At 73.3% G+C, this 54,656-nt stretch carries 59 protein-coding genes and 1 pseudogene (2 of these 60 cut by a window edge); 30 read left to right on the forward strand and 30 right to left on the reverse strand.

Annotated features, from left to right (window positions below; all coding sequences use genetic code 11):
• Window positions 1-354 carry the 5' portion of a bifunctional adenosylcobinamide kinase/adenosylcobinamide-phosphate guanylyltransferase gene (gene cobU, locus HOO61_RS16165; protein WP_172260290.1) on the reverse strand. The gene continues 174 nt to the left of window position 1, outside the view, so 354 of the gene's 528 nt are visible here — the first part of the coding sequence; it begins with the start codon at window positions 352-354; its stop codon lies off the left edge, out of view.
• A gap of 62 nt (window positions 355-416) precedes the next feature.
• Here cobU and HOO61_RS16170 point away from each other — a divergent pair, with 62 nt between their 5' ends.
• A complete protein-coding gene (locus HOO61_RS16170) occupies window positions 417-1,259 on the forward strand; it encodes an SDR family oxidoreductase (protein ID WP_172260292.1) in 843 nt (280 codons plus the stop codon).
• Between the two features lie 6 nt (window positions 1,260-1,265).
• Here HOO61_RS16170 and HOO61_RS16175 read toward each other — a convergent pair whose 3' ends face one another.
• Window positions 1,266-2,030: an adenosylcobinamide-GDP ribazoletransferase gene (locus HOO61_RS16175; RefSeq protein ID WP_172260294.1), complete on the reverse strand. Its 765-nt coding sequence runs from the start codon at window positions 2,028-2,030 to the stop codon at window positions 1,266-1,268.
• Window positions 2,027-3,064, reverse strand: coding sequence for a nicotinate-nucleotide--dimethylbenzimidazole phosphoribosyltransferase (cobT, locus tag HOO61_RS16180; protein ID WP_172260296.1), 1,038 nt, complete (start codon window positions 3,062-3,064; stop codon window positions 2,027-2,029). Before cobT ends, HOO61_RS16175 begins: the two co-directional genes overlap by 4 nt.
• 54 nt (window positions 3,065-3,118) lie before the next feature.
• Here cobT and HOO61_RS16185 point away from each other — a divergent pair, with 54 nt between their 5' ends.
• From HOO61_RS16185 to ctlX, 4 genes are read left to right on the forward strand one after another with little or no spacing between them, the layout of a single operon-like run.
• Window positions 3,119-3,643, forward strand: a complete 525-nt coding sequence (locus HOO61_RS16185; RefSeq protein ID WP_367650216.1) for a 2'-5' RNA ligase family protein — start codon at window positions 3,119-3,121, stop codon at window positions 3,641-3,643.
• A 21-nt stretch (window positions 3,644-3,664) separates the two neighbouring features.
• Window positions 3,665-3,868 (forward strand): hypothetical protein, encoded by a 204-nt coding sequence (locus tag HOO61_RS16190; RefSeq protein ID WP_172260300.1) that lies wholly within the window; start codon window positions 3,665-3,667, stop codon window positions 3,866-3,868.
• Between the two features lie 41 nt (window positions 3,869-3,909).
• The gene (locus tag HOO61_RS16195; RefSeq protein ID WP_172260302.1) at window positions 3,910-4,995 is read left to right on the forward strand and encodes a beta-eliminating lyase-related protein; all 1,086 of its coding nucleotides are present in this window, start codon (window positions 3,910-3,912) and stop codon (window positions 4,993-4,995) included.
• Between the two features lie 31 nt (window positions 4,996-5,026).
• Entirely contained in the window at window positions 5,027-6,058 is a 1,032-nt protein-coding gene (ctlX, locus tag HOO61_RS16200) for a citrulline utilization hydrolase CtlX (protein ID WP_172260304.1), read from the forward strand.
• Here the strand turns inward: ctlX and HOO61_RS16205 are convergent.
• The 3 genes from HOO61_RS16205 to HOO61_RS16215 form a co-directional block, all read right to left on the reverse strand.
• Window positions 6,037-6,846, reverse strand: coding sequence for a ceramidase domain-containing protein (locus HOO61_RS16205; RefSeq protein WP_172260306.1), 810 nt, complete (start codon window positions 6,844-6,846; stop codon window positions 6,037-6,039). The two genes, ctlX and HOO61_RS16205, sit on opposite strands and share 22 nt — an antisense overlap.
• Before the next feature lie 19 nt (window positions 6,847-6,865).
• Window positions 6,866-8,899 (reverse strand): PhoX family phosphatase, encoded by a 2,034-nt coding sequence (locus tag HOO61_RS16210; protein ID WP_172260308.1) that lies wholly within the window; start codon window positions 8,897-8,899, stop codon window positions 6,866-6,868.
• A gap of 128 nt (window positions 8,900-9,027) precedes the next feature.
• Window positions 9,028-10,329 carry an endonuclease/exonuclease/phosphatase family protein gene (locus HOO61_RS16215; RefSeq protein ID WP_172260310.1) on the reverse strand — a complete coding sequence of 434 codons (1,302 nt, stop codon included), beginning with the start codon at window positions 10,327-10,329 and terminating at the stop codon, window positions 9,028-9,030.
• 119 nt (window positions 10,330-10,448) lie between these two features.
• On the opposite strand from HOO61_RS16215, the gene HOO61_RS16220 reads away from it, so the two are divergent.
• Both HOO61_RS16220 and HOO61_RS16225 read left to right on the forward strand, forming a co-directional pair.
• Entirely contained in the window at window positions 10,449-11,069 is a 621-nt protein-coding gene (locus HOO61_RS16220; protein WP_172260312.1) for a hypothetical protein, read from the forward strand.
• 4 nt (window positions 11,070-11,073) lie between these two features.
• The gene (locus tag HOO61_RS16225; RefSeq protein WP_172260314.1) at window positions 11,074-11,748 is read left to right on the forward strand and encodes a GPP34 family phosphoprotein; all 675 of its coding nucleotides are present in this window, start codon (window positions 11,074-11,076) and stop codon (window positions 11,746-11,748) included.
• Between the two features lie 67 nt (window positions 11,749-11,815).
• Here HOO61_RS16225 and HOO61_RS16230 read toward each other — a convergent pair whose 3' ends face one another.
• Window positions 11,816-12,244, reverse strand: coding sequence for an Hsp20/alpha crystallin family protein (locus HOO61_RS16230; RefSeq protein WP_172260316.1), 429 nt, complete (start codon window positions 12,242-12,244; stop codon window positions 11,816-11,818).
• Window positions 12,245-12,389: 145 nt separating this feature from the next.
• Here HOO61_RS16230 and HOO61_RS16235 point away from each other — a divergent pair, with 145 nt between their 5' ends.
• Complete coding sequence (locus tag HOO61_RS16235; protein ID WP_172260318.1) at window positions 12,390-12,692, forward strand: MerR family transcriptional regulator; 303 nt, start codon at window positions 12,390-12,392, stop codon at window positions 12,690-12,692.
• Here HOO61_RS16235 and HOO61_RS16240 read toward each other — a convergent pair.
• Together HOO61_RS16240 and HOO61_RS24965 are read right to left on the reverse strand one after the other, a co-directional pair.
• Complete coding sequence (locus tag HOO61_RS16240) at window positions 12,684-13,667, reverse strand: 5'-3' exonuclease H3TH domain-containing protein (protein WP_172260320.1); 984 nt, start codon at window positions 13,665-13,667, stop codon at window positions 12,684-12,686. The two genes, HOO61_RS16235 and HOO61_RS16240, sit on opposite strands and share 9 nt — an antisense overlap.
• 49 nt (window positions 13,668-13,716) lie before the next feature.
• Window positions 13,717-15,240 (reverse strand): helix-turn-helix domain-containing protein, encoded by a 1,524-nt coding sequence (locus HOO61_RS24965; RefSeq protein ID WP_216659034.1) that lies wholly within the window; start codon window positions 15,238-15,240, stop codon window positions 13,717-13,719.
• Window positions 15,241-15,443: 203 nt separating this feature from the next.
• Between HOO61_RS24965 and HOO61_RS16250 the strand changes: the two genes are divergently transcribed.
• Genes HOO61_RS16250 through HOO61_RS16270 form a run of 5 tightly spaced genes read left to right on the forward strand, consistent with a single transcriptional unit; the run spans window position 15,444 to window position 19,190 of the window.
• Window positions 15,444-16,496 (forward strand): amidohydrolase family protein, encoded by a 1,053-nt coding sequence (locus HOO61_RS16250; protein WP_172260322.1) that lies wholly within the window; start codon window positions 15,444-15,446, stop codon window positions 16,494-16,496.
• A 2-nt stretch (window positions 16,497-16,498) separates the two neighbouring features.
• Window positions 16,499-17,314 (forward strand): iron-sulfur cluster assembly protein, encoded by an 816-nt coding sequence (locus HOO61_RS16255; RefSeq protein WP_172260324.1) that lies wholly within the window; start codon window positions 16,499-16,501, stop codon window positions 17,312-17,314.
• A complete protein-coding gene (locus HOO61_RS16260) occupies window positions 17,311-18,345 on the forward strand; it encodes an NAD(P)-dependent alcohol dehydrogenase (protein ID WP_253942517.1) in 1,035 nt (344 codons plus the stop codon). The genes HOO61_RS16255 and HOO61_RS16260 overlap by 4 nt, the downstream gene beginning before the upstream one ends.
• Before the next feature lie 8 nt (window positions 18,346-18,353).
• Complete coding sequence (locus HOO61_RS16265) at window positions 18,354-18,857, forward strand: DUF1097 domain-containing protein (RefSeq protein ID WP_172260326.1); 504 nt, start codon at window positions 18,354-18,356, stop codon at window positions 18,855-18,857.
• A 9-nt stretch (window positions 18,858-18,866) separates the two neighbouring features.
• Entirely contained in the window at window positions 18,867-19,190 is a 324-nt protein-coding gene (locus tag HOO61_RS16270; RefSeq protein ID WP_172260328.1) for a putative quinol monooxygenase, read from the forward strand.
• Between the two features lie 9 nt (window positions 19,191-19,199).
• Here the strand turns inward: HOO61_RS16270 and HOO61_RS16275 are convergent, their stop codons facing one another.
• The 3 genes from HOO61_RS16275 to HOO61_RS16285 are packed head-to-tail and all read right to left on the reverse strand — an operon-like array spanning window position 19,200 to window position 22,275.
• Window positions 19,200-19,913: a glycosyltransferase gene (locus HOO61_RS16275; protein ID WP_216659035.1), complete on the reverse strand. Its 714-nt coding sequence runs from the start codon at window positions 19,911-19,913 to the stop codon at window positions 19,200-19,202.
• Window positions 19,910-21,223, reverse strand: a complete 1,314-nt coding sequence (locus HOO61_RS16280; RefSeq protein ID WP_172260332.1) for a bifunctional PIG-L family deacetylase/class I SAM-dependent methyltransferase — start codon at window positions 21,221-21,223, stop codon at window positions 19,910-19,912. The genes HOO61_RS16275 and HOO61_RS16280 overlap by 4 nt, the downstream gene beginning before the upstream one ends.
• Window positions 21,220-22,275 carry an acyl-CoA dehydrogenase family protein gene (locus tag HOO61_RS16285; RefSeq protein ID WP_172260334.1) on the reverse strand — a complete coding sequence of 352 codons (1,056 nt, stop codon included), beginning with the start codon at window positions 22,273-22,275 and terminating at the stop codon, window positions 21,220-21,222. The genes HOO61_RS16280 and HOO61_RS16285 overlap by 4 nt, the downstream gene beginning before the upstream one ends.
• Before the next feature lie 198 nt (window positions 22,276-22,473).
• Between HOO61_RS16285 and HOO61_RS16290 the strand changes: the two genes are divergently transcribed.
• Window positions 22,474-23,907, forward strand: a complete 1,434-nt coding sequence (locus tag HOO61_RS16290) for an HNH endonuclease signature motif containing protein (protein ID WP_172260336.1) — start codon at window positions 22,474-22,476, stop codon at window positions 23,905-23,907.
• A gap of 112 nt (window positions 23,908-24,019) precedes the next feature.
• On the opposite strand, the gene HOO61_RS16295 is transcribed toward HOO61_RS16290, so the two are convergent.
• The 3 genes from HOO61_RS16295 to HOO61_RS16305 form a co-directional block, all read right to left on the reverse strand.
• On the reverse strand, window positions 24,020-24,667 hold the full coding sequence (locus HOO61_RS16295; RefSeq protein WP_172260338.1) for a hypothetical protein: 648 nt from the start codon (window positions 24,665-24,667) through the stop codon (window positions 24,020-24,022).
• Window positions 24,654-25,313, reverse strand: a complete 660-nt coding sequence (locus HOO61_RS16300) for a hypothetical protein (RefSeq protein ID WP_172260340.1) — start codon at window positions 25,311-25,313, stop codon at window positions 24,654-24,656. The genes HOO61_RS16295 and HOO61_RS16300 overlap by 14 nt, the downstream gene beginning before the upstream one ends.
• 97 nt (window positions 25,314-25,410) lie before the next feature.
• Window positions 25,411-26,388 (reverse strand): zinc-binding dehydrogenase, encoded by a 978-nt coding sequence (locus HOO61_RS16305; protein WP_172260342.1) that lies wholly within the window; start codon window positions 26,386-26,388, stop codon window positions 25,411-25,413.
• Between the two features lie 133 nt (window positions 26,389-26,521).
• On the opposite strand from HOO61_RS16305, the gene HOO61_RS16310 reads away from it, so the two are divergent.
• Complete coding sequence (locus HOO61_RS16310; RefSeq protein WP_172260344.1) at window positions 26,522-26,902, forward strand: DUF3253 domain-containing protein; 381 nt, start codon at window positions 26,522-26,524, stop codon at window positions 26,900-26,902.
• Here the strand turns inward: HOO61_RS16310 and HOO61_RS16315 are convergent.
• Together HOO61_RS16315 and HOO61_RS16320 are read right to left on the reverse strand one after the other, a co-directional pair.
• On the reverse strand, window positions 26,890-27,519 hold the full coding sequence (locus HOO61_RS16315; RefSeq protein WP_172260346.1) for a hypothetical protein: 630 nt from the start codon (window positions 27,517-27,519) through the stop codon (window positions 26,890-26,892). The genes HOO61_RS16310 and HOO61_RS16315 overlap by 13 nt on opposite strands.
• Before the next feature lie 73 nt (window positions 27,520-27,592).
• The gene (locus HOO61_RS16320) at window positions 27,593-27,886 is read right to left on the reverse strand and encodes a hypothetical protein (RefSeq protein ID WP_172260348.1); all 294 of its coding nucleotides are present in this window, start codon (window positions 27,884-27,886) and stop codon (window positions 27,593-27,595) included.
• Between the two features lie 96 nt (window positions 27,887-27,982).
• Here HOO61_RS16320 and HOO61_RS16325 point away from each other — a divergent pair, with 96 nt between their 5' ends.
• On the forward strand, window positions 27,983-28,597 hold the full coding sequence (locus HOO61_RS16325) for a ClpP family protease (protein WP_172260350.1): 615 nt from the start codon (window positions 27,983-27,985) through the stop codon (window positions 28,595-28,597).
• An 11-nt stretch (window positions 28,598-28,608) separates the two neighbouring features.
• Window positions 28,609-29,211, forward strand: a complete 603-nt coding sequence (locus tag HOO61_RS16330) for a ClpP family protease (protein ID WP_172261021.1) — start codon at window positions 28,609-28,611, stop codon at window positions 29,209-29,211.
• 5 nt (window positions 29,212-29,216) lie between these two features.
• Here the strand turns inward: HOO61_RS16330 and HOO61_RS16335 are convergent, their stop codons facing one another.
• The 7 genes from HOO61_RS16335 to HOO61_RS16365 all read right to left on the reverse strand — a co-directional run bounded on the left by HOO61_RS16335 (window position 29,217) and on the right by HOO61_RS16365 (window position 36,335).
• Window positions 29,217-29,525: a helix-turn-helix domain-containing protein gene (locus tag HOO61_RS16335; RefSeq protein ID WP_172260352.1), complete on the reverse strand. Its 309-nt coding sequence runs from the start codon at window positions 29,523-29,525 to the stop codon at window positions 29,217-29,219.
• Window positions 29,526-29,594: 69 nt separating this feature from the next.
• Complete coding sequence (locus tag HOO61_RS16340; protein ID WP_172260354.1) at window positions 29,595-31,055, reverse strand: protein adenylyltransferase SelO family protein; 1,461 nt, start codon at window positions 31,053-31,055, stop codon at window positions 29,595-29,597.
• Window positions 31,056-31,102: 47 nt separating this feature from the next.
• Window positions 31,103-32,668 (reverse strand): peptide chain release factor 3, encoded by a 1,566-nt coding sequence (locus tag HOO61_RS16345; protein ID WP_172260356.1) that lies wholly within the window; start codon window positions 32,666-32,668, stop codon window positions 31,103-31,105.
• A gap of 68 nt (window positions 32,669-32,736) precedes the next feature.
• Entirely contained in the window at window positions 32,737-33,438 is a 702-nt protein-coding gene (locus HOO61_RS16350; protein ID WP_172260358.1) for an ANTAR domain-containing protein, read from the reverse strand.
• Window positions 33,439-33,500: 62 nt separating this feature from the next.
• Window positions 33,501-34,199 (reverse strand): GAF and ANTAR domain-containing protein, encoded by a 699-nt coding sequence (locus tag HOO61_RS16355; protein WP_172260360.1) that lies wholly within the window; start codon window positions 34,197-34,199, stop codon window positions 33,501-33,503.
• Between the two features lie 31 nt (window positions 34,200-34,230).
• Window positions 34,231-35,001, reverse strand: a complete 771-nt coding sequence (locus tag HOO61_RS16360; protein WP_172260362.1) for a GAF and ANTAR domain-containing protein — start codon at window positions 34,999-35,001, stop codon at window positions 34,231-34,233.
• A 110-nt stretch (window positions 35,002-35,111) separates the two neighbouring features.
• Complete coding sequence (locus tag HOO61_RS16365; RefSeq protein ID WP_172260364.1) at window positions 35,112-36,335, reverse strand: ROK family transcriptional regulator; 1,224 nt, start codon at window positions 36,333-36,335, stop codon at window positions 35,112-35,114.
• 90 nt (window positions 36,336-36,425) lie between these two features.
• Between HOO61_RS16365 and zwf the strand changes: the two genes are divergently transcribed.
• The 4 genes from zwf (at window position 36,426) to HOO61_RS16385 (ending at window position 41,770) form a co-directional block, all read left to right on the forward strand.
• Window positions 36,426-37,904, forward strand: a complete 1,479-nt coding sequence (gene zwf, locus HOO61_RS16370; protein ID WP_172260366.1) for a glucose-6-phosphate dehydrogenase — start codon at window positions 36,426-36,428, stop codon at window positions 37,902-37,904.
• Window positions 37,901-39,778: a phosphogluconate dehydratase gene (gene edd / locus HOO61_RS16375; RefSeq protein ID WP_172260368.1), complete on the forward strand. Its 1,878-nt coding sequence runs from the start codon at window positions 37,901-37,903 to the stop codon at window positions 39,776-39,778. The genes zwf and edd overlap by 4 nt, the downstream gene beginning before the upstream one ends.
• On the forward strand, window positions 39,762-40,391 hold the full coding sequence (gene eda / locus HOO61_RS16380; protein WP_172260370.1) for a bifunctional 4-hydroxy-2-oxoglutarate aldolase/2-dehydro-3-deoxy-phosphogluconate aldolase: 630 nt from the start codon (window positions 39,762-39,764) through the stop codon (window positions 40,389-40,391). The genes edd and eda overlap by 17 nt, the downstream gene beginning before the upstream one ends.
• Before the next feature lie 119 nt (window positions 40,392-40,510).
• A complete protein-coding gene (locus HOO61_RS16385) occupies window positions 40,511-41,770 on the forward strand; it encodes a family 16 glycosylhydrolase (RefSeq protein WP_172260372.1) in 1,260 nt (419 codons plus the stop codon).
• On the opposite strand, the gene HOO61_RS16390 is transcribed toward HOO61_RS16385, so the two are convergent.
• Window positions 41,771-42,028 (reverse strand): hypothetical protein, encoded by a 258-nt coding sequence (locus HOO61_RS16390; RefSeq protein ID WP_172260374.1) that lies wholly within the window; start codon window positions 42,026-42,028, stop codon window positions 41,771-41,773.
• A 64-nt stretch (window positions 42,029-42,092) separates the two neighbouring features.
• Complete coding sequence (locus tag HOO61_RS16395; protein WP_367650217.1) at window positions 42,093-43,349, reverse strand: MFS transporter; 1,257 nt, start codon at window positions 43,347-43,349, stop codon at window positions 42,093-42,095.
• Between the two features lie 176 nt (window positions 43,350-43,525).
• Here HOO61_RS16395 and HOO61_RS16400 point away from each other — a divergent pair, with 176 nt between their 5' ends.
• From HOO61_RS16400 to HOO61_RS16415, 4 genes and pseudogenes are all read left to right on the forward strand, one after another.
• Window positions 43,526-45,253 carry a GAF domain-containing protein gene (locus HOO61_RS16400; RefSeq protein ID WP_172260376.1) on the forward strand — a complete coding sequence of 576 codons (1,728 nt, stop codon included), beginning with the start codon at window positions 43,526-43,528 and terminating at the stop codon, window positions 45,251-45,253.
• Between the two features lie 398 nt (window positions 45,254-45,651).
• On the forward strand, window positions 45,652-45,951 hold the full coding sequence (locus tag HOO61_RS16405; RefSeq protein ID WP_172260378.1) for a hypothetical protein: 300 nt from the start codon (window positions 45,652-45,654) through the stop codon (window positions 45,949-45,951).
• Between the two features lie 16 nt (window positions 45,952-45,967).
• A pseudogene (locus tag HOO61_RS16410) lies at window positions 45,968-47,476 on the forward strand (cation-translocating P-type ATPase); the annotation flags it as partial.
• A 127-nt stretch (window positions 47,477-47,603) separates the two neighbouring features.
• Window positions 47,604-48,443, forward strand: coding sequence for a cation-translocating P-type ATPase C-terminal domain-containing protein (locus tag HOO61_RS16415; protein ID WP_172260380.1), 840 nt, complete (start codon window positions 47,604-47,606; stop codon window positions 48,441-48,443).
• A gap of 26 nt (window positions 48,444-48,469) precedes the next feature.
• Here the strand turns inward: HOO61_RS16415 and HOO61_RS16420 are convergent, their stop codons facing one another.
• Window positions 48,470-48,724 (reverse strand): DUF1918 domain-containing protein, encoded by a 255-nt coding sequence (locus HOO61_RS16420; protein ID WP_253942518.1) that lies wholly within the window; start codon window positions 48,722-48,724, stop codon window positions 48,470-48,472.
• A gap of 147 nt (window positions 48,725-48,871) precedes the next feature.
• Between HOO61_RS16420 and HOO61_RS16425 the strand changes: the two genes are divergently transcribed.
• Window positions 48,872-49,582 carry a response regulator transcription factor gene (locus HOO61_RS16425; RefSeq protein WP_172261027.1) on the forward strand — a complete coding sequence of 237 codons (711 nt, stop codon included), beginning with the start codon at window positions 48,872-48,874 and terminating at the stop codon, window positions 49,580-49,582.
• A gap of 8 nt (window positions 49,583-49,590) precedes the next feature.
• Here the strand turns inward: HOO61_RS16425 and HOO61_RS16430 are convergent, their stop codons facing one another.
• On the reverse strand, window positions 49,591-50,100 hold the full coding sequence (locus tag HOO61_RS16430) for a class I fructose-bisphosphate aldolase (protein ID WP_216659036.1): 510 nt from the start codon (window positions 50,098-50,100) through the stop codon (window positions 49,591-49,593).
• 297 nt (window positions 50,101-50,397) lie between these two features.
• Here HOO61_RS16430 and HOO61_RS16440 point away from each other — a divergent pair, with 297 nt between their 5' ends.
• The 4 genes from HOO61_RS16440 to HOO61_RS16450 are packed head-to-tail and all read left to right on the forward strand — an operon-like array spanning window position 50,398 to window position 53,829.
• On the forward strand, window positions 50,398-50,898 hold the full coding sequence (locus HOO61_RS16440; RefSeq protein WP_253942519.1) for a hypothetical protein: 501 nt from the start codon (window positions 50,398-50,400) through the stop codon (window positions 50,896-50,898).
• Window positions 50,895-51,023, forward strand: coding sequence for a hypothetical protein (locus HOO61_RS24590; RefSeq protein ID WP_301539075.1), 129 nt, complete (start codon window positions 50,895-50,897; stop codon window positions 51,021-51,023). Before HOO61_RS16440 ends, HOO61_RS24590 begins: the two co-directional genes overlap by 4 nt.
• Window positions 51,024-51,049: 26 nt before the next feature.
• A complete protein-coding gene (locus HOO61_RS16445) occupies window positions 51,050-52,615 on the forward strand; it encodes a hypothetical protein (RefSeq protein ID WP_172260384.1) in 1,566 nt (521 codons plus the stop codon).
• Window positions 52,612-53,829 (forward strand): lipopolysaccharide biosynthesis protein, encoded by a 1,218-nt coding sequence (locus tag HOO61_RS16450; protein WP_172260386.1) that lies wholly within the window; start codon window positions 52,612-52,614, stop codon window positions 53,827-53,829. Before HOO61_RS16445 ends, HOO61_RS16450 begins: the two co-directional genes overlap by 4 nt.
• Here the strand turns inward: HOO61_RS16450 and HOO61_RS16455 are convergent.
• A complete protein-coding gene (locus tag HOO61_RS16455; RefSeq protein ID WP_367650218.1) occupies window positions 53,804-54,526 on the reverse strand; it encodes a class I SAM-dependent methyltransferase in 723 nt (240 codons plus the stop codon). The two genes, HOO61_RS16450 and HOO61_RS16455, sit on opposite strands and share 26 nt — an antisense overlap.
• A protein-coding gene (gene rffA, locus HOO61_RS16460; protein WP_172260388.1) for a dTDP-4-amino-4,6-dideoxygalactose transaminase crosses the window boundary here: on the reverse strand, window positions 54,523-54,656 show its final stretch. Its footprint extends 1,063 nt past the window's final position; the window shows 134 of its 1,197 coding nt (coding positions 1,064-1,197); the start codon falls outside the window, past its right edge; the stop codon is at window positions 54,523-54,525. The genes HOO61_RS16455 and rffA overlap by 4 nt, the downstream gene beginning before the upstream one ends.

Genomic DNA, 54,656 nt, shown 5'->3' on the forward strand with positions numbered 1-54,656 from the left:
GAGTGCGGCGACGACCTCGTCGGTGCGGGCGAGGACGAGGTCGTGGACGGCGTCGGAGTCCTTCTCCCAGGCGTTCTCGGCGTCGATGATCGCGGTGAGCCAGGTGCCGAGGCAGTCGACGAGCAGCGGGTCACCGGCCCGGGCGAGCACGCCGGCCAGGTCCTGCGTCTCCACGGTGCCCCAGGAGGCGGGACGGCGGCCGCGGTGGGCGTCGATCCGGGCGGCCCAGTCGGGGTCCTGGTCGCGGTCGGGCGGCGTACCGGTGGCGACGTAGGTGGCGGGGGCCCCGCCGATCAGCTCCTCCGCGTGGGTGGACTTTCCCGACCGCACGCCGCCGGTGACCAGGATCCGCATGGCGCGCATCCTGTCAGAGCCGGGCGGGGGATCGGACGACGAGGCATGGGTACGGATCGGCCATGGCCTCAGACACGACGTCCACGTCCGCCACCGCCGACGGCACCGCCGGCAGCGGACGGCCGCTCGCGGTCGTGACGGGCGCCTCGAGCGGGATCGGCCTCGAGCTCGCGAGACAGCTCGTCGACCACCACTTCGACCTCCTCGTGGCCGCCGAGGATGCCGAGATCGCCGTCGCGGCCGCGGTCCTTCGCGCGGGGAGCAGCGGCTCCGTGGAGCACGTGCAGGTCGACCTGCGCGACGAGCAGGGGGTGGCCGACCTCTATGCCCGGATCCGCGCCGACGGCCGGCCGCTGGCAGCGATCGCCCTCAACGCCGGCCACGGGCAGGGCGGCGCGTTCGTCGACACCGACCTCGCCGACGAGCTCTCGATCATCGACCTCAACATCACCTCGACGGTGCGCCTGGCCAAGCTCGTGCTGCGCGACATGGTCGCGGCCGGTGAGGGCCGGGTGCTCGTGACGTCGTCGATCGCCTCGACGATGCCCGGCTCCTTCCAGGCCGTCTACAACGCGTCGAAGTCGTTCCTCCAGTCCTTCACCGAGGCGCTGCAGAACGAGCTCCAGGACAGCGGTGTCACCCTCACCCTGCTCATGCCGGGGCCCACGGAGACCGACTTCTTCGAGCGGGCCGACATGGCCGAGGACACCAAGGTGGGCACGTCGAGGAAGGACGACCCCGCGCAGGTCGCCAAGCAGGGCTTCGAGGCGCTGATGGCCGGCAAGGACCGCGTGGTCGGGGGCAGCCTGAAGACCAAGGTGCAGGAGGCGGCCGGCAAGGCGATGCCCGACAAGCTCAAGGCGGCCATGCACCGCCGGATGGCCGAGCCGGGCAGCGGCGACTGAGTGGCCTCAGGCGCTCGCGGCTGCGAGCACCAGCACGGCAAAGGAGACCTCGACGACCGCGCCCAGCACGTCCCCCGTGATCCCGCCGAGTCGTCGTACGCCCCGCAGCAGCAGTGCCAGCACGACCGCCACCATCGCCACCAGCCCCGCGAGCAGGGTCCAGACGGAGCCCAGCCCGTTGCCGGCGAACCCCACGACGACCCCGCACACCAGCAGCGAGGCGACGGCGGCGACCACCGGCACCGAGCCGACGTGCGTGGCTCCGAGCCCGTCGGCGCGCGCCGCCGGCACGCCGCGCACGCAGGCGAGCGCCAGCGAGAGCCGGGAGACGCACACCAGCAGCCCGACCGCCCACCAGCCGTGGTCGTGGCGCACGACCGCGGCGAGCCCCGCCGCCTGGAGCCCGGACACGAGGACGACCGCGACCACACCGGCTGGTCCCACCGGCCCGGTGCGCATCACCTCGAGCGAGCGGGCGGGGGAGTAGGACGCGGTCAGGCCGTCGGCGGTGTCGGCGAGGCCGTCCCAGTGGAAGGCCCGGGTGCCGAGCGCGAGCGTCACCAGCACGACGTACGCCGTCGCGAGGGGCGGCAGCCCGATCCAGCCCGCGACCAGGACGACCACCGCGGCCGCGAGAGCGAGCGGTAGCACCGCCAGCGGAGCGAGGACCATCGCGAGCCCGGCGGTCCGACGGTCGACCACGCCGGGCGGCGGGACGCGGACGGCGGTGAGCGTGCCGGTGGCGAGAAGCCACGCGTCGCGGACGGTCACGAAGGCAGGATCTCCGCGAGCAGCGCCACGTCGCGCATCACGGCGACCGACGAGCGCAGCACCGGCAGGGCCGTCACGGCACCCGAGCCCTCGCCCAGGCGCATGCCGAGGTCGAGGACCGGCTCGAGGCCGAGGGACTTCAGGGCGTGTGCCTGCGCGGGCTCGGTGGAGCGGTGGCCGGCGAGCCACCAGGCGGCAGCGCCCGGCGCGTGGGCCTCGGCCACGACCGCGCAGGCGACGGACATGAGGCCGTCGAGGAGCACCGGCACGCCGCGGGTGGACGCCTCGACCAGGAAGCCGACGGTGGCGGCGAGGTCGGCGCTGCCGAGGGCGGTGAGCACCTCGACCGGGTCGGAGGTGCGGCCCGCGGCGCGGGCCAGGGCCTGCGCCACCACGTCGCGCTTGCGGGTCCAGCCGTCGTCGTCGATGCCGGTGCCGCGACCGGTCACCTCGTCGGCCGGCAGGCCCAGCGTCGCGGCGACGAGCGCGGCCGCGACGGTGGTGTTGCCGATGCCGAGGTCGCCGGTCATCAGCAGCTGGGCGCCGTCGTCGGCGAGCTCGCCGGCCAGCGCGGCGCCGAGGGCGAGGGAGTGCTCGGCCTGCTCGCGGGTCAGGGCGTCGGTCAGCTGGATGGCTCCCGAGCCGCGCCGGACCTTGCGCGCGGTGACCGCGTCCGGGAGGTCGTCGAGCTCGGCGTCGACGGCGATGTCGAGCACCGTGACGGTGACGCCGTGCTCCCGCGCCAGCGCGCTGACGCCGGCGCGACCGGCGACGAGCGTGCGCACCATCGCTTCGGTGATCGCGGCGGGGTAGGCCGAGACGCCGTGCGCGGCGACGCCGTGGTCGCCGGCCAGCACCACGAGGCGTACGTCGGTGAGTGGGCGCGGCGGTACGACGCCCTGCGCGGCGGACAGCCAGACACCGAGCTCGCCGACCCGTCCGAGCGCTCCCGGCGGCGTGGCCAGGCCGGACAGGCGCTCGCGGGCGAGGGCGGCGATGTCGGGGGAGGGCGGGGCGACGTGGGTCCGGGTCATGGCGGCAGCAGCCTAGTGATGCAACCGGCCCGTCGGCCTGCCAGTCTTGCCCGCGTGACCGGCCACTCCGTCCTCCAGCTGCCGGTGCCGGCCCTGGAGGCGTGGGTGCGCGAGCGCACCGCCCACTACGACGAAGGGTTCGTGTCGGCCGACCCGCGCTTCGCGCACGCGCACGTCACGGCCCTCGGTCCCTTCGCCCCGGCGCCGAGCGCACAGGACCTCGACACGGTCGCCGCGATCGCCGCCGCGACGCCGCCGGTCCGGGCGCGGCTGGCCGACCTCGGCCAGTTCCCCAACGGGATCATCCACCTCGTGCCCGACCCGGACGACGCGCTGCGCGACCTGACCGCACGCCTGGTGGCCGCCTTCCCCGCGTGGCCGCCGTACGGCGGTGAGTTCGGCACGGACGTGCAGCCGCACCTCACCGTCGACGCGGCCTCCGACCACGTCGACCTCGGCTCGACGGCGGCGCTGCTCGCCGACGTCGTACCCGTCGACGTGGTGCTCGACCGGCTGCAGCTCGCCTGGTGGGAGACCGACCGGTGCCACGTGATGGCGGAGTGGGCGCTGGGTGGTTGACCCGCATGACAGGATCGCCGCATGGCTTCATGGGCGCACCTCGAGATCACCGTCGACGACCAGGGCAACGTGGAGGTCGGCGGCTACAACGCCGACCCCGAGGCGCTCGTGGAGGGCACCGAGTCGTGGGAGGACCTCCTCTCCACCCTCGGCGTCAACGGGTGGGAGCTGGTGCAGGTCATCCCCGGCGTCGAGACGACGTACTGGTTCAAGCGCCACGGCTGACGGCTGCGTGAGGGCCTCGTGGACGGCTCAGTGACTCCAGCGTGAACGACGTCCTGGACCGCTTCCGGGCGGCGTCGGCGTCAGCCGACTGGATCTTCCACCGCCCGCCGTCGACACCGGCGGCCATGCTGCGCGGGCTCGCCGACTTCGCCGGGACCAACGATCTCGCCTGGGACCGCTACGGCGAGCGCGGTGCCGTCGCCCAGCTCGAGGGCGAGGTCGCCGAGCTGCTCGGCAAGCCGTCGGCCGTCATGTTCCCCAGCGGCGTGATGGCGCAGCAGGCGACCCTGCGTGCCTGGTGCGACCGCGCCGGCTCGCGCCGGGTCGCGCTGCCCGACCTGTCACACCTCGTGCACCACGAGCAGGACGGCCCGCGGCGGGTTCTGGGCCTGGAGCTCGAGTGGCTCACCACGGGGCGGAGGACGCCCACCGCGGACGACCTCGACGCGATCGGCGGCCGGCTCGGCGCTGCCATGGTCGAGCTGCCTCTGCGCGACGCCGGCTGCCTGCTGCCGCCCTGGGACGACCTGGTCGCGCTGTCCGCGGCCGCCCGCGAGCGCAGCGTGAGCCTGCACGCCGACGGCGCGCGGGTCTGGGAGTCGGTCGCCTACTGGGACCGAAGCCTGGCCGAGGTGGCCGGCCTGTTCGACTCCGTGTACGTCTCGCTCTACAAGGGGCTCGGCGGCTCCAGCGGCGCGCTCGTCGTCTGCCCCGAGGACCTCGCCGGCGAGCTCCGCACGTGGCGCCAACGGATGGGCGGCACGATCTTCTCGATGACCGCCGCTGCGGTCGGCGGGCTCGTCGGGCTGCGCGAGCACCTCGGGAGGTTCGGCGACTACCGCGCCTGGGCCGTGCGGCTCGCCGCCGAGCTGCGGGCGCAGGGCTTCCGGACGTTCCCCGAGGAGCCGCACATCGGCACCTTCCTGGCCTACGCGCCCGGCACGGTCGACGAGGTCAACGAGCGGGTCGTCGGATTCGTCGAGCAGCGGGGCGTCGTCGCGTGCGGACTGTGGCGCGAGACCGATGTGCCGGGCTGGGTCGAGACCGAGCTGACCTGCTACGAACCGGCGATCCGCCACGACCCCGCCGAGGTGGCGGTCTGGATGGCGGAGGCCGTCGGGTTCTGACGACGGCTGGTCGGTGCCCTACATTCCTCCCGTGAGTGCCCAGGCCCCCTCTGCAGTGATCCTCGTCCGCGCGACCAAGTTCGTCCCCAACCCGGCGACCGCGGCCGACAACGCCTTCCAGGCCGACGCCCCGACCGGTCAGACGGAGGAGTCGACGTCGGCCCACGCGATGGCTGAGATGGACGCGCTCGCCGAGGCGCTGCGCGCGGTCGGCGTCCGGGTGCACGTCTTCGACGACGACGACCACACCCGCCCCGACAGCGTCTTCCCCAACAACTGGGTCTCCACCCACGCCGGTGGCGCTGTGGCGGTCTACCCGATGTACGCCTCGAACCGGCGCCACGAGCGGCGCGCGGACGTGCTGGAGATGCTCAAGTCGGAGTACCGCGTCCAGACGATCGTCGACTACTCCGGCCTCGAGCCCGACGGCATCTTCCTTGAGGGCACCGGCGCGATGGTGCTCGACCACGTCTCGCGGGTGGCGTACACGGCCCGCAGCCACCGCGCCGACGTCGCGGTGCTCGAGCGCTTCTGCACCGACTTCACCTACGAGCCGATGGCCTTCGAGGCCGTCGACTCCGACGGCGTGCCGGTCTACCACACCAACGTCATCGCCTGCATCGGCACCGACGTCGCGATGATCGCGCTGGGGATGATCCCCGACGAGCACCGGCGCGAGCAGGTGCGCGAGCGCCTCGCGGTCACCGGCCGCACCATCGTCGAGCTCACCGAGGAGCAGATCCGCGAGTTCGCCGGCAACGCGGTCGAGCTGTGCGGTCGTACGCCGGACGGCCGGCGCCGCTACGTGATGGCCATGTCCGCCCGGGCGAAGCGGTCGCTGCGTCCCGAGCAGGTGGCAGCGATCGAGGAGTCGTGCGAGATCGTCGCCGTCGACATCCCGACGATCGAGCTGGCCGGCGGGTCGGTGCGGTGCATGATCGCCGGCATCCACCTCGACCGCCGTCCGCCGCTGGCCCAGGCCGAGCTCACCGAGGCCGTCGAGGCGATCAACGAGGACAACCCGGTCACGCCCGACGGCCGCTACGTCGACGGCAACGCCTGAGCCACCCGCACGTCAGTGGTGTGCTCGGAGGCGTACAGGCGGTAGAGCCAGTACGCCGCCACCGCGCACAGCAGGTGCCACGCCGCGTGGCCCTGCAGCAGCGAGTCGGGGTCGCACCAGCCGGCGTTGCTCCCCAGCCAGATGGTGAAGGCAACCAGCATCGACACCAGCGCCACGACGCCGTGGCGGAGGACCCGGGTGGTCTCGCCGCGCCGCCACAGCGCGGTCTCCAGCACGACGGCCGCCACCAGCAGCGCGCCGAACGCGAGGTTGCCGGAGTAGTGCACGACGGGGATCGGCTCGGGCCACAGCCCGACGAGCTCGCACGCCGCGACGCAGACGACGTACGCCGTCACGAACGCCGCGGTGCCGCGACGGGTCCACCGGACCCAGGCCCACGCCGCCGCGAACCCGGCGACGAGGTACATGCTGAGCAAGTCGAGGTGGCCGCCCCACGCGCTCTGGGTGGCGTGCATCGCGGCCGACCCGGGGCCGAGCAGCACCACGACGCACGCGTAGACGGTCGCCACGGTCGTGGGCAGGACGTGGCTGCCGTCGGGGGGCGGGGTGCGGCGCTGGGCGTGGCGGGCGACCAGCAGGCCGGCGACGACGAACCCGAGGTTGGACAGTGTGTTGGCCGGTTGCGCGACCGGGCCGTCGTACGCCCTCTCGCAGAAGTTGGCGCCACGACCGACGTCCGGGCCGAGCCATCCCTGCACGACGGCCAGCGCCAGCAGGGCGATCGACCCGGCCGCGACCCCGGCGGTGGTGGGGACGGGGCGCGGCACGGGTCGATCGTAGGACGCCTCAGGCGCGGGTGACCTGCACGACGGTGGGCCGCGGGCCGGCGAGCTGGCCGGCGGGCGCCGCGGCGCCGACCGGCACGTAGTCGGGGAAGCGGGACTGCGGTGCGGCCCACGAGCCGTCCTCGCCCGGGTGCTGGACGGCGACGAACACGGTGTCCTCGCGGTCGCGGATGACCGGCCCGCAGGTCTCGGCGCCCGACGGGACGGCGAGGAACTGCTGGACGTGGCCGCGCTCGGGACCGTCGACCGGCACCTTGAACAGGCCGTCGTTGACCTTGATGGCGCTGGGCTGGCCGTCGGTGGAGACCCACAGGTTGCCCTGGCTGTCGAAGGCGACGTTGTCCGGGCACGAGATCGGCGAGACCGGGCCGGTCCAGCCCCCGAAGTAGCGACCGGCTGAGGCCTCGTCGCCACAGATGAGGAACAGGTTCCAGCCGAACGTGTCGGCCGTGTGGTCGCCGTCGGTGGGGATCATCTCCACGACGTGGCCGTCCTTGTTGGCTGGGCGCGGGTTGGGCTCGTCGACCTGCAGGGCGGTCCGGCTGGTGTTGTTGGTGCAGGCGACGTAGATGCGGCCGGTGTGCAGGCTGGGCTCGACATCCTCGGGGCGGTCCATCTTGGTCGGCTGGACGGCGTCGGCGGCGAGGCGCGTGTAGACCAGGACCTCCTCGAGCGTGAACCCCGGGACCATCGACTGGCCGCCGCGCGTGAGCGGGATCCACTCGCCGGAGCCGTCGCTGACCCCGTCCTCGAGACCGTCGCCGGTGAAGCGCGCCACGGACAGGTCGCCCTCGCTCAGCAGCGTGAGGTTGTGGCGCCGCGCCTTGGGGCTGTTGCCGGGACGGATGGTGTCGCGGGAGACGAACCGGTAGACGTAGTCGAAGCGCTCGTCGTCGCCCATGTAGGCCACGACATGGCCGTCGCGGTTGACGATGACGTTGGCGCCCTCGTGCTTGAAGCGGCCCATCGCCGTGTGCTTGACCGGCGTGGAGGTCGGGTCGCTCGGGTCGAGCTCGACGATCCAGCCGAACCGGTTGGGCTCGTTGCGGTAGTCGTCGGTGGTGGCGTCCCACCGCGGGTCGAGCGAGCGCCAGTTGCGGGAGTCCTGGGTGGCGGAGAGGCCGTAGCGCTTCTCCTTCGGGTCGGTCCCGGTGGCGCGGAAGTACTGGTTGAAGTTCTCCTCGCCGGACAGGACCGTGCCCCACGGTGTCGTACCGCCGGCGCAGTTGTTCATCGTGCCGCGGACGGTGCGACCGGTCGGGTCGGCGGCGGTCTTGAGCAGGTCCGATCCGGCGGCGGGGCCGTCGACGGCGAACGGGGTGTCGAGGGTGATGCGGCGGTTGAGGTGCGCGCCCGGGACGTACGTCCACAGGTCCCCGCGCCTGCGGCGCCGGAGCTCCACCACCGACATGCCGTGCGCGGCCCAGGCGGTGCGGATGATCGTCGCCGGGTCGGTCTCGGGCGGGAACATGATGCCCTCGTTGGTGTACTCGTGGTTGCACACGAGCAGCGCCGCGGTGCCGGCGCGGTTGGTCTCGATGATGTCGAGGTAATCGTTGTTGTAGCCGAACTGGGCGGCCTGCGCCTCGGGCGACTGGGCGCCGGGGTCGAACGCCGGGGCGCCGGGGAGGATCGGGTCGCCCCACCGCAGGATCGGGTCCCAGCGGTAGCCGACGGGCACGGTGACGTCGTCGACGGTGGTGGCGGCGGGCGCGATCGGGCTGAAGGGGAGGGTGCCGGGCTTGCCGTGGCCGCCCTTGCCGGGCTTCGGGCCGGGGGCCGGTGCGGCGGCGGCGCGAGCCATCGGGATGGCGGTGAGGGCCGCGACCGACACCCCGGTGCCGACCACGGAGCGGCGGCTAACGACCTTCGACGCCACGTCGCGGAAGTAGGACGTCTCGGTGGTGTTGGGGACGTCCTGGAAGCAGGCGTCGCCACAGCGCAGGTGGCAGGTGACGGCGCTGCGGTTGCCGTGGGTCTGACCGACCATCGGCAGGAGTGTGCGGGTCGGACGCGGGGTCTGGTCGAGCGTCATGGGGGGAGTCTCCGGAGATCGGTGGTCGGGCGGACACGCCGACTCTCGTCATCCGGCTGGCCCCCCGAGGGACCGGCGGGTGGACGTCAGGTGAACGTCCGCCGGCCCCTCGGCGAAGCGGCTGAGGGTCAGCGTCCGTGCGATCGGGCGGTGCTCACGTCGAGCCACACCAGGCGGTGGTCGGTGACCGGGAAGGGGAACGTGCCGATGAGCCGGGCGAACAGCGGGTCGGCGGACGTGGGCCAGAAGACGGCACTGTCGCGGACCGTGAGGCGCTCGCTGGGCAGGACGTAGTCGACCCGGAGGTTGCCGGGCGCGCCGTCGGCGAAGTCGGCGGTGTCCTCCTCGGCGGGGCCCTGGTGGGTGAGGTTGATCCGCCCGTCGCGCTGGGTCGCCTCGACCGCTCCGGCCGAGGTCGGGTGCGGGTCCTGGATTCGCGGGTGGTCGAGCAGCTGCAGGATCGCGTCGTCGTAGGAGTCGCCGTCGAACGGGTCGGCGTTCTGGTCCCCGGCGATCACGAAGTCCTGCCCGCGACCGAGCCCGCCGGTGCCGCCCTGGTCGTCGTAGATGTAGGACGCCGTGCGCCCGCCGGTGACGTAGTCGGCCCAGAAGCGGATCTCGTCGTGGTTGCGACGTCCGTTGCGGTCCTCGGTGCCGTCGAAGCTGGGCGGCGTCGGGTGGGAGACGAGGAAGTGGACCGGCTTGCGCCCGGGCAGCTGGATCGGCACGTCCCAGTGCGACTTCGAGGACAGGCGGAAGATGTCGAGCTCCTCGGGGGAGTACCAGTCGTCCGGCGCGGCCGTGGCCGGGTCGTCGGGCAGCACGGCGCCCGGCATGTCCTTCCAGAGGAACTCCTGGAAGGTGCGGACGTCCTCGGTCGCGATCGGGTACTTCGAGTAGACGACCATGCCGTACTGGCCCGGGAAGAGGCCGAAGCCGAGGGAGTCGTCGCCGCCGGCCTGCGTGCCCGGCTCGCCGACCACTCCGTTGTTGTTGAGGTCGAACCCGCTCGGGACGCCCGTGTTGGAGGGCGCCACGAAGTAGTAGGGGTAGTCGACGGGCGCCGCGCCGTTCTGGCCGACCGTCAGGTAGTTGTCGCGGAACAGCTCGGCCGCCTCGCCGTCGGGCGCGTAGTCGAACTCGTTGACGAGGATGACGTCCGCGTCGGCGCGCTGGATCGTCTCGGCGGCGCCGGCCGCCTGCGCGTTGCCGGGGGTCGACAGGTCCTCGACCAGCTGGCCCTCGGCCGCGCGGTTGAGCGAGGCGTTGAAGGTGGCGAAGCGGACCTCGGTCGGCCTGCTGGGCTTGCCGGAGGCCTTGGTGGCGTCCGGTCCCGCGGCTGCGGGGGAGGTCAGGGCGGGGGCGCCGAGTCCGGCGACGGCGAGGGTCGCGACGGCGGCGAGGGCGAGGCGGGTGGGCCGAGAGCGCATGGGTGCTGCCTTCCGGTTGGGGGATCGCCAACGTACGACGACGGGCGGGCGCGGTGGAAGGCCGGTGCGGGCGGGTTCGGCCGACGGTCGCCGGGCGTTCACCTGAGATGCTGTCGCGCGTGATCCCCAGCCCCCGGCGTACGGCCATGCTCCTCCTCGGATGTGTCGTGCTGGGCCTCGGCGTCGCACTGCTGCTGGCGGCCGACCTGGGGTCGGACGGCTACTCGACGTTCGTCAACGGGCTGACCATCACGACCGGGGTCGACTTCTGGGTCGTCAACCTCGTCGTGGGGGTCGTGCTGGTGGCACTCGCCGCGCTGCGGAAGGTCTACCCGGGCATCGGCACCGTGGTGCAGGTCGTCCTGGTCGGCGTCACGGTGTCCGCGGTGCTCGGCGTCCTCGAGACACCGGAGGCCCTGGGCTGGCAGGTCGCGCTCCTGGCGATGGCGTTCCCCGTGCTGGCGCTGGGGATCGCGCTCTACCTCGGCAGCCACACCGGCGCCGGTCCGGCCGAGGCCGCCGCGCTCGCGTGGGACCCGCCCGTGCCGTTCCGGTGGAGCTACAGCGTCGTCCAGGGCGGGGGAGCGCTCGGCGGCTGGCTGCTCGGCGCGACCGTGGGCGCGGGCACGCTCGCGGTGATCCTGCTCCTCGGTCCCGCGGTGGACCTGGCCGCCCGGGTCCTGTCGCTGGATCTCCACCAGGAGAGGGATCCCGAGGCGGGGCAGCGCGACCTAGCCTGAATGCATGCTTGGTCCCATGCTCATCGCCGAAGAACTGTTCCTGCTCCTCCGCCGCGACGACGGCAGGCCGGAGAGCGTCATGGCCCAGCGCGGCTACGGCCTCGCGGCCGCGGTCATCACCGACCTGGTCGTCGCCGAGCGGATCACCCTGAGCGAGGACAAGGACCCGCGCCTGACGGTGCTCGTCCCGGGACCGGTCGGCCACCCCGCCCTCGACGCGGCGATGGTCCGCCTCGAGAAGAAGGACGGCAAGAAGCTGTCCTCGCTCGTGACCGACGGCAAGATCGCCGCGGAGCGCGAGCTGGCCGCCGGCCTGCGGGCGGCGGGTGTCATCGAGGTCGAGGAGAAGCGGGCGCTGGGGCTCGTGCCCGAGAAGTACCCGGTGCGTGACCCGGAACCCGAGCGACGCGTCCGCGAGCGGCTGCGGACGGTCCTGCTCGGCGGCACTCCGACGCCCGCCGACGCCAGCCTGCTCTCCATCCTCCAGGGCCTCGAGATCGCACCGAAGGTGCTCGAGGAGGAGAGGGGCACCCTGGGGAAGAAGGAGCTGAAGCAGCGCATCGAGGTCGTCTCGACCGACGTCGTCGCCGGCGAGGCCGTCGCCAAGGCGGTCGCGGCCATGAACGCCGCGCTGATCACGGCCGTGTTCGTCCCGGTCGTGGCGTCGGGCAGCAGCTGAACCCTGAGGTCGGCGCGGCCGCAGCACACTGCGCAAGGGCTGCGGCCCGCGCGGACCGGGGAGGGTGTCAGGCGGTGATCTCGGCGTGCTCGGAGCGGCCCGACTGCGAGATCTCGATCTTGCGGGGCTTGGCCTTCTCCGCGACCGGGACGACCAGCCGCAGCACCCCGTCGGCGTACGCCGCCTCGATGCGGTCGAGGTCGAGGTTGTCGCCGAGCACGAGCTGGCGGCTGAAGGCGCCGCGGGGACGCTCGGCGGCGAGCGGCTCCCAGTCGCCGTTGCGGGCCACGCGCTCGGCGCGCACGGTGAGGACGTTGCGCTCGACGTCGAGGTCGATGCTGTCGGTGTTGACGCCGGGCAGGTCGAACTCGATGACGAAGCGGTCGCCCTCGCGCCACGCGTCCATCGGCATGACCGCGGGACGGTTGGTCGTGCCCATGAGCTGCTGGGCGATCCGGTCGAGGTCACGGAACGGGTCGGTGGTTCGAAGCAACATCGTCTCCTCCTGGATCTGCCGGGGTGGACCTCCGAGGGACGAGGTCCACGACCTGTATTGCTGGTTACAGGTTTCTTATACTCAATCAATGAGGCAGGATCAAGTGGTCCGGCTGGGAAATTCGTGAGGACGGAGGAGGTGCGAGATGGCGGCCAGTGATGACGGCGTGTACGCGATCTCCGTGGCCGCCTCGATGGTGTCCATGGAGATCCAGAACCTCCGGGTCTACGAGCGTCGCGGGCTGCTGACGCCCGACCGGACCGCGGGCGGCACCCGGCTCTACAGCGACGACGACGTCGAGCGGCTCGAGCGCATCCGTGACCTGCTGGCCGACGGGCTCAACCTCGTCGGCATCGCCCGCGTGCTCGCGCTCGAGGACGAGGTGGACCGGCTGCGCGCGCGGCTCGGCGAGGACGCCGCGGACGAGTCGGCGGGGGAGTCAGCCTGACGCGGGCCGGCTGGTCAGCACCCGCACGGCGAAGTCGGTGGTGAAGTCGTTGTCGAGGAAGCCGACCACCTTGGTGACCCGGTCGAGGTCGAGCGGCAGCAGGCCGCGGGAGCCCGGGACGTCGGGGGTCAGGCCCAGGTCGAGGTCGTCGCGCCCCGACATCATCTGCACGTTGAACTCGTAGCGCTCGCGCGCCCCCGGGGCGGAGAGGCGTCGTACGACGGTGGCGCCGACGCGACGGCCGCCGGTCTCGGCCGACCAGTCGTCGAGGGCGGCGTGCAGGTTGCGGCCCTCCTCGTGGTCGATGTCCGACCAGGCGGCGTCCATCGAGCCGGCGACGTCGAGCAGGATCGCGGCCGACTTCTCGCCGATGCCCTGCACGCCGGGCAGGTTGTCGCTGCTGTCGCCGCGCAGGGCCGCGAAGGCGAGGTAGTTCGCCGGTCGCACGCCGTACATGTCGAACAGGCGAGCCGGGTTGAGCATCGGTGAGCCGTGGATGCCGCCGTCGATGAGGCGCAGCACCCGCGTGTGGTGGCTGATGTGGGCGAAGGCGTCGCGGTCGGAGGTGATGATCACGCAGTCCCAGCCGTTGGCCGTCGCCCAGGTCGCTCCCGAGGCGTTGACGTCGTCGGCCTCGAGGCCCGCCGGGGTGACGGTGGCCAGCCCGAGCGCGTCGAGGAGGGCGCCGGCGCGGTCGAGCTGGTCGACGAGCTCGGGATCCTTCTGGGCCCGCCCGGCCTTGTAGTCGGGATAGAGGTCGCGCCGCATCGACCCGGACCGGTCGTCGAGGCCGAACACGACCGCGTCGGGGGCGAAGGAGTCGATCGACTCCAGGATCTGGCGCAGCATCCCGTGCAGCGCCCAGATCGGACGGCCCTGCCGGTCGCGGAGCCCGGTGTGCGACCGCGCGTGGTGGTTGCGGTGCAGCAGCGACGGCGCGTCGACGACGAGCAGCAGCCGGCGGGTGCGGGTCACCCGGTCATGCTCGCACGACGCCCACGGCGAGCATGCAGCCGCCGGCGGGTCAGGAGCCCGGGCGCGGGACGTGGATGTCGTACTGCGCGAGCTTGCGGTAGACCGTGGCCCGGCTCATCCCGAGCTCCACGGCCGCCTCCTGCATCGAGGTGCCGGGGCGGGTGAGGACCCGGACGATCTCGTCGCGCTCGAAGGCCTCGATCCGGGTCAGCCGACGCGTGCTGCCCGACAGCACGTCGGCGGGGAGGTGGCGTACGTCGAGCGTGTCGGTGCGCCGCGCCGCCTGCGTCACCGCGTCGACGAGCTGGCGCACGTTGCCGGGCCACCCGCAGCCGGTGAGGGCGGTCTGGGCGGAGGGAGTGACGGTGACGACGCGGCCCCGGGTGCGGCGAGCGACGTGGTGGGCGAGCGGCATGACGTCCTCGGTGCGCTCGCGCAGCGCAGGTACGGCGACCACGGTGTCGACCAGCGGAGCGAGGGCCGCCGGGATCGCCTCGAACGAGCCGGCCGTGACGCAGAAGGGGACCTGGGTGCCCGCGGTCGAGCGCACGCGCGCCTGCAGGACGAGGTCGCGGATGTGCTCGGCGACCCAGGCGGGCAGCCGGTCGACGTCGCGCACCAGGATCCCGGTGTCGGGCTTGCCGAGCTCGGGCGTCCAGAGCCCGATCCAGGCCTCGCTGTCCTGGGGTGCGGGCGGGGAGGCGGCGAGGATGCGCTCGCGGGGGTACTCGCGCCGCATCGCCTGGGCGAGCGCCGTGGCGCGGCCCGACCCCTCCTCGCCGACCGCGGCGACGATGCGGCCGTCCGCGATCGCCGCCCGGGCGCGGCCGACCGCGTCGGTCCACCCCGGGCCCAGCTCGGCGAGGGTGCCCGACCCCGGCTCGAGCCGAGGCGTCTCGACGCGGAAGACCTCACCGCGCTGGGCCGGCCGGGGGCGCTGACCTCGGGAGCGCGCCAGCATGAGCGCGGAGGTGTTGCTCGCGGCCGACTGGGCGAGCGCGAGCAGCAGGTCGCTCGACTGGGTCGACCAGGTCGTGAGGTTGACGCACCCCTCGAGCTGGCCGGTGAGCGGGTCGAGGACCGGTACCGCGGCGCAGGTGTAGGTGCAGAGGCTGAGGGCGTAGTGCTCGTCGGCGCGGACGACCGTGGGCACCCGGTCGGCGATCGCGAGGCCGAGGCCGTTGGTGCCGACCGTGCGCTCGGCGTAGGCGAAACCGGGTGCGAGGTGCACCTTGTCGAGCGCGCGCAGCAGCGAGGAGTCACCGCTCATCCGGTTGAGCACGAGGCCGTCGGCGTCGGTGAGCATGAGCGAGACGGGCTCGTTGGCCAAGGTCTGGTGCAGCCCGGCGAGCACCTCCCGACCGCACTCGAAGAAGAGGGACTCGTCGTTGAGGGTGCCGACGAAGGAGGGCTCGATGTCGTCCAGTGGTACGCCGTAGTCCTGGCTGCGCTGCCACGACGCGACCAGCCGCCCGGGCAGGTGGTCCGCGTCGCTGCTCACCAGGCCTCCGGGCAGGGTGCGTTGCAGCTCGCGATGGCGGCGTGCGCGCTCGGGGAGGCCGAGGTCGGCCACGGTGACCACCCCCCTTCGGGATGTGACCGACGTTACATCCGGACCCGGAGGTCCGCTCCCGGTCGGCGTCTCAAATTGAGACGACTCCGGATCTCACATTGAGACGCCGCGGCCGGTCGTACGCCGGACGACCGGGCCTAGCGTCCGAAGGCATCGCACCGTGACGACCGTCACCCGAGACCGCCCACCGAACCGGAGGCCCCATGTACACCAAGGACGGCGAGAGCTACTTCATCGTCGACGCCCACGTCGCCCTGTGGGACGCGCGGCCCGAGAACGTGAAGAACATCCACGGCCAGCAGTTCATCGACTGCTTCTACGACTACCACCGCAACCTCTCGCCCGAGTCGGAGGTGTGGACCAAGGAGGACTACCTCTACCAGGGCGGTGAGCGGCTGATGAAGGACCTGTTCGAGGACGGCTACGTCGACCACGCGGTCTTCCAGCCGGCCTACCTCGGCGAGTTCTACAACACCGGCTTCGGGCAGACCGAGGAGGCGTTCGCCCTCGCGCAGGCCAACCCCGGCAAGCTGACGTACAACCACAACTTCGACCCGCGCAACGGCGAGGCCGGCCTCGACCAGCTTCGTGCGGACGCCGAGCGCTTCGGCCTCAAGGGCGTCAAGCTCTACACCGCCGAGTGGCACGGCGACTCGCGCGGCTGGCGCCTCGACGACCCGTGGGCCTATCGCTACTTCGAGGCCTGTCGCGAGCTCGGGATCACCAACATCCACATCCACAAGGGCCCCACCATCAGGCCCCTCGACCGCGACGCCTTCGACGTCGCCGACGTCGACCACGTGGCCACCGACTTCACCGACCTCGACTTCGTGGTCGAGCACTGCGGCCTCCCGAGGCTGGAGGACTTCTGCTGGATCGCCACGCAGGAGCCCAACGTGCACGCCGGGCTGGCCGTGGCGATGCCCTTCATCCACACCCGGCCGCGCTACTTCGCCCAGATCATCGGCGAGCTCCTCTACTGGGTCGGCGAGGACCGCATCCAGTTCTCCTCCGACTACGCGCTCTGGACGCCGCGTTGGCTCATCGAGCAGTTCGTCGACTTCCAGATCCCGGAGGACCTCACCGAGTACGCCCCGATCACCACCGCGCAGAAGAAGAAGATCCTCGGCCTCAACGCCGCCGAGATGTACGACGTCGAGGTGCCCGTCGAGCTCCGGCTCCCCGAGGCCGACGAGACCGAGACCGGCCCGCGCCAGCCCGACGCCGCCGACATCGGCGCCATGGCGGCGGTGTGACGATGACGCTCACCGCCACGTCGCCGGCCGCCAGGCGCACCGTCGGCTCCCGCGCGGACGACGTACGACGCGCGCTGTCCGCGGTGATGGACCCCGAGCTCGACGAGCCCATCACCGACCTCGGCTTCGTCAGGTCCGTCGCGATCGACGAGGCAGCGGTGGAGGTGCACCTGCGCCTGCCGACGTCGTTCTGCTCGCCCAACTTCGCCTACCTGATGGCCTCCGACAGCAAGGACGTCCTCACCGCGCTGCCGTGGACGCGGCGGGTGGTCGTGCAGCTCGACGACCACCACGACTCCGACAAGATCAACGCCGGGCTCGCCGCCGACGCCGGCTACCGCGGGACCTTCGGGCACGAGGCCGAGCGCGACCTCGAGGAGCTGCGGGAGACGTTCCGCCGCAAGGCCCACACCGCTGCGATGGAGCGCTGCCTGACGGCGTGGCTGAGGGCGGAGCCGGACCGCCCCCTCGACGCCCTGGGCCAGGTCGTCCTGGACGACCTGCCTCGAGATGCGCAAACCGACGCACTGCTGAGGCGCCGCGAGGCGCTGGGACTGCCCCTGGCGGGCACGTCCGCGGTGCTGGTGGACCACCTCGGCGCCCGGCCCGACGACGTACCGATGGCGCTGCGCCGGGCGCGGTCCACCCGCATCTCGATCGACGGCAACGCGCACTTCTGCCGCGGCCTGCTGCGGACCCGCTACCCCGGGTCGGAGGACGACCAGGTGCACCGCTCCGAGGGCGCCGAGCCCGCGGACGCGTCCTACGACCCGACCTTCATCCCCCTGACCGCCCTGACGAAGGAGCACTCCCGATGAGCACCATGCGAGCCGTCCAGGTCGTCGGCTACCACCAGGACCTCGAGATGACCGAGGTCGACGTCCCCGAGGCCACCGGCCCCTTCGACGTCGTCGTCCGCATCGGCGGGGCAGGCGTGTGCCGCACCGACCTCCACATCCTCGAGGGGCAGTGGGAGGAGAAGTCCGGCGTCACGCTGCCCTACACGATCGGTCACGAGAACGCCGGCTGGGTGCACGCCGTCGGGTCGGCGGTCACCAACGTCCGCGAGGGCGACACGGTGATCGTGCACCCGCTCATCACGTGCGGGCTGTGCCGCGCCTGCCGCACCGGCGACGACGTGCACTGCGAGGACAACCAGTTCCCGGGCATCAACGCGAACGGCGGGTACGCCGAGTACCTGAAGACGTCGGCGCGAAGCGTCGTCCCCATCGACGACTCCCTGGAGCCAGCGGACGTCGCGGCGCTCGCCGACGCCGGCCTGACGGCGTACCACGCGGCGGCGAAGGCGGCGAGGCGGCTGACCCCGCGTGACACCTGCGTCGTCATCGGCGCCGGCGGCCTCGGCCACATCGGCATCCAGGTGCTCAAGGCGCTCTCGCCGGCACAGCTCGTCGTCGTGGACCGCAACCCCGAGGCGCTCAAGCTCGCGCTGTCGATCGGCGCCGACCACGGCGTCGTCGCAGAGGGTCGGCAGGTCGAGGAGGTCCTCGACATCACCAAGGGCCTGGGCGCCGAGGTGGTCGTCGACTTCGTCGGCGAGGGCGGCTCGACCGCCCAGGGGCTGGCAATGACCCGGCAGGCAGGTGACTACCACGTCGTCGGCTACGGCGAGGACGTCGTCGTACCGACCATCGACCTGATCTCGGCCGAGAAGAACATCATCGGCAACCTCGTGGGCTCCTACAACGACCTCTGCGACCTGATGGCGCTGGCCGCCCGGGGCGCGGTGACGCTCCACACGCAGAAGTACGCGCTCGACGACTTCCAGACCGCCATCTCCGACCTCGACGCCGGCCGGGTCCGCGGCCGCGCGATCCTCATCCCCTAGGAGCACCCGTGACCGCCATCAAGCCCTTGCTGGGCATCGGAATCTCCGTCGGCGTGCTCGCCGGCGTGTGGACCTTCGCCAGCGTCGAGCTCACCTTGATCACCTGGGTCGCGTTCGTCGCCTGGGCCTGCTTCTTCGCCGCCGGGGGCGGCACCACCGGCCTCGCCAAGGGGCTCGCCGCGAACCTGGCCGGGGTCTTCTGGGGCTGGGTGATCAGTCAGGGCCTGGAGGACGTCAGCGGCTCCACCCTCGCGCTCGCGCTCATGGTGACCGTCGTCGGGTTCGTCCTGTGCGTCGAGGCCGCGCTCCCGCTCCTGTCGTTCATCCCCGGCGGCTTCGCCGGGACGGCCGTCTTCTTCGGCACCGGGTTCGACCTCGGCGGCGTGCTCGTCGCGGTCGTCGCCGGAGCGCTGCTCGGTATCGTCTCGGAGAAGCTCGGCGCCGTGCTCCAGTCCGCCATCGACGGACGCTCGCACGCGCCCGCCGCCACGACTGCCACCCCGGCCACCTGAGGAGAGACGTTGATCTTCATCACCGCGAAGTTCCCCATCAAGCCCGAGCACGCCGACGACTGGCCCGAGCTGTCGCGGGCCTTCACCGAGGCCACGCGTGCGGAGGAGGGCTGCCTGTGGTTCGAGTGGTCGCGGAGCCTGGAGGACCCCCACGAGTACGTCCTCGTCGAGGCCTTCCGGGACGGCGACGCCGGCGGGGCGCACGTCTCGTCCGACCACTTCAAGGCGGCCCAGGCCGAGCTCCCGCAGTACCTGGCCCGCACCCCCGACATCGTCAGCACCGAGGTCGACCAGGACGGCTGGAACGAGCTCGGGGAGATGCAGGTCGGCTGACGCGTCGGCTCAGGCGCCGAGGCCGTCGAGCTCGGCCAGCTCGTCGAGGTAGTGCGCGAAACCACCCGGTGCGCGGCCGGCGCGCCGTCCCGAGGTGACCACCGGTACGTCGCCGGTCGCCACGGTCGGTACGCCGGCCCGGCGCATCGCCGCCACCAGCCGCACGTCCTCGTGGGTGTGGAGCGGCAGGAAGCCGCCCACCGAGCGGTAGGCCTCGAGGGTGAAGCCCAGGTTGGCACCGTGCACGTGGTCGTGACCCTCGGTGCTTGTGTGCCGCTGGTGCCACGCCGACAGGGCCGCGGGGGACAGGTCTCCCGGTCGTGGCACGACCGTCCCCACGACCAGCGCGAGACCGTCGGCCGCCCGTGCCAGCTGGGCGGTCAACCAATGCGGCGGGACGACGCTGTCGGCATCGGTGCTCGCCACCCACAGCGACCCGCTGCCGATCGCCCGTGACCACGCGGCCGCCGCGTGCACGCCTCGCGACCGGGCAACGCCCACGCAGCCCGCGTCGGTGCTGAGCGCTTCGACGTCGTCGCGCGCGGCCACCACCTCGGCCGAGCCGTCGCGGCACGCGTCGAGCACGACGACCACCCGCGTGCGCACCAGGGGATGCGCCGCGTGGACCGCCGTGACGGCGGTCGCGACCGAGTCGAGGCAGGCGGGGAGCAGGGCCTCCTCGTCCCGGGCAGGTACGACGACCGCGACCGCGTCGAGCTTCACGACGGACGTCCCAGCACGTGCAGGAGGAAGTCGGGCTCCTGGTGCTCGACCAGCACCGGCGCACCGGTGGCGAGGAACGCGTCGTGCACCGCGGGCCCGGCCAGCGGCCATCCCACCGGCTGGTGGCGCCAGTGGCACAGCAGCAGGTGGCCGTCGTCGGTGAGGGAGCCGAGGCACAGGCCGACGAGCTCGGTGAGGCCGGCGGGGCTGAGGAAGTAGCCGACCTCGGAGACGGAGACGAGGTCGTAGCGGCCGTGTGGCCACTCGCCCGGCACCCGCGCGAGCCGGAGCTCGAGGCCGGCAGCGGTCGACGTACGACGACGGGCGAGGCCGAGTGCCGTGGGGCTGCTGTCGACCGCGAGCAGGCGGTCGCACCGGGTCGCGAGGTCGACGGCGAGCGCCCCGACCGAGCAGCCGACCTCGAGGGCCGACGGGTAGTGCTCGTGCGGCAGGCTCGCCAGGGTGACGGCCCGCTTGCGCCGCTCGTAGAGGGACTCGACGTCCCAGGGGTCGTCGCGGTCCTTGTGGACCCGGTCGAGCACGTCGTCGTCGACGTCAGGCCCACCGGTCAGGAAGACCTCGAGGTCGCGGTCGACGTGCGCCAGCAGGTCGGGGCCGAGGAGGACCTCGTCGCCGGGCGCCTCGGACAGGGGCCGCACCTGACTGGCGTGCGCGTCGATCGCTGCCCGCTTCGCCTCGACGGAGCCAGGATCGAGCGGCAGGCAGCGCACGCGCTCGCCGGGCAGGTCGTCCGGCTGGCCCCAGTGCCAGAGCCAGACGGGGTACTCCCACAGCGTGGCGTCGGTGCGATGGGCGGCGGTGGCGGCCGCCCGTCCGACGGCCTCGTGGTCGGGGTGGCCGTCGCCCCGCCACGGTGCGCAGAGGAGGACGTCCGCGCCGTCGGTGCCGATGGTCGCCACGAGCGCTGCCACCAGCTCCTCCTCGTGGGCCCCGACGTCGCCGTCGGGGAGGTCGAGGCACGTGACGCGTGCGTCAGGGGCCAGGAGCCCGATGGCCCGGCGGAGCTCGTCGCGGCGCACCGCTGCGAGCCGATCGGGTGCGTGCGTGGGGGAGTGCGGGTGCGACGCCTCGCCGGCGGTGGCCGTGACCACCTCGACGCGCCACCCGGCGCGGGCGGCCGCGTGCACCAGCCCGCCGGCGCCGAGCGTCTCGTCGTCCGGGTGCGCACCTACGACGATCACCCGGTTGCGCGCGGCCGGCAGCTCGAGGATCGGCGCGCTCGTCAAGGTCGGCGTCCACCGTGCGGCCGGCGTACCGGGTCGGTCGTGGCGGAAGTCGGGTGCCGTCACCAGTCCGACGCCCCGTCGTCGACGACCAGGGCGCCGAGCGAGGCCTGGTCGCGCTCGGCGTGCCACTGGCGCAGGTAGAGCTCCAGGTCGGCCACCCGCCGCGCGTGCTGCTCCTCGGTGGCCAGCGGTCCGGGGCCGAGGCCGTGCGCGGTGCGACGCAGGATCTCCTCGCAGGTGGTGGCCACCACCTCCCGCACACGGAGGGCGGCCCGCCAGCCGGTAGCGCCGGCGAGGTCGCCGGCGTCGAGCGCCTCGGCCGCCTGGTGGAGCGTGGACCGCGCAGCGTGCAGGCGAGCGTCGACGGCACCAAGGTGCATCAGTGCCACCTGGTCGGGCTCGCGGGACGCCGAGGCTGCGGCGAGGCGCCGCGCGACGCCCACCGCGCCGCCGAACCAAACGGCGGCCACCCCGATGGCGCCCCATGCGAAGCCCGGTCGCTCGAGGTACCAGCCGGGTGCCCCCACAGGGCGAGCCTCGACGTCGACCATGTCGAGGGGGCCGGAGTCCACCGTCATGAGCCCGCGTGCCACCCAGGTGCCGGGCACGGCGGTGACGCCGAGGTCGTCGAGGTCGACGGCGAACAGCTGACGTTCCTCACCCACGCGGGCGCTGACCAGGGCGTGGTCGAGGACACCGCCCAGCGAGCACCAGTGCTTGCGCCCGTCCAGCACGTACGACTCGCCGCGCGCCGTCGCGCGGAGGGGCTCGCCCGGTCCCTCGGCGGCGAACACGCCCCAGGTGCCGTCGTCGGCCTGCTCGCCCGCCTGCGCGAGGATGGCGTGGGCGTCCAGGTGCGGCTCCAGCACCCGCGCCACGGTCAGGTCGACCGCGGCGACGCTGGCCAGGGCCGACCACAGGAACGCCGTGCTCCCGCCTCCCGGCCGCGGGATCGCCGCACCGTGGTCCCGGGCCAGTGCCAGCGCGGCGGGGACGTCGCCCGCGGCGTTCCGGGCCAGCGTCACCAGCTCGGACAGCCGGTCCTCGTCTTCGGAGGTTTTCTTCCCGATGCGGACGGGCAGTGCTCCTGCGGCGCTCGCGTGGTCGCTCGTCATCTGTCCCCTCGGTCGGCACCGGCTCCGGCGCGGTGCCGGCGCCCCTGCGGATCATAGGGCGCGACAGAGGTCTGGTGGGACCTCCCAATGGGCTGGCGGGGGCGGGCGGTGTCGCGTCGCGAGGACGTCGCTGAGGCCTGCATACACGCGCCGCCCATCGCGGGGGAAGTGTCGTACCCCATCTCTATGATCGAACACATGAGCGAAGCGGTGACAGGCCGGATGGCGGGTGGGGTCGAGGACCTCACCGCCTCCGACCTGCTCGCTGTGATCCGACAGCGTCGCGTGGACGAGAACCGCGCCGCTGCCGACCAGCTCCTCTTGGCGGCGCAGTGGGCGGACCTGTATCCGCCGGAGTCGATCCACGACGCCGCGTCGTTCTCGGTGCCGTCGTGTGGTCAGGAGCACGAGGAGCCGATCGCGGGTGAGGGGTGCCCGTTGGTGGCGGAGTTCTGCGTGGCCGAGCTCGGCGGCGTCCTCGGGGTGTCGACGGTGGCGGCGAAGAAGCTGATCGGGCAGGCGTTGGAGCTGCGGCACCGGCTGCCGCGGTTGTGGGGCCAGGTGCAGGCGGGTCGGGTGCCGGCGTGGACGGCCCGGGTGGTCGCCGAGACCACGATCCACTCCAGCCCGGCGTTGACGCGGGAGGCGGCAGGGTTCATCGACGCGCAGGTCGCGGCCGTCGCGGGCCGGGTGGGTCCCGCGCAGCTGGACCGGCTGGTCGCAGAGGCGATCAAGCGCTACGACCTCGCCGACCCGGACCCGGCCGCGGATCCCGAGGACGGCTACCTCCACGTGGACCCGCGCCACGCGACCATCGACACCCGGGACGTGCACTATGCCGGGACGATGCGGGTCGACGGCGAGCTCGACATCGCCGACGCCCTCGACCTCGACCGCGCGCTGGCGCAGGGCGCCGCGACCCAGGCCGCGCTCGGCTCCACCGAGTCCCTCGACGTGCGCCGCGCCAAGGCCCTCGGTGAGCTCGCCCGGACGCAGACCGCGCTCGACCTCCACACCACGGGCACAGGCACCACCGCGAAGACCGAAGACGGCGACGGGCTGCCGGTCGCGCGGGAGGTCGTGCTCCACGCCCACTTCGACGCGGGCTTCGCCGGCGACGCCACCGTGTTCGGGCCGACCGGGCGGCTCGAGGAGGGGCAGCGGCTCGCGCTGCTCGACCAGGTCAAGTCGTGGTGTGCCGACTCCCGCACGAAGGTGACGATCAAGCCGGTGATCGACCTGAACACCCAGCTGAGGACCGACACGTACGAGGTTCCGGATCGGATCCGGGAGCAGGTTTTCCTCCGAGACATGACGTGCGTGTTCCCGCACTGCACCCGACCGGCCCGGCGCTGCGATGTCGACCATGTCATCCCCCACGACCCGGACGCCGAGGCCGAGGGTCGGCCGCAGCCCGGGCCGACACAGACCGACAACCTCGCCTGCCTGTGCCGCAGCCACCACCGGTTGAAGACGCACTCGGCCTGGCGCTACGAGATGGTCGCGCCCGGGGTGTTCGAGTGGACCAGCCCGCACGGGTACCTCTACCGCCGCGACCACACCGGCACTACCGCACTCGACCCACCCGAGAGGCCAGATCCGCCCGGCATCCCACGACCACGCCGACCATGACCCCGCCCCACACCCCGCCACCCACCCGGTAGCGGGGCCACAGGCACGTCCGAACGGGCGGGCCGGCGGCCCCGCAGGTCATGACCGATGTCCCTGGCCGGACCTGCATCAGCTATGGGTGGTAGAGCCGCGGGATCTCGGCGTCCCAGCCAGCGCGCCCGGTCCCGTAGGCGTGGTCCTCCCACACGGCGTCACCGAACGGGTCGTCGGGTGCAGCGTCGTAGCGCATGGTCGCGGCGTCCACCTCGGCCTCGATCCACTGCGGCTCGCCCAGACAGCTGCGGGGCAGCGTCATGGTCACCGTGTTGGTGTCGAAGTCCACGTCGACCGCGGCCCCGGGGCAGCGCGACCCGTCGGCCTCGTAGACGTCGACGCTGGTCTGGCCGCGGTAGGCGAGAGCAGTCGCCTGGGTCGGCAGGCGCGACCCGGTGCGGTCCGTCGTGACGAGGGTCGTCAGGTCGAGGTACTGACGGGGGCTGAGGCCGCGGAACTCGGCCGTGACGGTGACCTCGTCCGCGCCGTGCTCGACCGTCGTGCGCACGATGTCGGTGATCGAGTTGCGGGGCGCCGGGGCGACGGCGTCCGGGTCCGTGGTGTGACCGCCGACCAAGACGTCACCGGACGCGTCGGAGGTGGAGCTCCGCGTGACAACGGTGCGTCCGGGCGGGTCCGGCGAGCACCCGGAGAGCGCCACGGAGAGTGCCACGAGGAGGGCCGCGAGAGCGGCCGGCAGGAGGACGAGCCCGTCAGTCCGCGACATCGACGACGAGGCGCGGCGGGTCCGTGAGGGTGAACACCCGGAAGGGACGTTCATCGCCCTCGATGCCCGCGAAGACCTGGATGTAGCCCTCGAACCAGCCGTTGACGTGGACCGCGGCGATCTCGCCGGCGGGTGCGAGGGCCTGCGGCACCTCGTAGGACCCGGGCTCGGGCATCGCGGTGCCGGACGCGCTGATCGTGAGCACGTGGTCACCCGCGACCGGCACGACCTTGCCACTGCCCTCGGCGACGGCCTCGTCGCCCCAGGCGACGCCCCAGCCGGGGGTCGCGGTGCCGCTGAGCTCGAGCACGACGCGGTCGAAGCCGTCGTGATCTCCCACCCGTACGTCGACCAGCTGCAGGTCCCAGTCACCCGACGGCTCCGCGGTCTGCGGCTCGGTCGACTGCGGGAACGGCGGACCGTCGGCCGTGGGCGGCGTCGGGGAGGGCGACTCCGCGGGCGGCGACGCGGACGGGGGCTCGGACGGGGGCTCGGACGGGGACTCCGAAGGCGTGGCGGACGGCGCCTTGGACGACTCGGCCGACGACGTCGACCTGTCGCTCGCCGACGTGGGGGAGGCGTCGGTACCGCAGGCCGTCAGCAGCAGCACGGTGGCTGCGAGGGACCCGCCCAGCGCTCGACCCATCAGTCCCCCTCGGTGAGTGCCGTCGACCGGCGGTCCCAGCCTAGGGGCCGAGACCGCCGATCCCGGGGATCAGGGCCCGAGGGTCACGTCCGAAGCGTCACGGACGCAGCAGGATCTTGCCGCGGCGCCCGGGCTCTGCGTTGGCGCGCGTGGCATCCGCGATCTCCTCGAGCGGGTAGACCTTCTCGACCGGAAGCGTGAGCGCGCCGGAGCCGAGGCCGGTGACCAGCTCGCCCATCAGGGCGGCCCGCTTCTCGCGGGACATCGCGGCGAAGACCTTGTTGCCCCAGAAACCCTTGATCACGACCTGCTTGAAGATCACGTCGCCGGACCCGATCTCCATCGTGGGCGAGGCCATGGCGCCGAAGACCACGAGGACACCGTCCTCGGCGAGCAGCGAGACGACGTCGCCGGCGGAGGCCCCGCCGACGGAGTCGACGCCGGCGACGATCGGGGCGTCGCCGACGATCTCGCGCACGCGGTCGCGCCAGCCGTCGTCGTCGGTCGCGACGACGCGCTCGATGCCCTGCTCGGCCAGCTCAGCGACCCCGTCGGCACGGCGTACGAGACCGAGGACGTGGACACCGCGGGCCTTCGCGAGCTGGGCCACGAGGCGACCGACGGCGCCGTTCGCGGCGTTCTGGACGATCCAGTCGCCCTCGGACACCTCGAGGAAGTCGAGCAGGGCGATGGCGCTGAACGGCATCGAGACGAGCTGCGCGGCGGCCTCGTCGCTCATCCCCTCCGGCACCGGGACCAACCCGGCGGCAGGGGCGACGATGAGCTCGGCCCAGGCGCCGAAGCTGCCGCCGGTGGCGACCCGCTGGCCGACCTCGAGGCCCTCGACGCCCTCGCCGAGCGCCTCGACCACACCGACCGCCTCGGTCCCGGCACGCGCCGGCATCTCGGGCTTGAAGCCGTAGCTTCCGCGGGCCGTCCAGAGGTCGTGGTTGTGGATGGGGGAGAGCAGGACCCGTACGAGTGCCTGGCCCGGGCCGGGCTCCGGGGCCGGCACCTCCTGCACCGAGAGGACCTCGGCCGGGTCGCCGAACCTGGGCTGGACGAGTGCGCGCATGGGACTGCCTTCCGTGAGACTGCGGGGGACGTACGCCCGGCACAACCGCCGACCCGGCCCGGCTATGCCGCCGGCGGACCACCTGAGGGCGAGGTCACAGGCCGCGCTGGTGCCGCGCGGCACACTGGGCGGCATGCCCCCGGAGCCGAAGACCTGCCAGTCGTGCGGTCGCACCATCGAGTGGCGCAGGAAGTGGGACCGCGACTGGGACCAGGTGCGCTACTGCTCGACCGCGTGTCGCAAGCGGGGCGTCTCCGACGTCGACCGCAGGCTGGAGGACACCATCCTCGACCTGCTCGCCCAGCGGGCCCGTACGTCGACGATCTGCCCGTCGGACGCGGCGCGCGCGGTGGGCGAGGACGACTCGTGGCGCGAGCTGATGGAGCCCGCGAGACGTGCGGCCCGTCGGCTGGTGGACCGTGGTGAGGTCGAGATCACCCAGGGCGGTCACGTCGTCGACCCGTCGACGGCCAAGGGGCCCATCCGGATCCGGCGCCGGGCTCAGAAGGCGTAGTCGAACCGCTCCAGGTCGTCGGCGTGGGCCGTCTCGACCAGGCGCCGGCTCGCGGCCGAGTAGGAGCGCCAGTAGGCGCGCTCGCGGTCGGTGACGTTGGTGGGCGGCACCGCCAGCTCGAAGCCGAGGAGGTCGCCGATGTCGGTCTCCAGGTGCTCCATGCGCAGCACGACGTCGGCCTCGTCCACGTGGCCGCGGTTGATCCGCAGCGGCCGCACCGGGTCGCCGATGGCCTGAGCGAGCCAGGCGTCGAAGTCGAGGGTCACCGCGTCGACGATGCGGTCGACGGCACCCGGCACCTCGTGCACCCACGAGTCGGGGCGTCGCAGCTCGTGCACCCACCGGGTGCGGGTGCGGGTGTGCTCGGCGACGTAGAAGTCGAACGGGTTGCGGGTCGTCGTCACGATGCGCATCCCGTGCCCGGCGTCCACCACTCCTGCCGCGACGAGCTGCCCCACGGTCGCGTGCTTGGCGTCCACGCCCGCCTCTCGGGCCTGCTCGGGACCGACGACCTCGGTCGCGCCGCGTTGCGCGACGAGGGCCTCACCGAGGGCGGTGCTCCCGGTGCCGGGGGCGGCGGTGACGAGGAGTCCGCCGCGGCGGTCGACCAGCGCCATCAGCAGGAGCCGTGAGAGGGAGAGCCTGGGTGCATGCAGGTATTGCAGCAGACGCCCCGCAACTCCGCGCGGGTCAGTCGTCGAAGAGGTGGTCCTCGGCCTCGGCCGACGTGACCTCGAGCCGCAGCGCCAGCACCTTCTCCGGTGGCAGCCCGAGCCGGGAGAGGATGACCTGCACCTGGGGAAGCACCCAGCTGTAGGACTCCACCGCCACCCGGCTCGCCTCGTTGTGCACCCGGATCCACACGACCGGGTCGCCGGCGCGGTCCGGCAGCCAGTGCGCGCCGATGACGCCCGCGGGTGCCAGCGACGTGACGATCGGCAGCATCGCCGCGTCGGCGGCCCGCCGCAGCGTCTCGTCGGTCACCCCGCCACACTAGGACCCTCGATGCTCCGCTCCCCGCGGATCCGCCGCGAGCAGAACGCCCTGTGGTGACGGACCCGAGCGGGCCACGCTGGGCGCATGACCACCCACACCACCTCCGAACGCATCGAGGACGAGCTCGTCAGACGGCTGATGCACCAGCGGATCATCGTCCTGGGCGAGGAGCTCGGGGAGCGCAACGGCAACCGCCTGATGCACCAGCTTCTGCTGTTGTCCGCCGAGGACCCGCGCGCCGACATCAGCCTCTGGATCAGCTCCCCGGGCGGCTCGGTGTCGTCGATGCTCGCCATCCACGACGTGATGCAGCTGATCCCCAACGACGTGAGCACCCTCGCCATGGGCATGGCCGCGAGCGCCGGACAGTTCCTGCTCTCCGCGGGCACGCCGGGCAAGAGGTACGCCCTCCCGCACGCCCGCGTCCTCCTCCACCAGGGATCCGCAGGCATCGGCGGCACGGCCGTCGACATCGAGATCCAGGCCGACGACCTGCGCCACACCCGGGACACCGTGCTCGGCCTCATCGCCGAGCACACCGGCCAGGACCGCGAGACCGTCGAGCGCGACTCGCGCCGCGACCGGTGGTTCAGTGCGGAGGACGCGCTCGCCTACGGCTTCGTCGACGAGATCCTCAGCTCGGTCGACCACGTCACGCCGGCGCGCACCCGCGCCGTGGGTCTGGCAGGTGCGCGATGAGCGCCTACGGGATGAGCACCTACACCGTCCCGTACGTCGTCCAGCAGACGCCGCGGGGCGAACGGACCCTCGACCTCTACTCGCGGCTGCTGTCGGAGCGGATCGTCTACCTGGGCACCGAGATCGACGACGGCGTCGCCAACGCGGTGATCGCGCAGCTGCTGCACCTGGCCTCGGAGAACCCCGAGCTCCCGATCAGCCTCTACCTCAACTCACCGGGTGGCTCCATCACGGCGATGCTGGCTGTCTACGACGCGATGCAGTTCGTGAAGCCGCCGGTCGAGACCGTGTGCGTCGGGCAGGCCGCGTGGACCGCAGCGGTCCTGCTCGCCGGGGGCGCGCCGGGCCGGCGCGCGATCCTGCCGCACGGGCGCGTCGTGCTCCACCAGCCCGCGACGCAGGGCCGCGGCACCATCCCCGACCTGATCCTCGAGGCCGACGAGGTGGCGCGGGTGCGCCTGCTGCTCGAGGAGGTGCTCGCCCGGCACACCGGGCGTACGGCTGAGCAGATCCGCCAGGACACCGACCGCACGCTCGTCCTGCCGGGGGAGGCCGCCGTGGACTACGGGCTCGTCGACACGGTCGTGAGCGAGCAGGGGCCGGCGCTGGTCTGAACGGGTCAGGCTGCGAGGGCGAGGGCGAGGGCGTCCGGGCGTCCTGCGCGCACCGCCAGGCGCCGGACGCTGAGGTCGAGCGCACCGGCGATGGCGTGGAGCATCTCCGACGACGGGTCCTTCAGACCGCGCTCGACCTCGGAGAGGTACTGCACGGAGACCCCGGCACGCCCGGCCACGTCGACGAGGCGCTCGCCGCGGCGACGGCGCTCACGGTGCAGCTCGCGGCCGACCAGCTCCCGCCACAGGGGCTCGGGCCCGTGCTCGGGCTCGGGTGCACGATCAGGACCGGGGAACCGCAGGATGTCGCCCATGGGCCGAACCTAGACCCGGCACTGGCCGGAAGCCGAGCGATTCTGCTCAGGGCAGAAGCACCGACGCGCTCAGGTGCCGCAGAACGTCGTGTAGGCGCCGAACGAGTCGGGTGCGGGCTCGGCGTGGCGCTCGAGGCCCGAGCGCTCGTCGTACGGCGACGAGACGGCCTCGAGCAGCCGGTCGAGCGGTGCCAGGTCGCCGTCGGTGGCGGCGGTCAGCGCCTCCTCGACGAGGTGGTTGCGGGGCACGTACACCGGGTTGGTGCAGTCCATCGCCGCGGCATCGGGGCCGAGCGCGAGCCACCGGGTGGTCCACGCGTCGAAGCCGGCCAGGTCCAGGAACATCCCGCGCGCCGGCTCCGCGTCGCCCCGAGCGGCAGCGCCGAGCCTGCGGAAGAACGACGTGTGGTCGACGTGGTCGGCCTGCAGCAGCGCAATGAGCTCGGCCGTGATGCTCGACGCCTCCGCGCGATCGACGCCGTCGGGCAGGCCCAGCTTGGCGCGCATGCCCGACGACCAGGCGGCGGAGTAGTGCTCGCGGAAGGCGCCGAGCGACTCGACCGCGATCGCGACGGCCGCGTCCTGGTCGTCGGCCAGGAGCGGCAGGATCGCCTCGGCGAAGCGGGCGAGGTTCCACTCGGCGGCGACCGGCTGGTTGCCGTAGGCGTAGCGCCCGCCGGTGTCGATGGAGCTGAAGACGGTGGCCGGGTCGAAGGCGTCGATGAACGCGCACGGTCCGTAGTCGATCGTCTCACCCGAGATGGTCATGTTGTCGGTGTTCATCACGCCGTGGACGAAGCCGACCAGCATCCACTGCGCGACCAGGGTGGCCTGGGCGGCGACCACCGCCTCGAACAGCGCGAGGTGGGGGTGCTCGGCCGCGGCGGCCGCGGGGTGGTGGCGGGCGATCGCGTGGTCGGCCAGGCGGCCCAGCAGGTCGATGTCGTCGGTGGCGCGGGCGTACTGGAAGGTGCCGACGCGCAGGTGGCTGCTCGCCACCCGGGCCAGCACGGCACCGGGCAGCACGGTCTCGCGCTGCACGGGGCGACCGGTCGAGACGACGGCGAGGCTGCGGGTGGTGGGGATGCCGAGGGCGTGCATCGCCTCGCTGACGACGTGCTCGCGGAGCATCGGGCCGACCGCGGCGAGGCCGTCGCCGCCGCGGGAGAACGGCGTACGACCCGAGCCCTTGAGGTGCAGGTCGCGCAGCCGCCCGGAGCCGTCGACGAGCTCACCGAGTAGAAGTGCCCGGCCGTCGCCGAGCCTGGGGGAGTAGCCGCCGAACTGGTGGCCGGCGTAGGCCTGCGCGACGGGCGTCGCCCCCTCGGGGACGCGGGTGCCGGTGAGGAGCCCGAGCCCGTCCCCGCGCAGCCAGTCGGGGTCGAGGCCGAGCTCGCGGGCCAGGGGCTCGTTGAGGATGAGCACCCGGGGATCCGGGGTGTCGACGGCCTGCCACGGCAGGGCCAGCTCAGGCAGCTCCCGCGCGAAGCGGCTGTCGAGGGCGAGGGTCGGGGTGGGTGCCGAGGTCACTCCCTCGACGATACGCGGCGTGCGGGGACGCAGGCGCTCAGCTGGACTCAGCCGCCGCCGGCCGGCAGGGCCTCGAGCATGATGTCGGGGTTGTCGCGGGCCGTGACCTGGGCGCGCCACTGGTCGACGAACAGGGCCATCCGGGTGCCGTCGCTGCGCTCGAGCACCTCGACCCCGCGCTTGCCGGCGAGGGCCGCGGCGCCGTCGGCGTCGGTGCGCCGGGCGACCTGGTAGTCGAGCCGGGAGAGGCGGATGGGGGAGTTGAACTCGTTGGTCATGCGGTCCTCGACGACCTCGAACTGCATCGGGCCGACGGCGGCGAGGACCGGGTTCTGGTCGCCGCGCAGGTCGGAGCGCAACACCTGCACGACGCCCTCCTGGTCGAGCTGTTCGATGCCGCGCCGGAACTGCTTGTAGCGGCCGATGTCGCCGGCGCTGGCCGTGACGAAGTGCTCGGGCGCGAAGCTCGGGACGGGCGGGTACTCGATCGCGTCACCGACGTAGACGGTGTCGCCCACCCGCAGCGCCTGGGCGTTGACGAAGCCGATGATGTCGCCGGGCTCGGCGCTCTCCACCGCGGCGGTGTCGCGGCCGAACACCGACTGGGCGAACTTGGTGGCGAAGGGACGCCCGCTGGCCGCGTGGGTGACGACCATCCCGCGCTCGAAGGTCCCGGACACGACCCGGGCGTAGGCGAGCCGGTCGCGGTGCGCGTTGTTCATCCCCGACTGCACCTTGAAGACGAACGCGCTGAAGTCGTCGGTGGTCTCGCGCACCGAGCCGTCGACACCCGCGGTGGCGCTGGGGTCGGGTGCGATGTCGAGCAGCAGGTCGAGCAGCTGGGCGACGCCGAAGTTCTGCAGGGCCGAGGCGAACATGACCGGGGTCGTCTCGCCGGCGAGGAAGCGCTCCTGGTCGTGGTCGGCGTCGTCGAGGGTGAGCAGCTCGTGCTCCTCGAACGCCGCCCTCCACTGGAAGGCGTCGTCGTCCTCGACCTCGTCGGCCCCCATCCGTCGCTCGGGGGCGCGGGTCGCGCCGCCGGCGGTGCGGGTGTACTTCACGAACTCGCCGGTACGCCGGTCCAGCACCCCGCGGAAGTCACCGGCCTCGCCGACGGGCCAGGTCAGGGGCGTCGGCCGGAGCTTGATCTTCTCCTGGATGAGGTCCATCAGCTCGAGCGCCGACAGCCCGGGCCGATCCCACTTGTTGATGACGGTCAGGACCGGGATGCCGCGCAGGGCGCACACCTTGAAGAGCTTGAGCGTCTGCGGCTCCAGCCCCTTTCCGGCGTCGACCAGCATCACGGCGGAGTCGACGGCGGAGAGCACGCGGTAGGTGTCCTCGGAGAAGTCGCTGTGGCCGGGGGTGTCGACGAGGTTGATGACGTGGTCGCGGTAGACGAACTGCAGGGCCGCCGAGGTGATCGAGATGCCGCGGGCCTTCTCCATCGCCATCCAGTCCGAGACCGTGGCGCGCCGGTCGCCCTTGCCGTGCACCGCTCCGGCCTCGGTGATGACCCGCGCGTGCAGGGCGAGGGCCTCGGTGAGGGTGGACTTGCCGGCGTCCGGGTGGCTGATGACGGCGAAGGTACGGCGGGGGCGGGTGTCGGGCACCGCGCGAATCTACCGGCCGACCCGCTCGACGTCCGCTTCGCCGGTGGAGCGGGCTGGCCGTCCGGGGGTCACTCGTCGTGGAGCCCCACGACGACGTGGGCCAGGCGGCTGACCGGGATGCCGGCGCGTCGTGCCGCGTCCTCGAGCTGCGCCCTGGCCTCGACCACCGGGATGTCGCGCTGTGCAGCGATGATTCCCGTGGCGGCGTCCAGGACCGCAGCCTCCCGCAGTCGGCCCGGCGCCTCGCGGGCGGTGCTCCGCGTCGCGAACGCGAGGTCGGCGTTGGTGACCGCTCCGGGAGCCCAGGCGCCGAAGGCGTCGGCCAGCTGCTGGTGCCTGCCTGCAAAGGTGTCCGCGGCGCGACCGTAGAGGTTGACCGTCGCGACGACGTCGCCGTCGGCCGCCACCACGGGAAGGGTCAGGGTGCTGTGCACACCGGCCGCCGCACTCGCCTGGGCGAAGTCCTGCCACCGGTCCTCGCCCAGCAGACCTCCGGGCGACGTCGCGATGCCGTGGCCGAGGTCGATGGCGTCGACGCACGGACCGCTGCTCACGTACTGCACGGCGTCCAGCGTGGCGATCTCCTCGTCGGTGGCGACCAGGGTGAAGGTGACGCCGAGCTCACGGGAGGCGACACTCACCCCGACGAGTCCCGGCGCGACCTCACGGGCGCTGTCGGCGGCTGCGACCAGGCCTGCCACCAGGGCTCCGTCGTCTACGGTGGCCTCGAGCTCGTCGAGGGCCTGCAGGGTCTCGGGGATGAGTTCCACGGCGCTCGGTACCCGCGAGCGACCGGCCGCATGCCGGGTCGGCGATGCCGGGTCGGTCGGGGTCAACCGCGCCGCGCGGCAGCGTTGCTCGCCTGCACGAGCTCCCGCGCGACGTCACGGAGCTTGTGGTTGCTCGTGGACGACGCCCGCACCAGGAACTGGAAGGCCCGGTCCTCGTCGACCTGGTAGCGCTCCATGACGATGCCGATGGCCTGACCGATCACCTTGCGAGAGGCGATCGCCTCGGTGAGCTGGTGCTCCTTCCGTGCGTGTCCGAGGGCGATCGAGGCGTGGGTCGCGAAGAGTCGGGCAGCCAGGACCGCGTCGGGGTCGACCTCGTCGGAGGAGGTCGAGTAGAGGTTCAGCCCGCCGATCGTGCGGCCGTCGTCGTAGAGGTGCAGTCCGAGCTGCGAGCGGAGCCCCAGCTCCACGGCGCGCGGCGCATAGCGCGGCCAACGCTGGTCGTGCCGGATGTCATCGACCAGCACGTCGCGCTGGGTGGTGATCGACTCGTAGCAGGGGCCCTCGCGCAGCTCGTACTGAAGGGCGTCGAGCACCGGCACCAGGTCACCGGCGCGTGCCTTGGTCTCGATCGTGCCATCGCGGTGGGTGAGGGAGATGCCGACGTGCTCGAAGCCGGGCACGGACGAGCGGGTCGCGAGCACGATGGCGTCCAGGGTCTCCTGCAGTGTCGTGCCCTGGTTGATCGCCGAGGCGGCCTGTGCCAGTGCCTCAGCCAGGGGGAGGGGGGTGTCGTTCATGGGCTCTTCCGATCCGCGCGTCGTCGCGGACTCATCGGGCGGGGACGCCTGCGGCGGGGACGCCTGCGGCGGGGCCCGGGGCCGCGCTCCGACCCTGGGGGACGGGCTCGCCGCGGCTCGACGCCTTCGCCGTCCCGACGGAGTCGACGAGCTCCTGGGCGACGACGCGCACCTTCAGGTTCTGCGTGCTGGCCAGGCGGGTCAGGTAGCTGAAGGCAGCGGGCTGGTTCATGCCGTAGCGCTCCATGATGATGCCGACGGCCGCGCCGATCAGCGTGCGCGTGCCGATCGCCGTGCTCAGCTGCTCGGTCTTGAGCACGTGGCCGAGGGCCAGCCCGGCATGGATGGCGAAGTGCTCGGCGACTCCCACCGACCCGGGGTCGATGTCCGACGAGGAGGTGGAGTGCAGGTTGAGGCAGAGGACGCCGTTGGCCCCGCTGAGCAGCCTCACGCCGATCTGGGACCGCAGTCCCAGCCGGGTCGCCTGCGCGATGTAGGTCGGCCAGCGCTGCTCGTGGCGGGCGTCGCGCACCACGACGAGCTCCTCCTCCGACGCCTCGACGCACGGCCCTTCGTGGGAGCTCGACTGCACCTCGTCGAAGGAACGCGCCAGGTCGGAACCTGCCGCGAGGGTCTTCATGGATCCGTCCGCGTGGATCCTCGAGACGCTCACGTGCTCGAACTCCGGGAGGCACCGCTGCGCCTGCAGCACGATCTCCTCGAGGGTCGCGGCGGGGTCGGTCTGCGCGTGCACGGACGCGGTCGCGCCCGCGACGGTGTCCATGGATGGGTCGCCAGGCATGCGCGCACTCCTCCGCTGGTCGCGGCCCGCGAGGGCGGCATGGGTTGGGGGCGACAGGATACGCCGCTCACCCCTGCCGCCGTCTCCGGATCTCTCGAGGTGCGACGCGCTCAGACCACCTGCCGGGCGAGCGCGGCGTCGACCGCTCGGGGGGAGAGCACCGAGTCGAGGGCGAGCCGCACGCAGCCGACCAGCCCGGCCCGGTCGCCGTACGCCGCCGGGACGACCTGGAGGTCCCGCCCCGCGAGGGCCGTGGTGGCGCTGAAGACGCCCTCGCGCAGGCCGGCGGAGAACGTGTCGAAGGCGCCGGCCATGTCGCCGCCGACGACGACGGTGCGCGGGTTGAGCACGGTGACCGTCGCGGCGAGCGCCGCGCCGATGTGACGGCCCGACTCGCGCACCACGGCGCGCGCCCGTCCGTTGCCCCGCTGGGCGGCGGCGACCAGGTCGCGCACGTGGTGGACGTCCGCACCGTCGGCGCGGAGCCGCTCGACCAGCGCCCACCCGCTCGCCACGGTCTCCAGGCACCCGGCCTCGCCGCAGCGGCAGCGCAGCTCGGCGGCGGCCGCGACCTTGACGTGTCCGAGCTGGCCGGCGGCGTTGCGGTGCCCGCGGACGAGCCGCCCGTCGGCGACGATCGCGAGGCCGATGCCGGTCGACGCCTTGAGCACGAGCGCCTCGTCGTGCTCGAGGACCGTCGGCTCGTCGTCCGCGCGGGCCGTGGGCATCTGCGACAGCGCCATGACCCGCATGTCGTTGTCGAGCGTGAGTGGCGCGCCGGTGACCTCCTGCAGGTAGGGCGCCAACGGGACGCCGTCCCACCCCGTGAGGGCAGGGGAGTCCACGCTCATCGCCCGCTGCGGATCGACCGTCCCGGCCAGCGACATGCCCACGCCGCGCACGTCGTCACCGCTCCGGCCGAGCTCGCCCAGCATGCGGTCGAGGTGGCTGACCACCAACGGCATCAGGACGTCGGGCCCGTGACCGGTCTCCTGGTCGAGGCTCACCGACGCGAGCTCGGTGCCGTCGAGCGAGCTGATCGAGAGCTGCGAGCGGCTGCGGCCGACGGCGATCCCGAGGACGAGCCCTGCCGCACCGTTGAGGACGAGCGTCGTGGCGGGGCGCCCCCCGGTCGCCGACTCCTCCTCGCCCTCCAGCACGAGCCCCGCCTCGGCGAGGGCAGTGAGGCGGGCGTTGACCGCGGTGCGGGACAAGCCGGTCGCCCGGCCGAGGGCGCCGCGCGTGGCGGCCTGGCCGGACCGGATGAGGGCCAGCACCTCGCCGGCGGTCGCCGCAGGCAGGACCGGCGGCGGGGGCGGGGAGGTCTGGGTCATGGTGGGCCTGATTGTGGCACCAGCAAATATGTCCTGAAAAGACGTAAGTTCCGTTGCATCAGGACGGAAGCATCCGTACGGTGGTGCGTCATGGACTCGATCACCCCCGTCGACGCCTGCGACTTCACCGTCTTCGGTGGCACCGGCGACCTGGCCCTGCGCAAGCTGCTGCCGGCGCTCTACCTGCGCGACCGTGACGGGCAGCTGCCCGACGGCTTCCGGGTCATCGGCGTCTCCCGCGCGGAGGTGGACGACGAGGGCTACCGCGCTCTCGTGGCCGGTGCCCTGCGTGAGCACCTGGTGGCCGAGGACCTCGACGCCGCGGTCGTCGAGCGGCTGCTCGGCCGCCTGCACCACGTGCGGCTCGACGTCGCCGACGTCGCCGCGTGGCACCAGCTGCACGACCGGCTCAAGGACGGCGCCGCCTCCGACGACGTCATCCGGGTCTTCTACCTCGCGGTCGCCCCGGGCCTGTTCGGGACCATCTGCGAGCACCTCGACGAGGCCGGTCTGGTGACCGAGCGGTCGCGCGTCGTGCTCGAGAAGCCGATGGGCACCGACCTCGCAACCGCCCAGCAGGTCAACGCCGCGGTCGGTCGCGTCTTCGAGGAGTCGAGCATCTTCCGCATCGACCACTACCTCGGCAAGGAGAGCGTGCAGAACCTCCTCGTCACCCGCTTCGCCAACACCTTCCTCGAGCCGCTGTGGAACAGCGGGTGGGTCGACCACGTGCAGATCACGGTCTCGGAGTCGATCGGCGTCGGTGACCGCGGCTCCTACTACGACCGCTCCGGCGCGCTGCGCGACATGGTGCAGAACCACCTGCTGCAGCTGCTGTGCCTGGTCGCGATGGAGCCGCCGACCTACGTCGACCGCGAGACCGTGCGCGACGAGAAGCTCAAGGTGCTCCAGGCGCTGCGGCCGATGACGCCCGAGCTGGTCGACCGCGACACCGTGGCCGGGCAGTACGCCGCCGGGCTGTGCGAGGGCCGCCCCGCGGCGTCGTACGCCGACGAGGTGGGCCACGCCAGCAGCACCGAGACCTTCGTGGCGCTGCGCACCGAGGTGCAGAACTGGCGCTGGGCCGGCGTGCCGTTCTACCTGCGCACCGGCAAGCGGATGCCCGAGCGGGTCTCGGAGATCGTCGTGGTCTTCAAGGAGCCGCCGCACGCGATGTTCCCCCACAGCGAGGGCCCGACCGAGCCCAACCGGCTCCACATCCGCGTCCAGCCCGACGAGGGCATGCGGTTGCACATGACGGCCAAGGAGCCCGGCCCCGGTGGCATCCGGCTGCGCCCGGTGTCGCTCGACCTCAGCTATGCCACCGCCTTCGGCGGCCGCTCGCCCGACGCCTACGAGCGGCTGCTCATGGACGTCGTGCGAGGCAACACCACCCTGTTCATGCGCCGCGACGAGGTCGAGGCCGCCTGGACCTGGGTGGCCCCCATCCTCGAGCGCTGGTCCCAGCCCTCGCACCGGCCCCGGAGGTACCCGGCCGGCACGCACGGTCCCGTTGCCGCCGTCACGCTCCTCGAGCGCGACGGCCGATCCTGGCAGGAGACAGAATGAGCACCAGCCCGAAGGTCCACCCGGTCGTCGCGGAGGTCACCGACCGCATCGCGCGGCGCAGCGCCGCCACCCGTGCGGCGTACCTCGCCCGCACCGACGCCGCGATCCAGACGGGCCCGGCGCGCGGCCGGCTCGCCTGCGCCAACCTGGCCCACGGCTTCGCGGCCGCCGACGAGCCCGTGAAGTCGGGCCTGAGGTCGGGTCGCAAGCCCAACGTCGCGATCGTGTCGTCCTACAACGACATGCTCTCGGCCCACCAGCCCTTCCGCGACGTGCCCGAGGTGCTGAAGAAGGCGATCGTCCGGGCCGGCGGCCTCGCGCAGTTCGCCGGGGGAGTGCCCGCCATGTGCGACGGCATCACCCAGGGACGCGCGGGCATGGAGCTCTCCCTGTTCAGCCGCGACCTGATCGCCATGTCGACCGCCGTCGCGCTCTCCCACGACATGTTCGACGCCGCGATGATGCTCGGCGTCTGCGACAAGATCGTGCCCGGGCTGCTCATCGGCGCATTGTCGTTCGGCCACCTGCCCACCGTCTTCGTGCCGGCCGGCCCGATGCCGTCCGGCCTGCCCAACGGGGAGAAGGCGCGCGTGCGCCAGCTCTACGCCGAGGGCAAGGTGGGGCGCGAGGAGCTGCTCGAGGCCGAGGCGGCGTCGTACCACTCGAAGGGCACGTGCACCTTCTACGGCACCGCCAACAGCAACCAGATGCTGATGGAGGTCATGGGCCTGCACCTGCCCGACGCGACCTTCGTGAACCCCGGCACCCCGCTGCGCGCCGCCCTCGACCGCGCAGCCGGCGAGCGTGCCGTGGCGATCACCCACGCGGGCGGCGAGCCCACCCCCGTCGGGCACCTCGTCGACGAGAGAGCGATCGTCAACGCCTGCGTCGCCCTGCTGGCGACCGGCGGGTCGACCAACCACACGATGCACCTCGTCGCGATCGCCGCGGCCGCCGGCATCACGCTCACGTGGGACGACCTGTCCGACCTCTCGGCCGCCGTGCCGCTGCTGACGCGGATCTACCCCAACGGCTCGGCCGACATCAACCACTTCGTCGCCGCGGGCGGTACGCCGTTCCTGGTGCACACGCTGCTCAAGCACGGCTACCTCCACGACGACGTGCACACGGTGTCGGGCCGCGGCCTCTGGCGCCACACCCGCGAGGCCCGCCTCGACGGCGACCGGGTGACGTGGGAGGAGGGCCCCAAGCGGTCCCTCGACACCGACGTGCTGCGCGCGGCGGACGACCCGTTCGCCCCCGACGGCGGCCTGCGGATGCTCTCGGGTCGCCTCGGCCGCGCGGTCGTCAAGACCTCCGCGGTGAAGCCCGAGCACCGCGTCGTCACGGCCCCGGCCATGGTCTTCGACGACCAGGCCGACTTCCTCGCCGCGTTCGCCAAGGGCCGCCTCGACGGCCGCGACCTCGTCGCCGTGGTGCGCTACCAGGGGCCTGCCGCCAACGGCATGCCCGAGCTGCACAAGCTGATGCCGGCCCTCGGCGTGCTGCAGGACCGCGGCCAGCGGGTCGCGGTCGTCACCGACGGCCGGATGTCCGGCGCCTCAGGCAAGGTCCCGGCCGCCATCCACGTCACCCCCGAGGCCGCCCTCGGCGGCCCGCTGGCGCGGGTCCGCGACGGTGACCTCGTCACGGTCGACGCCGACACCGGGGTGCTCGAGGTGGAGCTCCCCGACGCCGAGTTCGAACGCCGTGAGACCACCGGCCGCGCACCCCACGACGTCGAGTGGGCCGGCACCGGCCGTGAGCTGTTCTCCGGCTTCCGGGCCATCGTCGGCACCGCCGAGACCGGCGCCAGCGTCATCCGTCCCCTGCCCGCCCCCACCGAGGAGGCCCCCGTTGTCCAGCCCGTCTGACTCGCTCCTCGCGTTGGTGCCCGTCGTGCCGGTGGTCGTGCTCGACGACCTCGACCACGCCGTGCCCGTCGCCCGGGCCCTCGTCGCCGGCGGCCTGCCGGTCATCGAGCTCACCCTGCGCACGCCGGTCGCCCTCGACGCCATCGCGGCCATCGCGGCCGAGGTGCCCGACATCCTGGTCGGCGCCGGCACGATCACCTCGCCCGAGCTCGTCTCGCGCGCCGTGGACGCCGGCGCGCAGTTCCTGGTCTCGCCCGGCACGACGCCCGGCCTGCTGCGGGAGATGGCCGGCTCCGGGGTCCCGTTCCTCCCCGGCACCGCCACCGTCTCTGAGGCGATGACCGTGCTCGAGGCCGGCTTCAGCGAGATGAAGTTCTTCCCGGCCGAGGCCTCCGGCGGGGCGACGTACCTGAGGTCGCTCGCCTCGCCGCTGCCGGCGGCCCGGTTCTGCCCGACGGGCGGCATCACGGCCGCGACGGCGCCGTCGTACCTCGCGCTGCCCAACGTCGGGTGCGTCGGCGGCTCGTGGCTCACCCCGGCCGACGCGCTCGCCGCCGGTGACTGGGACCGCGTCGCCACCCTGGCCCGGGAGGCTGCTGCGCTCGGCGCCTGACACCCACCCGTCCCGCCGACAACCAACGGGACCTCCACGGCGTCTCAGACGCACCAGCACCACCCGCCGCGACCGACGGCCATCCGCACCACGTCGCGCTGACACCCGTTGAGGTCACCATGTCTGCCCGACGCCCCACCTGCCTGCCCACCCGTCGCTCCGGTCGTCTCGCGGCGTGCCTCGTGACGGCCCTCGTGCTGCCGGCCTCCCTGCTCGCCTGGTCGCCGGCGGGATCCGCCACCGACACGGTCGCCGTCGAGGAGGTCCCGGCCAGCACCAGCGTGCGCTCCACGGGCCACCAGCGCATCCGGCTCGAGGCTCTGCCTCAGGTCGTCCAGCCGGGTGGCGCCGTGGCCAGTCCGGCGGCCGCGCGGGCCGCGGTCGTCGCCACCCTCCGGCCGGTCCGGCCCGGTCGCCGGGTCCAGCTGCAGGTGCAGGAGGGGGAGTCGTGGCGGGCCGTCGCCACGAAGCGGCAGGACCGCCGTGGCCGGGCGCAGTTCGCCGCCGCCGCCGCGTCGGCCGACGGCGAGGCCCTGACCTACCGGGTCAAGGCGATGGCGTCGGCCTCCATGAGCCCGGTGAGGAGCACGCCGGTGAGCACCGCACGCTGGCTCCGCGCGACCTGGACCGACGAGTTCGACGGCTCGCAGCTCGACCCGGTCTGGAACCACCGCGGCCGGGAGTACGCCCACGGCAGCCGGCGCTCCTGCGCCAAGGGCGACCCGAGCGCGGTCAGCGTGGGCGGCGGCGCCGTGCGGCTCAGCGTCGTCAAGGACCCGGACGCCACGACCCGGTGCCGCATCGAGGGACGCGACGCCCGCGCCGGGCGCTTCGCCTACCGCCTCAACGGCCACATCGGCACCCAGCACGCCTTCGCCTTCCGCTACGGCGTCGCTGCCGCCCGCGTGAAGTTCCACCGGCTGCGCGGGCAGCACGGCGCGTTCTGGCTGCAGCCCGCCGACGGCATGCACGCGGGTGCGCTCGGCAGCGAGATCGACGTCGTGGAGTACTTCGGCGACCGGCACCCGCAGGGCGGGCTCGCCTCCTTCATGCACCGCTACGAGGGCAAGCGCCGCATCGCGTCGGGCGGCTGGATCGAGAACTCACGGTCCTTCCTGACCGGAAGGCGCGACGGCTGGTCGAAGAACTACCACGTCTTCTCGGTGGAGTGGACGCCCCGCATGCTCGTCTTCCGCATCGACGGCAAGGAGACCGGCCGGATGCGCGGGAAGATCTCCGCCGTCCCGCAGTTCCCCATCCTGAGCCTCATCGCCGCCAACTACGAGATCCCGAAGATCAAGGAGATGCGGCTGCCGCAGCACATGTACGTCGACTGGGTGCGCGTCTGGGAGACCGGCGGTGAGCCCGCCGTCGGGTGATCAGCCGCGGGCGCCGAGGCCGCGGTAGAGGTCGATCTCCGACCGCAGACGCGGAGGCAGCGGCGCCCCCACCTGGGCGAGGGCGGCCGCGTAGGCCTCGAGCGCCTCGAGCAGCTCCCGGCGGAGCACCTGCTGTTCGGCGAGCCGCTTGTCGTGCCGCGCCGCCTCGAGCACCCGCCGGGCTGTCAGGACGTCCTCGAGCAGCGACGACAGTCGCTCGTGACGCCCGGGTCCGAACTCCGGTCCTGCTTCCAGCATGGGACACCCGACCCGTCCAGCGGGGCAGCGGCGCGGTGCCGCAGCGTCGTGGACAGCCACCAACCTAGCGGTTGGCGCCCGTCGGCGTCGCCACACGAGGCGCGGCCGGCGCCGGCTCGACGGCGGACGCCGTGCGGAGCCGCTGCTGCTGGGTCGACATGAGTGCGACCGCGAGCACCGTGGCCCCGACGGTGACGGCGAAGGCCGCCGTGGCACCCGACTCGTCCGCGAGACGGCCGGCCAGGCTCGAGCCGAGCGCATAGCCGAGGCCGGTCGCGCTGGCGAGCGTCGTCATCGCCGCACCGACGCGGGCGGCCGGCACCACCCGCTCCGCGAGGGAGAACACGGCGATCATGTAGGGCGCCACGGCCACGCCGAGGAAGAGCACGGTCGCGGCGGTGCCGGCCAGTGAGCCGACGACCAGCAGGGGGAGCGAGAGCGCGAGGAGGGCCCATGCCGCGACCAGGGCACGTCGTTCGTGCCCGACGCGCTCGGGGACGTACGCCGTCGCGAGGCCGGCGAGCGCGCTCCCGACGCCCAGGGTGGCGTGCACCAGCCCGGCCACGCCCGGCGTGCCGGCGTCGGTGGCCAGCACGGTGGCGCCGGTCTGGGTCGCACCGAAGAGCATGCCGATGCAGACCTGGGCTGCGACGAGGACGACGAAGGCCGCGCCGAGGAGGCGGCCGGTGCCGACGGGCCGGTCGGCGTCGTGGGCCAGGCGTGCCGACGGGTCGAGCGCGAAGGCCGATCCGAAGACCGCCAGCAGCACCGCGGCCAGGAGCAGGGCGCCGGAGGGGGAGAACGCCGCGACCGACAGGCCCACCAGCGCGGGGCCGATCGCGAACGACGCCTCGTCGGCCGCTCCCTCGTAGGAGAACGCAGCGTCCACGAGTCGACGCTGGTGCGTTCCCGTGGCGCGGGTCAGCGGGCGCCACCGCACGCGCGCCAACGGCCCCACCTGCGGGAGCACCAGCCCGGTGGCGGCCGCGGTGAGCACGACGAGCGCGTCCGTGGTCTCGGCCCCGACGACCGCGACGAGTGCGGCCAGGCCGGTGGCGCCGAGCAGCGACTGGACGAGGACGACGGGCCGCTGGCCGACGCGGTCGGCGAGCGAGCCGGCGACCGGCGCCCCGACCGCGTTGGCCACGGCGAGAGCGCCGGCGCTGAGGCCGCCGAGGCCGTAGCTGCCGGTCGCGGTGGAGACGAGGAGGAGGGTGCCGAGCTGGCTCATGGCCAGCGGCAGGCGGCCCACGAACGCCACGAGGACGTAGGTCGGACCGGCGATCGACAGGAGTCGTCGGTAGGAGGCGAGGGGTGTCACGAGGGTCCTTCGGGTGCGTCGGCAGGACGCGCCGAACCCACCTCCAAGGACGCGTTGAACCCTCTGCGTCGCCCAGTCTAGGAGCGTCGGCTGCGCGACGCGGAATCGCCGGGGTTCCGGTGGCGCCGGGCCCGGAATAGGCTGGCCGGCGTCTCGGGCCGAACGCGTGGAGGGCGATGCAGGACAGGGACGCAAGCGGCGAGGAGCCGCCCGACCGCGTGCTGGCGGAAGTCGGCTTCGACCGTCTGCTCCGCGAGGTGCTCGCGCGCGTGCGGGAGGTCGTCGACGAGAAGGCCAGGCTCGGGCACCTCCTCGACGCGGTCGTCGCCATCACGTCGGAGCTCTCGCTCGACGGGGTCCTTGCCCGCATCGTCCGGTCGGCGAGCAGCCTCGTGGGGGCCAGGTACGCCGCTCTCGGCGTCCTGGCGGACGGGCCGGACCGGCAGCTGCGCACCTTCATCCACCACGGCATCGACGGCGAGGTGGTCGAGCAGATCGGCGACCTGCCGACCGGGCACGGCCTGCTGGGCGTGCTCATCGACGACCCCCGTCCCCTGCGGCTGGGGGACATCGCCGCCCACCCGGCGTCGTACGGCTTCCCCGAGCACCACCCCGAGATGACGTCGTTCCTCGGCGTGCCCGTGCGGACCCGGGAGCGCGTCTTCGGCTTCCTCTACCTCACCGAGAAGGACGACGGGCAGGACTTCACGGAGATGGACGAGGACGTCGCGGTCGCCCTCGCGGCCGCCGCGGGCGCCGCGATCGAGAACGCCACCCTCTACGAGGAGGCGGAGCGTCGCCAGGCCTGGCTGAGTGCCACCGCCGAGGTCATCTCGCTCCTCTCGGAGGACACGTCCACCGAGACCGCGCTCCAGGCCGTGGCCGACCGGGCCCGGACGGTGTCGGGCGCCGACGTGGCGTGGGTGGTCAGCGCCTCCGACCCCTGCGACCTCCACCTCGAGGTGGTGGCCGGAGCACCGGTCGACCGGGAGGCGATGAGCGCACTGCCGATGGAGGAGTCGCTCGCGAGCCTGGTGGTGCGCACCGGCGTCCCCGTGTCGGTGGACGACGTCGCCACCGACCCGCGCGCGGTGGACCCCTCCTCGGTCGACGGCTGGCCCCGGCTCGGCCCGGTGATGGTCCTGCCGCTGCGCTCCGGATCGGGCGTGGACGGCGTTCTCTCGCTGGCCTGGACGCCCGGGCGGATCGACGACTACCGGCGGGTCGACCCGGCCCTGCCGACGAGCTTCGCCGAGCAGGCGGCGCTCGCCCTCCAGGTCGCCAGGATCCGCGAGGACAGGAAGCGGATGTCGCTGCTGGAGGACCGCGACCGCATCGGGCGCGACCTGCACGACCTCGTCATCCAGCGGCTCTTCGGCGTGGGTCTCGGGCTGCAGAGCACCGTGCAGATGGTGTCCGCGGACGAGCCTGCGCAGCGCCTGCGCGAAGCCATCATCGACATCGACGACACGATCAAGGACATCCGTCGCACCATCTTCGCCCTCGGCAAGCTCGAGACCTCCACCGACCTGCAGAGCGAGATCGAGAACCTCGTCGAGCGCGCCGCCGCGACGATGAAGCTGCGGCCCAGGCTGCGCCTCGAGGGGCCGGTCCGCACCACCGTGCCCGACGCGGTCGCCTCCGACCTCCTCGCGGTGGTGAGCGAGGCACTGACCAACGTCAGCCGGCACGCCCACGCAACGTCGGTGGACGTCCGGGTGGCCGTCGCCCACGACATGCTCGAGGTGAGCGTCGCCGACGACGGGCGCGGGATGCAGCAGGGCGTCCCGGAGAGCGGGCTGCGCAACCTGCGCGAGCGGGCAGCCCGCCACCGGGGCGAGCTGGTGGTGGAGTCCGAGGTCGGGTCCGGCACGACCGTCACCTGGCGGGTCCCGATCGGGTGACGGGGTCCCGGGCCGAAGGACCCGGGCCCCACGGCGGGCGCCATCCCGGGTCGGGGTCCCGGACGTGGTGGGACGTTGGTCCGTTGCGCCTGCCTCGGCCGTGCACTGCGATGGGAGTCACACCGGGGGACCGGGTGCCCCGATCGCCGACGCTCTGCAGCCGTACGCCGCGCTGCTGTGAGGCACGAGGGTCGGACGGGGCACCCGGCGGTGGGGCCGGTGGACGAACAGGAGGGGACAGATGGATCGGCAGCAGGAGGGGGCAGCCGGGGACGGCGGCAGGGTGGCCTCGGCAGACGTCGAGCAGTCAGGGGCCGTCGCGTCACCAGGGGACTCGATCGCACGTGCCGTCGTGCCTGCGAAGGGGGAGGAGTAGGGATGGTGCAGGTGATCGTGGGGTGGCCGACGTGACGGCCGACGTGACGATGGACGACCGGCTGACCAACCAGGAGCTGAGGGAGGCTGCAGACCGCCTCCTCGCAGACCGGCGTGACGTGCCCGCGGGCTCTGTCATCAGGACGTTCTCGAGGTCCGTGCGAACCACGCTCCTCGACGGCTTCTCGACCTCCGAGGTCGTGGCGGAGGCCGAGCGGAGGACCAGGGAGCTCCTCGCCCAGCGTCCGGCGGCACGCCCCCACCTGCGCATGTGGGCGGGCGTGGGCGTCCTCGCCGTGCCGCGACCGCGCCGGGTTCGGTGAACGTCACCGGTCGACGATGGGAGCGCTGGCCTCGGCGGCCCTGAGCTCTGAGGAGGCTGCTCGTCGCCTCCGGGCCGTCGGCCCCAACATCGCTCCGGCCAGCCCCCGGCGCAGCACCGCGCTCCGCGTCGCCGACCAGCTGCGCGACCCGATGATCGTGCTGCTGCAGCTCGCCGCCGTCCTCGGCGCCGTGCTGCGCGACTGGCCGAGCACGGTGATCATCCTCGCGGTGGTGGTCTTCAACACCACGGTCGGGGTCCGCCAGCAGCACCGGGCCGACCGCGTCATGGACGAGCTCGAGCAGATGGCGGCGCCCACCGCCGTCGTCCGTCGCGACGACGAGCTCGTGACGGTGCCGGCCGGGGAGGTCGTCCCGGGTGACCACGTCAGCCTCACGGCCGGCGACCTCGTCCCGGCCGACGCGGTCGTCCTGCAGTCGCACGACCTCGAGGTGGACGAGGCCCCGGTGACGGGGGAGTCGCTCCCGGTGCCGCACGGTCCCGGCGACGAGCTCGTGGCCGGGGGTCGGACCACCCACGGCCGCGCCGTGGTCGAGGTGACCCGCACCGGGGCGAGCAGCAGCCTGGGCCGGATCGCTGCGATGCTGCAGGAGGGCCGGTCCCGGCCGACGCCGCTCCAGCGGCGACTGACGGGCCTGAGCCGCGGCCTGGCGGTGCTTGTGGTCACGCTCACGGCGGTCGTCGTCCTCATCGGGCTGGTCCAGGGTCGCCCGTGGGGCGAGATGCTGCTGGTGGGGCTGAGCCTGACCGTGGCGGCGCTGCCCGAGTCGCTGCCGGACGTCGTGACGATCGCGCTCGCCGTCGGGGCGCACCGCATGGCACGGCGCCAGGTCATCGTGCGCGCGCTGCCGGCAGTCGAGACGCTGGGGTCGGTCACCGTCGTGGCGACCGACAAGACCGGCACGATCACGGAGGGGCGCATGCGGGGCCAGGCCCTCTGGGTCGCCGGGGCGCGTCTCGACGTCGGGAACGACGAGATCCGGGCCACGGACGGCGCCCGCGTGGTCCCTCAGGCTGCGCTCGAGCGCCTGCTCCGCGACGTCGTGCTGTGCAACGACGCCACGACCGGCGTCGGTGAGGCGGGCACGACGCGGGTCGCAGGTGACCCGCTCGACCACGCCGTCCTGGAGCTCGCGTCCCTGTCGGGCCTCGACCTCGAGGCCACCAGGGGCCGCTGGCCACGGACCGGTGAGGTCCCGTTCGACCACGCCGCCCGGCGCATGACGACCCACCACCTGGGCCCGGAGGCGGGGCCGCTGACCGTGTGCAAGGGTGCTCCGGAGGCGGTCCTGGCGCTCCTGCCGGCGAGTCCCGCGGACACGGGTGCGGCACGGGGCGCCGTCGAGGACATGGCCGGCAGCGGCCTGCGCGTGATCGCGGTGGCCGACACGGCCGACGGCGCGCAGTGGCGCCTGGCCGGGCTGGTGGGCATCGGCGACCCTCCCCGGTCCTCGGCGGTCGGGGTGGTCCGCACCCTGCAGAGGGCTGGGATCCGGCTCGTCCTGGTGACGGGGGACCACGCCGGGACCGCAGGTGCCGTCGCTCGCGCCGTGGGCATCGCCGAGCCGGGCGACCCGACCGTGGAGGGCAACGCGCTGGCCGAGGTGCCGCTGGAGCCGGCACGAGCTGACCGTGGTGGCACGGGTGGCCCCGGAGCAGAAGGTGCATGTCGTGCAGTGGCTGCAGGAGGCCGGCGAAGTCGTCGCGATGCTCGGCGACGGCGTGAACGACGCGCCTGCCCTGCGTCGTGCCGACATCGGCGTCGCGGCGGGCCTGACCGGGACCGGCGTCGCCAAGGAGGCCGCCGACCTGGTGCTCGCCGACGACGAGCTGGCCTCGGTCGTGGCGGCGGTGGAGGAGGGGCGACGCATCTTCGCCAACATCCGGTCGTTCCTGCTCTACGCCGTGTCGGGCGGCCTCGCCGAGGTGGCGGTCATGGTGGCCGGCGGGCTGGTCGGGCTCGCCGTCCCGCTGCTGCCCGGACAGATCCTGTGGATCAACCTGCTCACGCACGGGATGGTCGGGGTGGCCTTCGGGGCGGAACCGCTCGACCCCCGGCAGATGGCCCAGCCGCCCCGTCCGCCGACGGAGGCGGTCTTCACCCGGCCCGCCCTCGTCCGGTTGGTCGTGGTGACCGCTGCGCTGGCAGCGGCCGCGCTCACGGCAGGGGCGCTCACGCACGGCTCGGACGACCTGCGCCGTACGGCGGTCTTCGTCGCGCTCGGAGCCGGGCAGCTGGGCGTCGCCCTGGCGCTGCGTGCGTCGCGATCGGGCGCCGGCGCCTCGGGGCGTGGACTCGAGGTGTCGGTGCTGGGGGCAGCGCTCCTCATGGCTGCGGCAGTGTGGCTGCCTCCGCTCCAGGCACTCCTGGACACCCGCTCGCTGCCGCTGGACGTCGCGGTCGTCGCGGTGGCGGTCGCTGCCGTGCCCGGTGTGCTGCTCCGCGTCTGGCTGCGCACCCGCCCGCGGTAGGAGAGGCGCGAGGGTCAGGCGTGAGGTCAGGTCTCCGTCCCGGCCGCGCCCGTGAAGTGCTCCACGAAGGCGTCCGCCCCGGGGTACACGAGCGCCTCGTGCCCGCTGTCGGACCACCGCACCACGTAGGGCGGCGTGCCGTCGGGGTGGCGCACCTCGAGGATCTCGGCATCGCGGACCGGCCCGTGCAGGCTGCGGACGACGAGCCGATCGCCTGCCGATGCGTGCAGGGAACCGTCGTCGCCCCGTGCCGTGGTGCTGGTGCTGGTGCTGGTGCTCATGGTCTCTCCCTCTCTGGTCCGCCGGGTCCGGCTGGTCCGGACACCAGACTCGTGCGGAGCGGGCGGATCGAAACAGTGCCGTTCGGCCCGGTGGAAAGGGGATGTAGGGCCGGAGCCATTCGGCCCGGGCGGGGTTACCGTCGATACATGGAGGACCGACCAGCTCGCGTTCCGGAAGCGGAGGAACCCATCACGGTGTTCCTGCTGGACGACCACGAGCTCGTCCGCCGCGGCGTGCGCACCCTGCTGGACTCCGAGCCCGGCATCGAGGTGGTCGGCGAGAGCGGCACGGCCGGGGAGGGCGCCGTCCGGATCACGGCCCTGCGCCCCCGCGTCGCCATCGTGGACGGTCGACTGCCCGACGGCTCGGGCATCGAGGTGTGCCGCCAGGTCCGGTCGGCCGACCCGGGCATCGAGGTGCTCGTCCTCACCTCGTACGACGACGACGACGCGCTGTTCGCCGCCATCATGGCCGGCGCCTCGGGCTACGTGCTGAAGCAGATCAGCGGCGGCGACCTCGTCACGACCGTGAGGCGGGTGGCGGCAGGTCAGTCGATGCTCGACCCGGCCGTGACGGACCGGGTGCTGCACCGGCTGCGGCACGGCACCGAGCGGGACCCGCTCACCCAGCACCTGACGCCCAAGGAGGAGCAGGTCCTCGGGCTCGTCGCCAAGGGGATGACGAACCGCCAGATCGCGGAGAACCTCGGCGTGGCGGAGAAGACGGTGAAGAACTACGTGTCGACGCTCCTCGCCAAGCTGGGCGTCGAGAGCCGGACCCAGGCGGCGGTGATGGCGGCCCGCCGCCCGACCTCGAGGAACGGCCGGCCGGACCGGCCGGACCGGCCGCACCGGTGAGGGCCGGGTCAGCCGACCGTCGCGGGCTCCAAGCTGCGTGACCAGCGTCCCCGGCGGGCGAGTCCGTTCATCCGAGCCCGGTGCATCAGGGCGGCCTGCGCGTGCTGACGGTCGTCGGGGCGCGCCGCCCAGGCGTCGAGGACGGGCGCCTGCAGGGCCCTGCCGAAGGAGAAGCTCAGCTCCCACGGCTGGGGACCGGTCCGGTTGAGCGCGTCGAGCCGGGCGGTGGCCTCCATCGGTGTCTGGCCGCCGGAGAGGAACACCAGACCCGGCACCGAGGCGGGGACGGTGTCACGCAGCACCCGGATCGTCGCCGCCGCGATCTCGTCGTCGCCCACGTCCTGGCCGGACTCCGATCCCGGCAGCACCATGCTGGGCTTGATGAGGATGCCGGTCAGGTCGACGCGCTGTCGCACGAGGTGGTCGTGGACGGCGTGCAGCACCGCACTCGTGACGACCGAGCACCGCTCGAGGCTGTGGCCGCCGTCCATCAGCACCTCCGGCTCGACGACCGGCACTGGCAGCTCAGCAGGTCTCGAGCCTGACGCCGCAGCGCCGCCCGGCCGAGGCACGCAGGCCGTTTGCCTCTGGTCGGCCCGGCACCGCGCCGGAAACTGGACGCATCAACGACCACGGCACCAGCGCGGCGGGCCCACGAGGGGGAACGATGACCGCCTTCGTCGACCGGGTGGTCGCGACGTGGTGGTGCTCGGCATCCCCCGGGGCGGCGTACCGGTGGCAGCAGAGGTGGCGCGATCGCTCGGCGCCCCGCTGGACGTGATCCCTTCCTCCGCGCCACCGCCGACGACGAGGTGGTGGCGCTGCTCGAGGAGGCCCGGGGCACCCCGGCGCCCCGTCCGACCACGGTGGTCGACACCGACGTCGCCGTTGCGGACGGGCCTGCCGTGCTCGAGGGCCACCTCCACCTGCCCGCGGACCCGATCAGCACGGTGGTCTTCGCGCACGGCAGCGGCAGCAGCCGTCACAGCCCCCGCAACCAGTACGTCGCCTCGGTGCTCAACGACGCCGGGCTGGGCACCCTGCTGCTGGGCCTGCTGACCCGTCACGAGGAGCAGGACCGCAGCCACGTCTTCGACGTCGTGGGCGCCGCTGACCAGATGGTGCTGCGCCTGAACCGCGAGGCACAGGCGCACCTGCGGTGCCCGAACCGGCTGGCCGTGGTCGAGGGAGCCACGCACCTGTTCGAGGAGCCGGGCACCCTCGACCGCGCCGCCGCGCTGGCCCGTGACCGGTTCGTCGACCGGCTCGGCGCGAGCCCTCGGCCCGGGGTCGACCAGACCGCGGAGCGCCGATGACGCTCTCGCCGCGCCACCAGGCACGCCGCACCCGCGCGACCGAGCTCCGCGAGCTGCAGGAGGTCGAGGAGCTGCGCTGGCTGGCCCGCCCGCGGGAGCTCGAGACGGAGCCGACCGGCCTGTAGTCGTGCGGGGCCCCTAGGGTGTCCGCGTGCCTCCTCGTCCCGACCGGTCCGACGGCGTCCGGCCCGGTGGGGCCTCCCGGCTGCGCGCGATCGACCCGCTGGTGCCCGTGGTGGCGGTCGTGTCGATGGTCGTCTACGTGCTGCACGGGTTCGAGGGCATGCTGACGCGCGACCTCGGCATCTACAGCTACGCCGGCCAGCAGGTGGCCGAGGGCGTCCCGCCCTACCTCGGGGTCCTCAACCGCGCCGGGCCGCTGGCGCACGTGCTGCCGGGGGCGGGTGCGCTCGTCGCTCGCGTCGTCGGCCTGGACGACCTGATCACCATGCGGGTGCTCTTCATGCTGATGGCCACCGCGGCCGTCTGCGTCGCCTACCTGCTCGGACGCGACCTCTTCCGATCGCGAGCCGCCGGGCTCGTGACCGCGGGCGCGATGCTCGCCTTCCACGGCTTCATCCAGTACGCCTCCAACGGGCCGCGCGAGAAGACGCCGATGACGCTGTTCGTGCTCGGCGCGCTGTGGGCGGTGACGCACCGGCGGTGGTTCACTGCAGGCCTCCTGACCAGCTTGGCCACGCTGTGCCTGCAGACGGCGTTCTTCAGCACCTTCACGGCCGTGGCGATCGGCGCGCTCCTGCTCGCACAGGGGGAGCGGCTGCGGGCCCTCCTCCGGGTCGCCGCAGGAGGGCTGGCGCCGGTGGCCGTGCTCGCCGCCTGGTTCGCCCTGGCCGGGTCGCTGCGCGCGGCGTGGGACGGCTTCTACGGCATCAACCGCCGCTACACGGTCCCCAACCCGCTCGACGCGGAGCGCGAGATGGTGTGGGAGGACCTCCACACCGCGTTCGGTGCGTCCGTGTGGTTGCTGTTCGCCGGGACCGCGCTGCTGGTGCTGGTCTCGCTGGCGGCCGTGTCGCGCCGGGCCCGGACCGCCGAGCCGGGCCTGGCGGTGCTGCCCGCCATGACCGCCGGCCTCGCTGCCGGGGTGTGGTGGATCCTGCAGGAGTACGACGCCTGGGCCGACCTCTTCCCGGTGCTCCCGTTCGCGGCCCTCGGGCTGGGCGCGGCCTTCGCCGTCGCCACCCACGGGCTCGCTCGCGGTCCACGCCGCGTGGTGGCAGCGGTGCTCGCCGGCGCCGCGGTGGTGATGGCGTTGACGTACTCGGTCTCGACCCGCGACGACTCGCTGGAGGACCAGCGCGAGGCCACCGACGCCGTGCTCGCGACGCTGCCCCCGGGCGCCACCATCACCTCGGTCGAGGCGCCGCAGCCGCTGGTGCTGACCGGGCGCACCAACCCCACGCGCTACCAGATGTTCCGCAGCGGGCTGCAGGACTACATGGAGGACACGTGGCCGGGCGGCCTGGACGGGTTCAAGCGCGACCTGGTCGCCGACGAGCCCGACCTCGTCGCGGTGGGGGAGACGGTCTCGCAGCGCTGGCGGGCCTCGATCCAGCCCGACTACGTGTACGTCGGCAGTGCCCCGCTGTGGCAGTGGTACGCCCGTGCCTCGCTGGGTGAGGACACGATCGCCGACCTGCGAGAGGCTGCCGGCTACGACCCCGACGACCGGCACGCCGAGCCGCTGGTCCCATGACGCGGCGCCGCGCCCCGCTGCTGCTCGCTGCCGGCTCGGTGGTGAGCGGGCTCCTGGCCTACGTGCTGTTCGCGCTCGTCACGCGCGGCCTCGGCGCGGTCGCCGCCGCACCGGTGTCGGTGCTCTGGACCGTCTGGGCGCTCGCCGCCGCCGCGTTCACCTTCCCGTTGCAGCACTGGATCGCCCGCTGCCTCACGGCCGGACGCGAGGGCGACGTGCGCGGCTCGGCTGGCCAGGTCGGAGTCATGGTCGTGGCGGCAGCCGTGGCCACCGGCGGTCTCGCCTGGGTCTTCCGCGACCGCCTGTTCCACCGCGACGACGCGTGGTTCCCCGTGCTGGTCGTGCTGGTGGTCCTGGGCTCGGCCGCCGTCGGCGTGCTCCGGGGGGCACTGGCGGGCCGCGGCCGGATGGGTGCGGTGGCGTGGAGCCTGGTCGCGGAGAACGCTCTGAGGTGCGTCCTCGTGGCCGTGCTGCTGGCGGCGCAGGTGCACGACCCCGTCGCCCACGGCCTGTGCCTCGTCGCCGGCTCGCTCATCGCGCTGTGGCCGGGCGCGTGGCGGTTCGGCGGACCCACGACGGACCGGCCGGGCTCCCTGGCGTTCCTGGGCGGTGCCGCGACGGGACAGCTGCTGGCGCAGGTCGTGCTGACCGGGGGAGCGGTCGTGCTGGCGCTCCTCGGTGGCTCGCCCGCGGAGATCACGGCGATGTTCGCGACGCTGGCGCTGTTCCGCGCGCCCTACATGGTGGTGCTGGGGATCCTGCCGCAGGTCACCCACCACGTCACCGGTCTCGTCGTCGCGGGCGACCACCCCGCGCTCCGCTCGCTCGCGCGCCGGCTGGCGGTGCTCGGTGCCGTGACCGTGGCGCTCGGGGCGGTCATCGGCGCGACCGCCGGGCCCCTCCTGGTGCGGGCGGTCTTCGGTGGCACCGTCGACGTCGGTGCCGGCGTGGCCGCGCTGGTCGCCACGGGGTGCGCGCTCGCCCTCGTCAACGTGGTGGTCATGGTGGGCGCCCTCGCGCTCGACCGCCCGGGGCGGGTCGCCGGCGCGTGGGGGCTCGCGGTCCTGGTGGGCGCCGTGGCGCTGCTCGCGACGACGGCGTACGTGCCCGTCGAGCGGGTGGCGTTCGCCTTCCTCGCCACCGAGGTCGCTGCCGCGGCGTTCCTCGCCGTGACGGCCTCGACGGTGCTCAGGGCCGGTCGGACGTCGGCCTGACGGCTGCGACGAACACCGACGAGCCGAACGGCAGGTCACGCCGGCGCAGGACGCGCGCCTCGGCCCGGCACACCCCCACGAGCGCCCGGTCGACGCGCGGCGAGACCTCCGGCAGGCGCGAGTCGTCGCCGGCCGCCGGACGGACCCGGCGCCTGAGCCGCTCGGCCGCGAAGAGCGGGAACACGCCGCCGAAGGCGTACGTCGCCCGCACCACCTGCATCCCGGCCCCCTCGACCAGCGCGAGGATGCCGGAACGGGTGTAGCGCCGGTGGTGGCCCGCCCGCACGTCGTGGTCCGACCACGCCCACTGGTAGGCCGGGACCGAGAGCAGCATCCGCCCGCCCGGCACCAGCACCCGCCGCAGCTCGGCGACGGCGCGCTCGTCGTCGGCGCAGTGCTCGACGACGTCGAACGCCGAGACGACGTCGAAGGTCGCGTCACCGAACGGCAGCTCGGTCGCCGACCCCACGACCCCCTCGCCGGGGCGCAGGCCCTCGGGGAAGAGGTCGAGGCTCACGTGCTGGCGCGCACCACGCATCCAGCCGACGCTGGGGGCGTCCGCGCTGCCGACGTCGAGCGTGCGTCCGGGGGCGGCGAGGTGCGGCGCCATCACGGCCGCGAGCAGGTCGGTGCGGGCCCGGTGCCACCAGTATCCCTCGCGGGTCAGCGACGACGAGCCGGGCTGGGCGACGCTCACCGCTCCGGGAGTGTGACGGTGCTCGCCTCGAGGAAGGAGGCCACCACCCGGTCGAGGTCGGGGTCGGACAGGTTGTTGTGGAAGGGCAGGCGCAGCAGCCGCTCGCTGACGTCCTGCGAGACCGGACAGT

The organism is Nocardioides sp. zg-1230 (genome assembly GCF_013155335.1).
Lineage (GTDB): Bacteria > Actinomycetota > Actinomycetes > Propionibacteriales > Nocardioidaceae > Nocardioides.

Excerpts from the sequence above, each read along its gene's own strand:
- HOO61_RS16290 (WP_172260336.1), top strand. The coding sequence starts at position 22,474 with ATGAGCGAAGCGGTGACAGGCCGGATGGCGGGTGGGGTCGAGGACCTC.
- HOO61_RS16400 (WP_172260376.1), top strand. The coding sequence starts at position 43,526 with ATGCAGGACAGGGACGCAAGCGGCGAGGAGCCGCCCGACCGCGTGCTG.
- HOO61_RS16420 (WP_253942518.1), bottom strand. The coding sequence starts at position 48,724 with ATGAGCACCAGCACCAGCACCAGCACCACGGCACGGGGCGACGACGGT.
- HOO61_RS24590 (WP_301539075.1), top strand. The coding sequence starts at position 50,895 with ATGACGCTCTCGCCGCGCCACCAGGCACGCCGCACCCGCGCGACCGAG.
- HOO61_RS16450 (WP_172260386.1), top strand. The coding sequence starts at position 52,612 with ATGACGCGGCGCCGCGCCCCGCTGCTGCTCGCTGCCGGCTCGGTGGTG.
- HOO61_RS16255 (WP_172260324.1), top strand. The coding sequence starts at position 16,499 with ATGACGCTCACCGCCACGTCGCCGGCCGCCAGGCGCACCGTCGGCTCC.
- HOO61_RS16335 (WP_172260352.1), bottom strand. The coding sequence starts at position 29,525 with ATGGGCGACATCCTGCGGTTCCCCGGTCCTGATCGTGCACCCGAGCCC.
- HOO61_RS16190 (WP_172260300.1), top strand. The coding sequence starts at position 3,665 with ATGGCTTCATGGGCGCACCTCGAGATCACCGTCGACGACCAGGGCAAC.
- edd (WP_172260368.1), top strand. The coding sequence starts at position 37,901 with ATGAGCACCAGCCCGAAGGTCCACCCGGTCGTCGCGGAGGTCACCGAC.
- HOO61_RS16355 (WP_172260360.1), bottom strand. The coding sequence starts at position 34,199 with ATGAACGACACCCCCCTCCCCCTGGCTGAGGCACTGGCACAGGCCGCC.
- HOO61_RS16425 (WP_172261027.1), top strand. The coding sequence starts at position 48,872 with ATGGAGGACCGACCAGCTCGCGTTCCGGAAGCGGAGGAACCCATCACG.
- HOO61_RS16360 (WP_172260362.1), bottom strand. The coding sequence starts at position 35,001 with ATGCCTGGCGACCCATCCATGGACACCGTCGCGGGCGCGACCGCGTCC.
- HOO61_RS16305 (WP_172260342.1), bottom strand. The coding sequence starts at position 26,388 with ATGCGCGCACTCGTCCAGCCCAGGTTCGGCGACCCGGCCGAGGTCCTC.
- HOO61_RS16330 (WP_172261021.1), top strand. The coding sequence starts at position 28,609 with ATGAGCACCTACACCGTCCCGTACGTCGTCCAGCAGACGCCGCGGGGC.
- HOO61_RS16170 (WP_172260292.1), top strand. The coding sequence starts at position 417 with ATGGCCTCAGACACGACGTCCACGTCCGCCACCGCCGACGGCACCGCC.
- zwf (WP_172260366.1), top strand. The coding sequence starts at position 36,426 with ATGGACTCGATCACCCCCGTCGACGCCTGCGACTTCACCGTCTTCGGT.
- HOO61_RS16385 (WP_172260372.1), top strand. The coding sequence starts at position 40,511 with ATGTCTGCCCGACGCCCCACCTGCCTGCCCACCCGTCGCTCCGGTCGT.
- HOO61_RS16390 (WP_172260374.1), bottom strand. The coding sequence starts at position 42,028 with ATGCTGGAAGCAGGACCGGAGTTCGGACCCGGGCGTCACGAGCGACTG.
- HOO61_RS16300 (WP_172260340.1), bottom strand. The coding sequence starts at position 25,313 with ATGGGTCGAGCGCTGGGCGGGTCCCTCGCAGCCACCGTGCTGCTGCTG.
- HOO61_RS16235 (WP_172260318.1), top strand. The coding sequence starts at position 12,390 with ATGGCGGCCAGTGATGACGGCGTGTACGCGATCTCCGTGGCCGCCTCG.
- HOO61_RS16295 (WP_172260338.1), bottom strand. The coding sequence starts at position 24,667 with ATGTCGCGGACTGACGGGCTCGTCCTCCTGCCGGCCGCTCTCGCGGCC.
- HOO61_RS16315 (WP_172260346.1), bottom strand. The coding sequence starts at position 27,519 with ATGGCGCTGGTCGACCGCCGCGGCGGACTCCTCGTCACCGCCGCCCCC.
- HOO61_RS16310 (WP_172260344.1), top strand. The coding sequence starts at position 26,522 with ATGCCCCCGGAGCCGAAGACCTGCCAGTCGTGCGGTCGCACCATCGAG.
- HOO61_RS16215 (WP_172260310.1), bottom strand. The coding sequence starts at position 10,329 with ATGCGCTCTCGGCCCACCCGCCTCGCCCTCGCCGCCGTCGCGACCCTC.
- HOO61_RS16325 (WP_172260350.1), top strand. The coding sequence starts at position 27,983 with ATGACCACCCACACCACCTCCGAACGCATCGAGGACGAGCTCGTCAGA.
- HOO61_RS16260 (WP_253942517.1), top strand. The coding sequence starts at position 17,311 with ATGAGCACCATGCGAGCCGTCCAGGTCGTCGGCTACCACCAGGACCTC.
- HOO61_RS16285 (WP_172260334.1), bottom strand. The coding sequence starts at position 22,275 with ATGACGAGCGACCACGCGAGCGCCGCAGGAGCACTGCCCGTCCGCATC.
- HOO61_RS16230 (WP_172260316.1), bottom strand. The coding sequence starts at position 12,244 with ATGTTGCTTCGAACCACCGACCCGTTCCGTGACCTCGACCGGATCGCC.
- cobT (WP_172260296.1), bottom strand. The coding sequence starts at position 3,064 with ATGACCCGGACCCACGTCGCCCCGCCCTCCCCCGACATCGCCGCCCTC.
- HOO61_RS16225 (WP_172260314.1), top strand. The coding sequence starts at position 11,074 with ATGCTTGGTCCCATGCTCATCGCCGAAGAACTGTTCCTGCTCCTCCGC.
- HOO61_RS16250 (WP_172260322.1), top strand. The coding sequence starts at position 15,444 with ATGTACACCAAGGACGGCGAGAGCTACTTCATCGTCGACGCCCACGTC.
- HOO61_RS16365 (WP_172260364.1), bottom strand. The coding sequence starts at position 36,335 with ATGACCCAGACCTCCCCGCCCCCGCCGCCGGTCCTGCCTGCGGCGACC.
- HOO61_RS16210 (WP_172260308.1), bottom strand. The coding sequence starts at position 8,899 with ATGACGCTCGACCAGACCCCGCGTCCGACCCGCACACTCCTGCCGATG.